57 protein-coding genes are annotated in these 53,878 nt (G+C 70.3%); 47 read left to right on the forward strand and 10 right to left on the reverse strand.

Translation table 11 applies throughout. The annotated features are described in order from the left end of the window. Positions 1-73: 73 nt before the first annotated feature. A complete protein-coding gene (locus tag QN152_07850) occupies positions 74-1,078 on the reverse strand; it encodes a hypothetical protein (GenBank protein MDR7539426.1) in 1,005 nt (334 codons plus the stop codon). 464 nt (positions 1,079-1,542) lie between these two features. Here QN152_07850 and QN152_07855 point away from each other — a divergent pair, with 464 nt between their 5' ends. The 41 genes from QN152_07855 (at position 1,543) to QN152_08055 (ending at position 42,063) form a co-directional block, all read left to right on the forward strand. Then, positions 1,543-2,709, forward strand: coding sequence for a 2-hydroxyacyl-CoA dehydratase (locus QN152_07855; protein MDR7539427.1), 1,167 nt, complete (start codon positions 1,543-1,545; stop codon positions 2,707-2,709). A gap of 11 nt (positions 2,710-2,720) precedes the next feature. Continuing rightward, the gene (locus tag QN152_07860) at positions 2,721-3,998 is read left to right on the forward strand and encodes a 2-hydroxyacyl-CoA dehydratase family protein (GenBank protein MDR7539428.1); all 1,278 of its coding nucleotides are present in this window, start codon (positions 2,721-2,723) and stop codon (positions 3,996-3,998) included. Further along, positions 3,995-4,858, forward strand: a complete 864-nt coding sequence (locus QN152_07865) for an acyl-CoA dehydratase activase (GenBank protein ID MDR7539429.1) — start codon at positions 3,995-3,997, stop codon at positions 4,856-4,858. The genes QN152_07860 and QN152_07865 overlap by 4 nt, the downstream gene beginning before the upstream one ends. Next, a complete protein-coding gene (locus tag QN152_07870) occupies positions 4,855-5,661 on the forward strand; it encodes an acyl-CoA dehydratase activase (GenBank protein MDR7539430.1) in 807 nt (268 codons plus the stop codon). Before QN152_07865 ends, QN152_07870 begins: the two co-directional genes overlap by 4 nt. Next, entirely contained in the window at positions 5,661-6,329 is a 669-nt protein-coding gene (locus QN152_07875; protein ID MDR7539431.1) for a LuxR C-terminal-related transcriptional regulator, read from the forward strand. The genes QN152_07870 and QN152_07875 overlap by 1 nt, the downstream gene beginning before the upstream one ends. Positions 6,330-6,450: 121 nt before the next feature. After that, complete coding sequence (locus QN152_07880) at positions 6,451-7,731, forward strand: 3-isopropylmalate dehydratase large subunit (protein MDR7539432.1); 1,281 nt, start codon at positions 6,451-6,453, stop codon at positions 7,729-7,731. Then, positions 7,718-8,269 carry a 3-isopropylmalate dehydratase gene (locus QN152_07885; GenBank protein MDR7539433.1) on the forward strand — a complete coding sequence of 184 codons (552 nt, stop codon included), beginning with the start codon at positions 7,718-7,720 and terminating at the stop codon, positions 8,267-8,269. Before QN152_07880 ends, QN152_07885 begins: the two co-directional genes overlap by 14 nt. Next, entirely contained in the window at positions 8,253-9,557 is a 1,305-nt protein-coding gene (locus tag QN152_07890) for a phenylacetate--CoA ligase (protein ID MDR7539434.1), read from the forward strand. The genes QN152_07885 and QN152_07890 overlap by 17 nt, the downstream gene beginning before the upstream one ends. Continuing rightward, a complete protein-coding gene (locus tag QN152_07895; GenBank protein MDR7539435.1) occupies positions 9,554-10,819 on the forward strand; it encodes a LeuA family protein in 1,266 nt (421 codons plus the stop codon). The genes QN152_07890 and QN152_07895 overlap by 4 nt, the downstream gene beginning before the upstream one ends. Further along, positions 10,816-12,633: an indolepyruvate ferredoxin oxidoreductase subunit alpha gene (gene iorA, locus QN152_07900; protein MDR7539436.1), complete on the forward strand. Its 1,818-nt coding sequence runs from the start codon at positions 10,816-10,818 to the stop codon at positions 12,631-12,633. The genes QN152_07895 and iorA overlap by 4 nt, the downstream gene beginning before the upstream one ends. Then, positions 12,630-13,472, forward strand: a complete 843-nt coding sequence (locus tag QN152_07905) for a 2-oxoacid:acceptor oxidoreductase family protein (GenBank protein MDR7539437.1) — start codon at positions 12,630-12,632, stop codon at positions 13,470-13,472. The genes iorA and QN152_07905 overlap by 4 nt, the downstream gene beginning before the upstream one ends. Then, positions 13,465-14,595: a 2-oxoacid:acceptor oxidoreductase subunit alpha gene (locus tag QN152_07910; GenBank protein MDR7539438.1), complete on the forward strand. Its 1,131-nt coding sequence runs from the start codon at positions 13,465-13,467 to the stop codon at positions 14,593-14,595. The genes QN152_07905 and QN152_07910 overlap by 8 nt, the downstream gene beginning before the upstream one ends. Before the next feature lie 35 nt (positions 14,596-14,630). After that, positions 14,631-15,425 (forward strand): 2-oxoacid:ferredoxin oxidoreductase subunit beta, encoded by a 795-nt coding sequence (locus QN152_07915; protein MDR7539439.1) that lies wholly within the window; start codon positions 14,631-14,633, stop codon positions 15,423-15,425. Then, positions 15,422-15,979 (forward strand): 2-oxoacid:acceptor oxidoreductase family protein, encoded by a 558-nt coding sequence (locus QN152_07920; protein ID MDR7539440.1) that lies wholly within the window; start codon positions 15,422-15,424, stop codon positions 15,977-15,979. The genes QN152_07915 and QN152_07920 overlap by 4 nt, the downstream gene beginning before the upstream one ends. Further along, on the forward strand, positions 15,976-16,593 hold the full coding sequence (locus tag QN152_07925; GenBank protein ID MDR7539441.1) for a TetR/AcrR family transcriptional regulator: 618 nt from the start codon (positions 15,976-15,978) through the stop codon (positions 16,591-16,593). The genes QN152_07920 and QN152_07925 overlap by 4 nt, the downstream gene beginning before the upstream one ends. Beyond that, complete coding sequence (locus QN152_07930; GenBank protein ID MDR7539442.1) at positions 16,593-17,819, forward strand: CoA transferase; 1,227 nt, start codon at positions 16,593-16,595, stop codon at positions 17,817-17,819. The genes QN152_07925 and QN152_07930 overlap by 1 nt, the downstream gene beginning before the upstream one ends. 37 nt (positions 17,820-17,856) lie before the next feature. Continuing rightward, positions 17,857-18,642 carry an enoyl-CoA hydratase-related protein gene (locus tag QN152_07935; GenBank protein ID MDR7539443.1) on the forward strand — a complete coding sequence of 262 codons (786 nt, stop codon included), beginning with the start codon at positions 17,857-17,859 and terminating at the stop codon, positions 18,640-18,642. Between the two features lie 109 nt (positions 18,643-18,751). Further along, the gene (locus QN152_07940) at positions 18,752-19,498 is read left to right on the forward strand and encodes an SDR family NAD(P)-dependent oxidoreductase (GenBank protein MDR7539444.1); all 747 of its coding nucleotides are present in this window, start codon (positions 18,752-18,754) and stop codon (positions 19,496-19,498) included. 34 nt (positions 19,499-19,532) lie between these two features. Further along, complete coding sequence (locus QN152_07945; protein ID MDR7539445.1) at positions 19,533-20,564, forward strand: ABC transporter substrate-binding protein; 1,032 nt, start codon at positions 19,533-19,535, stop codon at positions 20,562-20,564. Further along, positions 20,561-21,343, forward strand: a complete 783-nt coding sequence (locus QN152_07950) for an ABC transporter permease (protein ID MDR7539446.1) — start codon at positions 20,561-20,563, stop codon at positions 21,341-21,343. Before QN152_07945 ends, QN152_07950 begins: the two co-directional genes overlap by 4 nt. After that, positions 21,340-22,170 (forward strand): ABC transporter ATP-binding protein, encoded by an 831-nt coding sequence (locus tag QN152_07955; GenBank protein ID MDR7539447.1) that lies wholly within the window; start codon positions 21,340-21,342, stop codon positions 22,168-22,170. The genes QN152_07950 and QN152_07955 overlap by 4 nt, the downstream gene beginning before the upstream one ends. Further along, complete coding sequence (locus QN152_07960) at positions 22,157-22,942, forward strand: ABC transporter permease (protein MDR7539448.1); 786 nt, start codon at positions 22,157-22,159, stop codon at positions 22,940-22,942. The genes QN152_07955 and QN152_07960 overlap by 14 nt, the downstream gene beginning before the upstream one ends. Beyond that, positions 22,943-23,377, forward strand: a complete 435-nt coding sequence (locus QN152_07965) for a Zn-ribbon domain-containing OB-fold protein (GenBank protein ID MDR7539449.1) — start codon at positions 22,943-22,945, stop codon at positions 23,375-23,377. Further along, a complete protein-coding gene (locus QN152_07970) occupies positions 23,374-24,519 on the forward strand; it encodes a thiolase family protein (GenBank protein ID MDR7539450.1) in 1,146 nt (381 codons plus the stop codon). The genes QN152_07965 and QN152_07970 overlap by 4 nt, the downstream gene beginning before the upstream one ends. Positions 24,520-24,539: 20 nt before the next feature. Continuing rightward, positions 24,540-25,814 carry a PrpF domain-containing protein gene (locus tag QN152_07975; protein MDR7539451.1) on the forward strand — a complete coding sequence of 425 codons (1,275 nt, stop codon included), beginning with the start codon at positions 24,540-24,542 and terminating at the stop codon, positions 25,812-25,814. Between the two features lie 17 nt (positions 25,815-25,831). After that, positions 25,832-27,163 (forward strand): phenylacetate--CoA ligase, encoded by a 1,332-nt coding sequence (locus tag QN152_07980; protein ID MDR7539452.1) that lies wholly within the window; start codon positions 25,832-25,834, stop codon positions 27,161-27,163. Further along, positions 27,164-27,574, forward strand: coding sequence for a thioesterase family protein (locus QN152_07985; protein MDR7539453.1), 411 nt, complete (start codon positions 27,164-27,166; stop codon positions 27,572-27,574). A 17-nt stretch (positions 27,575-27,591) separates the two neighbouring features. Then, a complete protein-coding gene (locus QN152_07990) occupies positions 27,592-28,866 on the forward strand; it encodes an ABC transporter substrate-binding protein (protein MDR7539454.1) in 1,275 nt (424 codons plus the stop codon). A gap of 33 nt (positions 28,867-28,899) precedes the next feature. Then, positions 28,900-29,997, forward strand: a complete 1,098-nt coding sequence (locus tag QN152_07995; protein ID MDR7539455.1) for a branched-chain amino acid ABC transporter permease — start codon at positions 28,900-28,902, stop codon at positions 29,995-29,997. Beyond that, on the forward strand, positions 29,994-31,103 hold the full coding sequence (locus tag QN152_08000; GenBank protein MDR7539456.1) for a branched-chain amino acid ABC transporter permease: 1,110 nt from the start codon (positions 29,994-29,996) through the stop codon (positions 31,101-31,103). The genes QN152_07995 and QN152_08000 overlap by 4 nt, the downstream gene beginning before the upstream one ends. Then, positions 31,100-31,882, forward strand: coding sequence for an ABC transporter ATP-binding protein (locus tag QN152_08005; GenBank protein MDR7539457.1), 783 nt, complete (start codon positions 31,100-31,102; stop codon positions 31,880-31,882). The genes QN152_08000 and QN152_08005 overlap by 4 nt, the downstream gene beginning before the upstream one ends. Then, complete coding sequence (locus QN152_08010) at positions 31,872-32,606, forward strand: ABC transporter ATP-binding protein (GenBank protein MDR7539458.1); 735 nt, start codon at positions 31,872-31,874, stop codon at positions 32,604-32,606. Before QN152_08005 ends, QN152_08010 begins: the two co-directional genes overlap by 11 nt. A gap of 110 nt (positions 32,607-32,716) precedes the next feature. Then, the gene (locus QN152_08015; GenBank protein ID MDR7539459.1) at positions 32,717-34,075 is read left to right on the forward strand and encodes a S41 family peptidase; all 1,359 of its coding nucleotides are present in this window, start codon (positions 32,717-32,719) and stop codon (positions 34,073-34,075) included. Between the two features lie 79 nt (positions 34,076-34,154). Next, on the forward strand, positions 34,155-35,060 hold the full coding sequence (gene dapA, locus QN152_08020) for a 4-hydroxy-tetrahydrodipicolinate synthase (protein ID MDR7539460.1): 906 nt from the start codon (positions 34,155-34,157) through the stop codon (positions 35,058-35,060). Positions 35,061-35,072: 12 nt separating this feature from the next. Further along, a complete protein-coding gene (locus QN152_08025; GenBank protein ID MDR7539461.1) occupies positions 35,073-35,819 on the forward strand; it encodes a fumarylacetoacetate hydrolase family protein in 747 nt (248 codons plus the stop codon). A gap of 25 nt (positions 35,820-35,844) precedes the next feature. Continuing rightward, positions 35,845-37,350: a 5-carboxymethyl-2-hydroxymuconate semialdehyde dehydrogenase gene (gene hpaE / locus QN152_08030; GenBank protein MDR7539462.1), complete on the forward strand. Its 1,506-nt coding sequence runs from the start codon at positions 35,845-35,847 to the stop codon at positions 37,348-37,350. A gap of 52 nt (positions 37,351-37,402) precedes the next feature. After that, positions 37,403-38,911, forward strand: coding sequence for a 4-hydroxyphenylacetate 3-monooxygenase, oxygenase component (gene hpaB, locus QN152_08035; protein MDR7539463.1), 1,509 nt, complete (start codon positions 37,403-37,405; stop codon positions 38,909-38,911). Between the two features lie 7 nt (positions 38,912-38,918). After that, positions 38,919-39,479: a flavin reductase family protein gene (locus QN152_08040; protein MDR7539464.1), complete on the forward strand. Its 561-nt coding sequence runs from the start codon at positions 38,919-38,921 to the stop codon at positions 39,477-39,479. A 5-nt stretch (positions 39,480-39,484) separates the two neighbouring features. Beyond that, positions 39,485-40,477 (forward strand): 3,4-dihydroxyphenylacetate 2,3-dioxygenase, encoded by a 993-nt coding sequence (hpaD, locus tag QN152_08045; protein MDR7539465.1) that lies wholly within the window; start codon positions 39,485-39,487, stop codon positions 40,475-40,477. Positions 40,478-40,501: 24 nt separating this feature from the next. Further along, positions 40,502-40,678 (forward strand): hypothetical protein, encoded by a 177-nt coding sequence (locus QN152_08050; GenBank protein ID MDR7539466.1) that lies wholly within the window; start codon positions 40,502-40,504, stop codon positions 40,676-40,678. Then, on the forward strand, positions 40,660-42,063 hold the full coding sequence (locus tag QN152_08055) for an amidase (protein ID MDR7539467.1): 1,404 nt from the start codon (positions 40,660-40,662) through the stop codon (positions 42,061-42,063). The genes QN152_08050 and QN152_08055 overlap by 19 nt, the downstream gene beginning before the upstream one ends. 3 nt (positions 42,064-42,066) lie before the next feature. On the opposite strand, the gene QN152_08060 is transcribed toward QN152_08055, so the two are convergent. The 5 genes from QN152_08060 to QN152_08080 form a co-directional block, all read right to left on the reverse strand. Further along, positions 42,067-42,876 (reverse strand): hypothetical protein, encoded by an 810-nt coding sequence (locus QN152_08060; GenBank protein MDR7539468.1) that lies wholly within the window; start codon positions 42,874-42,876, stop codon positions 42,067-42,069. Further along, positions 42,876-43,142, reverse strand: a complete 267-nt coding sequence (locus QN152_08065; GenBank protein ID MDR7539469.1) for a hypothetical protein — start codon at positions 43,140-43,142, stop codon at positions 42,876-42,878. The genes QN152_08060 and QN152_08065 overlap by 1 nt, the downstream gene beginning before the upstream one ends. Further along, on the reverse strand, positions 43,139-43,747 hold the full coding sequence (locus tag QN152_08070; protein MDR7539470.1) for a class E sortase: 609 nt from the start codon (positions 43,745-43,747) through the stop codon (positions 43,139-43,141). The genes QN152_08065 and QN152_08070 overlap by 4 nt, the downstream gene beginning before the upstream one ends. Positions 43,748-43,794: 47 nt before the next feature. Continuing rightward, positions 43,795-44,298, reverse strand: a complete 504-nt coding sequence (locus QN152_08075) for a hypothetical protein (protein ID MDR7539471.1) — start codon at positions 44,296-44,298, stop codon at positions 43,795-43,797. Positions 44,299-44,479: 181 nt separating this feature from the next. After that, on the reverse strand, positions 44,480-44,728 hold the full coding sequence (locus QN152_08080; protein ID MDR7539472.1) for a hypothetical protein: 249 nt from the start codon (positions 44,726-44,728) through the stop codon (positions 44,480-44,482). A gap of 198 nt (positions 44,729-44,926) precedes the next feature. Between QN152_08080 and QN152_08085 the strand changes: the two genes are divergently transcribed. Both QN152_08085 and QN152_08090 read left to right on the forward strand, forming a co-directional pair. Further along, positions 44,927-45,742: an ABC transporter ATP-binding protein gene (locus QN152_08085; protein ID MDR7539473.1), complete on the forward strand. Its 816-nt coding sequence runs from the start codon at positions 44,927-44,929 to the stop codon at positions 45,740-45,742. Then, entirely contained in the window at positions 45,708-46,520 is an 813-nt protein-coding gene (locus QN152_08090) for an ABC transporter permease (protein MDR7539474.1), read from the forward strand. The genes QN152_08085 and QN152_08090 overlap by 35 nt, the downstream gene beginning before the upstream one ends. 17 nt (positions 46,521-46,537) lie before the next feature. Here the strand turns inward: QN152_08090 and QN152_08095 are convergent, their stop codons facing one another. Continuing rightward, the gene (locus tag QN152_08095) at positions 46,538-47,071 is read right to left on the reverse strand and encodes a CAP domain-containing protein (GenBank protein MDR7539475.1); all 534 of its coding nucleotides are present in this window, start codon (positions 47,069-47,071) and stop codon (positions 46,538-46,540) included. Between the two features lie 219 nt (positions 47,072-47,290). Here QN152_08095 and QN152_08100 point away from each other — a divergent pair, with 219 nt between their 5' ends. Further along, positions 47,291-48,139: an SDR family oxidoreductase gene (locus QN152_08100; GenBank protein ID MDR7539476.1), complete on the forward strand. Its 849-nt coding sequence runs from the start codon at positions 47,291-47,293 to the stop codon at positions 48,137-48,139. Between the two features lie 9 nt (positions 48,140-48,148). Here QN152_08100 and pgl read toward each other — a convergent pair whose 3' ends face one another. The 3 genes from pgl to gnd are packed head-to-tail and all read right to left on the reverse strand — an operon-like array spanning position 48,149 to position 51,400. Further along, entirely contained in the window at positions 48,149-48,874 is a 726-nt protein-coding gene (gene pgl / locus QN152_08105; protein ID MDR7539477.1) for a 6-phosphogluconolactonase, read from the reverse strand. A gap of 46 nt (positions 48,875-48,920) precedes the next feature. Further along, positions 48,921-50,498: a glucose-6-phosphate dehydrogenase gene (gene zwf / locus QN152_08110; GenBank protein MDR7539478.1), complete on the reverse strand. Its 1,578-nt coding sequence runs from the start codon at positions 50,496-50,498 to the stop codon at positions 48,921-48,923. A 5-nt stretch (positions 50,499-50,503) separates the two neighbouring features. Then, on the reverse strand, positions 50,504-51,400 hold the full coding sequence (gene gnd / locus QN152_08115) for a decarboxylating 6-phosphogluconate dehydrogenase (GenBank protein MDR7539479.1): 897 nt from the start codon (positions 51,398-51,400) through the stop codon (positions 50,504-50,506). A 186-nt stretch (positions 51,401-51,586) separates the two neighbouring features. Here gnd and QN152_08120 point away from each other — a divergent pair, with 186 nt between their 5' ends. The 3 genes from QN152_08120 to QN152_08130 all read left to right on the forward strand — a co-directional run. Beyond that, positions 51,587-52,099, forward strand: a complete 513-nt coding sequence (locus tag QN152_08120; GenBank protein ID MDR7539480.1) for an Rrf2 family transcriptional regulator — start codon at positions 51,587-51,589, stop codon at positions 52,097-52,099. After that, positions 52,096-52,821, forward strand: a complete 726-nt coding sequence (gene coxB / locus QN152_08125; GenBank protein MDR7539481.1) for a cytochrome c oxidase subunit II — start codon at positions 52,096-52,098, stop codon at positions 52,819-52,821. Before QN152_08120 ends, coxB begins: the two co-directional genes overlap by 4 nt. A gap of 22 nt (positions 52,822-52,843) precedes the next feature. After that, a partial coding sequence (locus QN152_08130; protein MDR7539482.1) for a cbb3-type cytochrome c oxidase subunit I occupies positions 52,844-53,878 on the forward strand: 1,035 nt, incomplete at its 3' end.

The raw sequence follows: 53,878 nt of genomic DNA on the forward strand, positions 1-53,878 counted from the left end.
GCCGGGTCGCGCTTGGCGATTTCCGCAATTGCCGCAAGGGCGAGGGTGGTCTTGCCGATGCCGCCCGGCCCAGTCAGGGAGACGATGGGATGTCGATCCTCTCTGCAGAGCTCTTCCCTGACGCGGGCCTCCAAGCTGTTCCTCGGGATGTGGCCCACCGGCATTGGGGGAAGGTTGGCGAACGTGTTGCCCCTAATTCGAGCGCGATCGGCCCCTCCGTTTCGCTCGGCGGGAGGCGACCAGGAGGCTTTGACCACGCAGCGCCGTCCATGCGCGCCAGTTCGTTCGTGACGTACGAGATAGCTTCGAAGGTGTTAGACTTGAAGTTTCCATTCGGGACGAGAACATCGCGTACGTCCGGATCGCTGAAGACGAGCGGAACGTGGATGTGGCTGTCTAGGTGTAAAAACACACCATTCGGAAGTGTTATGTCGCGTGTCCTCTTCAGGTACTCGAATGGCGAGCAGTCCCCCAGGAGTTGGGACACACGGTACTTCCCTGACAGATTGCGGTGAAGGTAAGCCCAAGGAACCTGAAACAGCTCGAACTGACCCATCACAGATCCGATCGCTTCGGCCAGGAGGGGACAAGCATAGCTGCAGTCGGCACTGGTGGGTGCGCCGTGGCCTCGCGTTCTGTTTCGGATAGCTGCGCCCAGTTGAAAGAACTGGCGAAGCGCGACCCTCGAGCCTATTTGGGTGTCGAGCCCGAACCGCTTCGCCGCTTCGCGGAGGCGCAGTACGGCCGCGTATCGCCAGTCTCCTTCTGCTACGCGCTCCGTCAGGTGCCGGCGGATGCCGCTAGCGGCCGGAAGGAAGTGCTGCGCCGCTGGCCCGGTTAGCGCCGCGTTCAGCACGTCCACCCACTCCCCGAGCGAATCGGCCCGTACAAGCGTGTGTTCGAGAGAATACCTGTGGCGCTCGGGTTCCTCGTCTAAGCATGCAACAACGCTTGCCGTGGCCAGCTTTGTGATGTACTCAAGTTGGAGCAGTAGCGCGTGAAAGTACGCGATATCGCCCTCGCTCTGGTCGCGGGCGACGCGCGCTCTGATTCCGTCGAGCAGCGGGCCAGCGCTCATTGTCTCACCATCTTCAATCTGTCCGCCTAACAAGAATTGGACAGGCCTGCATAGCGCCTCCAACCCGGCCGGTTTCGCAGTCTAGCACCTGTCGCCTTTCCCGCCTTGATCTCACCCGCTTCCTTAAAATTAGCCACGCCCGCGACCGGCTACCCATCTCCGTGATAGGCAGACCTGCCTAACCCGTCCTGCGCCGACCTGTGGCATCCGCCGGCATGCCAGCTGTCTTTGGCGCCCATTATCGCGCGCCGGCGTTGCCTCTGCAATCCTGAAGGGGCCTCTGCCGCCCGGCGACCCGCCGGGGCCTGGCCATCTCTTCTACAGCTCGGCCAACCGGCCGGCCGGGCTACGAACCGCACCGGGTCCCCCGTTCAGCACTCGGGACCTCAACTTGATATCATTTTCTAACAATTTTGTTCTACGCTTTTTCCTGGGATCGTTCAAAAAGCGTTACACAGCAGCCGATGAGTGTCTCCACTTTCGAGGTGGACGTACTCGCCCGATGCCGGGAGATCGTCGAGGATCCGGCCTTCACCGCCGTCCGCCGCTGGAAAGAGGCTCATCCGTACCAGAAAGTCGTTGGGTGCTACCCCGTCTATAGTCCGATCGAACTAGTCCACGCCGCGGGCGCGCTGCCCGTGGGCATCATCGGCGGCGGCAACCAGGTGGAGATCGCCCACGCTGACGCCCGCTTCCAGTCCTTCATCTGCTCCATCGTGAAGAGCACCCTGGAGCTGGGACTGACCGGGCGGCTCGACCTCCTCGACGGGATTTTCTTCCACTCCATTTGCGATCCTGCCCGCAACCTGGCCGCCGTCTTCGCCCGGAACTTCCCGAACCTGCGCGTGGAGTACATCCACTACCCTCAGAACCTGGCCTCGCCCACGGCGGTGACCTACTTCCGCGCTGAGCTGGAGCGGATCCGCGCCGCCCTGGCCGAAATCACGGGCCGGTCGATTGCCGATGAGGCTCTCCATGACAGCATCGTCCTCTACAACCGGTGGCGCACCCGCATCCGCCACCTCTACGAATTGCGGCAGGCCGCGCCGGAGAAGCTGCCGGCGGCGGAGGCTTACACCCTGCTGCGCGCCGGCACGCTGATGCCGGTGGAGGAGCACCTGCCACTCCTGGAGGCTGCGTTGCGCAAGATCCCCGGACGGACGGCGAAACGGCAGGACCGCATCAGGGTCGTCGTGGAGGGAGCCTTCTGCGAGCAGCCTCCCGTGGACCTCATCGCTGCCATCGAGCAGGCGGGCTGCTACCTCCTGGACGACGACCTGCTGCTGGGGTGGCGGTGGTTCACCGGCGACGTGCCGGAAGACGGCGACCCCCTGGAGGCGCTGGCCACCAGCTACATCGACCGCAGCGTCTACTGCGGGACCAAGCACGACACCCGCGCCCCCAAGGCCGCTCACCTGGTCCAGCGCGTCCGCGCCCTGGGCGCCGACGCCGTCCTGTTTCTGTGCGCTAAGTTCTGCGAGCCGGCGCTGTTTGACTACGCCCTCTACCGCCGCGCCCTGGAGGAGGCCGGGATCCCCCACCTCTTCCTGGAGTTCGAAGAGAAGATGTGGATCTTCGACCGGGCCCGGGGCGAGGTGGAGACCTTCGTGGAGTCCATGCTCTTCGGCTGATGGAGGGAAACGTGGCGGCGGACCCAAAGACCAGCTATCAGGGCCGGATTCACCTGCTCCAGAAGGAGCTGATGGGGCGCTACTACCAGGAGCTGACGGCGGCCGCCCGGGACGGTAGTCCCCCGGCCGCCTACATGTTGATCAGCGGCAACCCCGTGGAGCTGGTGCGGGCCTTCGGCATGCTCCCCGTCTACCCCGAGGTCAACGCCCTGCAGATCGCCGTGAAGAAGCAGGCGCTGCCTTACATCCTCAAGGCCGAAGAGCTGGGCTACTCGGTGGACAACTGTGCCTACGTCAAGGCGGACATCGGCCTGTACTTCAGCGGGCGGCAGGCGCCCTTTGGGACCATCCCCGAACCTGCCCTTATCCTGTGCAACTACGTGGGCTGCAACGTCTACCTGAACTGGTTCGAGCACCTGAGAGAGTACGCGCGGGCAGAGGTCTTTTTTCTGGACATCCCCTTCGTCCGCGACCCGATGGCACCGCGGCCCGAGGACCTGGCCTATGTAGTGGCGCAGTTACGGGAGCTGATCTCCGTCTGCGAGCGGATCACCGGACGTCCTCTGGACTGGGAGTACCTGCGCCACATCTGCGCCCTCTCGGCGAAGACCGGCCAGCTGTGGGCGCAGATCAAGCACCTGACCAAGCACGTCCCCTGCCCCCTGGACGCCTACTTCGACGCCGTCACCCTCATGGGGCCGCTGTACTGCCTGCGGGGCAGCGAGGAGGGGCTGCGCTTCTTCGAGGAGGCCTACCGCGAGGTCAAGGAGCGCACCGAGCTGGGCCTGGGGCCGCTGCCCGAGGAGCGCTACCGCTTCGTCATCGAGGGGCCGCCGCCCTGGCCCTACCTGCGGGTCTTCCGCGACCTCTTCTCCCGCTGGGGGGCGGTGGCCGTTGCATCGACGTACTCCACCGTGGGGGGGCTGTGGGAGTTCGGGTTCGCCCACGACCCTGACCACCCCCTGGAGAGCATCGCCCAGCACATGCTCTACTGGAACCTGACCAACCGCGACCTGCTCCGCCGCTACCAGCAGATCCGCCGGTACGTTCAGGAGTGGGGAGCCCACGCCCTGGTCATCCACTCGGTGAAGAGCTGTCGTCTCTTCAGCGCCGGCCAGGGCGACATGCGGGAGTACTTCAGCCGGGAGCTGGGAGTGCCCACCCTCCTGGTGGAGTCGGACCTGGAGGACCCCCGCTACTTCTCCGAGGCCCAGATGCGCAACCGCATCGACGCGTTCTTTGAAGCGCTGGAGCACCGCAGGCTGGTGGGCGCGGAGGCCCGGCCGTGAGGTTCGCTGCCGGCGTCGACGTCGGCTCCACCCAGACCAAGGCCGTCATCCTGAACGAGGATAGGGAGATCGTCGGCCGTGGCCTGCAGGATACCGGCGCCAACATCACTCGGGCGGCTGAACAGACGTTCGGGCAGGCGCTGCGCGATGCGGGCCTGGATCGGGAAGAGGTCCTCTACGTGGTGGGGACGGGATATGGGCGCTTCCGCGTCACCTTCGGCCACGCCCAGATCACCGAGATCTCCTGTCACGCCAGGGGGGCCGCCTTCCTCTTCCCCCGCACCCGCACCGTGATCGACATGGGGGGTCAGGACGCCAAGGGGATCAAGGTCGGCCCCGGCGGCGAGGTGATCGACTTCGTCATGAACGACAAGTGCGCTGCCGGCACCGGACGGTTCCTGGCCAACGCTGCCGACGTCCTGGGCCTCACCCTGGACGCCATCGGGCCGCTCTCCCTGCGGGGCGCTCATCCGGTGCGTCTCTCCACCGTCTGCACGGTCTTCGTGGAGTCCGACATCATGGCCTACCTGGCGCAGGGCAAGCAGGTGGAGGACATCCTGGCCGGCGTGCACAGCGCCATCGCCGCACGCACTATCTCCCTGGTGCGGCGGGTGGGGCTGGAACCGGAGATCACCTTTACCGGCGGGGTCAGCCGGAACGTGGGGATGGTGCGGGCGCTGGAGGAGAAGCTGGGGGGAGCCATCAACGTCAGCACCGAGGCGCACTACATGGGGGCGTTGGGCGCCGCACTCTTCGCCCTGGAGCGGGCGTTGCACATGGCCCCAGCGATGTCGGTGGAGGTGGCGGCGGGCCCTCCGGCCTGCGGACCGGGGGCGCAGAGCAGGGGTGCAGGGGGATGAGGCTGGTCGCCGGCCTCGACCTGGGGTCCCGGTTCACCAAGGCCGTGCTCCTCAATGAGGAGCAGGCGGTGGTGGCCCGGGCCGCTGTGCGCACCCGGCCCGACTTTCCCGCGGTGGCCCGGGAGGCGCTGGAGCGCGCCCTGGAGGCCGCAGGATCCGAGGCCGCGGCGGTGGACTATGTGGCCACCACCGGTTTTGGCCGGGGTAACGTGCCGTTCCGGGACATCCAGATCACCGAGATCACCTGCATCGCCCATGCGGCGGCGCGGCTCTATCCCCAGGCGCGCTTTGTGCTGGACATCGGCTTTCAGAGCACGCGGGCCGTGCGCACCGAGCCGGGTGGACGGGTGGCCGAGTTCGCCACCAACGACAAGTGCGCCGCCGGCGCCGGGGGGTTCCTGGAGCGGGCCGCCCGCTACCTGGAGGTGCCGCTGGAGCAGCTGGGGCGGCTCTCCCTGCGGGCGGCCACTCCCCAGTCCATCAGCAGCATCTGCGCCGTACTGGCGGAGACGGAGATTATCAACCACCTCACCGCGGGAGTCGCCCTGGAGGACATCGTGGGGGGAATCCACCGATCGCTGGCCGGGCGGGCACACGCGCTTCTGCGCCGGATCAGGCTGGACGGTGCAGTGGTCTTCCTGGGCGGCGTCGCCGTCCAGGAAGGCATGGTGCAGGCCCTGAGAGAGGTGCTGGGTGTGCCTGTGGAGGTGCCCCAGGCCCCAGAGTCCGTCTGCGCCCTGGGCGCGGCGCTGCTGGGGCTGCGACGGCACGCCGGAACAATGGCGGCGGGGAGGGTCCGGTAGTGGGGCTACCCGCGGAGCGCAAGCAGGTCCTGCAGTGGCTGGCCAGCATCCTGGCGCTGGCTGGCGACGGCGCTTTCGCCGTCGACGGCGGGCAGCGCATCTTCCTCTGGAACAGCGCCGCTCAGGCGATGCTGGGACACGCGGCCAGCGAAGTGATCGGCCGTCGCTGCCACGAGGTCTTGGACGGGCGAGACGCCTCCGGCAACCTCCTGTGCTGCGCGCGCTGCCCGCTGATGGTGATGGCTCAGCGCGGCGAGCGCGTCGCCAGCCGGGACATGGCGGTCACCCCCCGGGTGGGCGAACCCCGGTGGCTGAACATCTCCACGCTGGTCCTGCCCATGGGGATGGGCCTGGTACACTTCTTCCGCGACGTCACCGGCGAGCGGGCGCGACGGCGCCTCACCGAGGAGGCGCTGGCCGGCCGGCTGCAGGCGGCGGAGGCTACCATGGCTCCCCCGGGGCTTACGCGGCGGGAGGTGGAGGTCCTCAGGTGTCTGGTCCGGGGGGCCTCCACCCGGGAGATCGCCAGGACGCTGTACATTTCCCCTCTGACCGCGCGCAACCACATTCAGCGGATCCTGCGCAAGCTGGGGGCGGCAACGCGGGCTGAGGCTGTAGCCATTGCCCTGGGCGTCCGCCCCGACCCCACGGCGTCCCTGGTCAATTAGTGCGGGCGCACCAGAAAATTGGTGCGAACGACCTATTGTGGCTAATCCGTTGGTGCCATAGCATCGGGTCACCGACCGACCGGTCGGACGCCTTCCGCATCCTGCTCCCGGGGGTGGGCGGATGGGGCTGACCATGGCCGAGAAGATCCTGGCGCGCGCGGCGGGCCGGGAGGAGGTCGCCCCCGGAGAGTTCGTGGTCGCCGCCGTCGACCTGGCCATGGTGCACGACATCTTCGCCACCCGCGTCTTTTCACTGCTCCGTTCGGCCGGCTTCCGCCGCGTCTGGGATCGCACCAGGGTCGTGGCTGTGATTGACCACCTGGTGCCCGCGCCTACCGCGGCCGCCGCGGCTGTGCACCAGCAGATGCGCCGGGACGTGGCTGAGTTTGGCCTCACCCGATTCTTCGACGCCGGCACCGGAATCTGTCACCAGCTCCTCCCCGAGCGGGGACACGTGCGCCCGGGCATGTTGCTGGTGGGGACTGACTCCCACACCACCACCCACGGTGCCCTGGGCGCGGCGGCCACCGGCATCGGGACCACGGAGATGGCCTACGTCCTGGCCACCGGCCGCCTGTGGTTTCGCGTCCCCGAGACCGTTCGGGTGGAGCTCACGGGTGCGCCGGGCCCGGGTGTGGGGTGGAAGGACGCCATCCTCCACCTGGCCGGCCGCATCGGCGCGGATGGGGCACAGTACCGCGCCCTGGAGTTCGCCGGCGCCGCCCTGGCCGGCATGGGCATCGGCGGGCGGATGACCATGGCCAACATGGCCGTTGAACTGGGGGCGAAGTTCGGGCTCTTCCCCGCCGATGCCGCGGCCCTGGACTACCTGGCCGAGCGCGGCCTGGAGGTGCTGCCCTTTGGGCCCGACCCCGACGCCGTCTATCAGGAGACCCTGACGGTGGACCTTTCGGCTCTGGAACCCCAGGTCGCCCTCCCCCACAGCGTCGACCGGGTCCGGCCCGTCTCTGCTGTGGCCGACCTCCCGGTCGACCAGGCCTTCATCGGATCATGCACCAACGGGCGGGTGGAGGACCTGGAGGTGGCGGCCCAGTACCTGGCCGGCCGCCGCGTCCACCCCCGCACCCGGCTCATCGTGGCCCCGGCGTCGCGCGCCGTCCTGCAGGAGGCCATGGAACGGGGGATCCTGCCAGCGCTGCTTGCGGCCGGCGCCCTCCTGCTGCCTCCCGGATGTGGACCATGCTTCGGCGGCCACCAGGGGTTGCTGGCCCCAGGGGAGCGGTGCATCGGCACCCACAACCGCAACTTCGCAGGGCGCATGGGGAGCCCGGCGGCGGAGATCTACCTGGCGTCCCCGGCCACGGTGGCGGCCAGTGCGCTGTACGGCCGCATCACCGACCCGCGCAGGGTGGAGAGGTCAGCCGGCCATGTCCTCCGCTGAAGCCACCTCCGTCATCCGCGGCCGCGCCTGGGTCTTCGGGGACGACATCAGCACCGACCTGCTGGACCCGGGAGAATACGCCATCGCCCCGCTGCAGGAACGGGTGCGGCACACCCTGGAGGCGGCCAACCCGCGCTTCGCCCCGGAAGTACGGCCGGGTGACGTCCTGGTGGCGGGGAGGAACTTCGGCTGCGGGAGCAGTCGGGAGACCGCCGCCCAGGCGCTGCAGGCACTCGGCGTGGGGTGTGTGGTCGCCGAATCCCTGGCCCGCATCTTCCTGCGCAACGCAGTGGCCATCGGCCTGCCCGTCCTGGTCTGCCCCGGGGTCAGGGAGGCGGTGCGGGAGGGAGACCCGGTGGAGGTGGACCTGCATGCGGCACGGCTTATCAACCTGCGGACGGCGCGGACCGTCCAGGGCAACCCGCTGCCGCCGTTGATGCGCGAGATCCTGGCTGCCGGGGGGATGCTGCCCCTGCTGCGGAAGCTGGCTGCGGACGCGGCCGAGGGCCGCGGGTGGGTAGATGATCTGGGATCCTGAGCGGGAGTGCGCCGACCGGGTCAGTCTGGTCCAGGTGCAGCTCGAACGGCTGCGGGCGGTCCTGGCGCGCCTTGCGGCTCGCGTGCCCTTCTACCGGCAGCGGCTGGCTGCGGCCCGCATCGACGCCGATGGCATCACTGCCCTGGAGGACCTCCGTCGGCTTCCCTTAACCACCAAGGACGACCTGCGCCGCCTCTATCCCTTCGGCCTCTTTGCCACGGACTCGGACGAACCGGTGGAGCTGCATTGTTCTTCGGGTACGACCGGGACCGCCACCCTGGTGGGCTACACCCGCAGGGACCTGGAGATCTGGTCGGAGGTGATGGCCCGCACGCTGGCGGCCGGGGGCGTGCGCCCCGGCGACCTGGTGCACAACGCCTACGGCTACGGGCTGTTTACCGGGGGGCTGGGGTTTCACTACGGCGCACTGCGCCTGGGGGCGCGCGTCCTGCCCATCTCCTCGGGCCAGACCGCCCGCCAGGTGAGGCTCCTGCGGGAGCTGGGGGCCACTGTGCTGGCGTGTACCCCCTCGTATGCGCTGCATCTGGCTGAGGTGGTGGAAGAGGCGGGGATGGGTCCTCTGTCTCTGCGCGTGGGGTTGCTGGGCGCCGAGCCCTGGAGCGAGGGGATGCGCAGGGAGATCGAGCGGCGCCTGGGGATCACGGCGGTGGACGTTTACGGTCTCAGCGAGATCATCGGGCCCGGGGTGGCCTGCGAGTGCGCCGAGGCTCGCCAGGGGTTGCACATCAACGAGGACCACTTCCTGGCGGAGGTGGTCGACCCTGCCTCCGGGGAGGTGCTGCCCGACGGGGAGACCGGCGAGCTGGTCCTGACCACCCTGACCAAAGAGGCCACGCCGCTTTTGCGCTACCGCACCGGCGACCTCACGGCGCTGGACCGCGCCCCCTGCCCCTGCGGCCGGCAGCTCGCCCGGATGGCCCGGGTGCGCGGCCGGGTGGACGACATGCTGGTGGTGCGGGGGGTTAACGTCTTTCCCGCCGACGTGGAGGCGGTGCTCACCTCCCTGGGAGAGCTGGCCCCGGCCTATCAGCTCATCGTGGACCGCCAGACGACCCTGGACGAGCTGGAGGTACAGGTGGAGGCGCGGGAGTGGCTCACCCCCGCTGCGGGCGAAGGCCTGGCCATGCGCGTGGCAGCGGCCATCCGAGACCAGCTGGGACTGCGCACCCGTGTCACCGTCCTGCCGCCCAGGCAGCTTCCGCGCAGCGAAGGCAAGGCGCTGCGGGTCGTGGACCGCCGCGGCCTCAAGGAGGGCGTCAGGAGATGAGAGAGCAGGGCGGGGGACGGCAGTGGATCTACGAGTGGAACGCGGGCCGCGGAGCGCCTCGCCCCGCGCGGCGCGTGGAGGTAAACGACGAGACGCTGCGCGATGGCCTGCAGAGCCCCTCGGTGATCCATCCCCCCCTGGAGACGAAGTGCCAGATCCTCCACCTGATGGCGGAGCTGGGGATCGAGAGCGCCAATATCGGCTATCCGGCAGCGGGCCCCCGGGCTCTGGAGGACGTTGTCCGACTGGCGCAGGAGATCGGGCGCGCCCGGCTACCCATCCGGCCCAACTGCGCCGGCCGCACCACCGAAGCGGACATCACGCCCATCGCTGAGGCCCAGGACCGCTCCGGCGTGGCCATCGATGCGGCCCTGTTCATCGGCTCCAGCCCCATCCGCCAGTACGCCGAGGGCTGGGGCCTGGACTTCCTGCGGCGCACCACCGAGCAGGCGGTCACCCTGGCCCGGCGGCTGGGGCTGGAGGTCATGTTCGTCACCGAGGACACCACCCGGGCACGTCCCGCGCACCTGCGCGCCCTCTACACCACGGCTATCGAGTGCGGCGCCCGGCGCATCTGCCTGGCGGACACGGTGGGGCACGCCACGCCCTGGGGCGTGCGGCGGCTGGTGCGCTTCATGCGTCGGGTCGTGGAGGGCACCGGTAGGGAGATCAAGATAGACTGGCACGGGCACCGTGACCGGGGGTTGGACCTGATCAACTCCCTGGCGGCTATCGAGGCGGGCGCGGACCGGATCCACGCCTGCGCCCTGGGGATCGGCGAGCGCGTGGGCAACACCCCCATGGACCTGCTGCTGGTCAACCTGAAGCTCCTCGGCTGGCGCGACGCCGACCTCTCGGCGCTGCCGCGGTACTGCGAGACGGTGGCTCGGGCTGTAGGTCTGCCCATCCCCTGCAACTACCCGGTGGTGGGGAAGGACGCCTTCGAGACCAGCACCGGCGTCCACGCCGCGGCCATCCTCAAGGCCTACCGCAAGGGGCACCACTGGCTGGCCAACCGGATCTACAGCGGTGTGCCGGCGGAGGAGGTGGGCCGCCAGCAGGTGATCTCTGTGGGGCCGATGAGCGGTCAGGCCAACGTGGTCTGCTGGCTGCAGCGGCGGGGGATCGAGCCGGTGCCCAGGTTGGTGGAGGCGATCCTGGACGCGGCCAAGGCGTCCGACCGGGTGCTGCGGGACGAGGAGATCCTCTCGGTGATTCTGGAGCAGATCTCCCCGCTGCCCCAGGGCGGGGTGTCGGCGTGAACGGACCCGCCGAGTCCCGGACAATGCCGGCGGTGGCCACCCGCCCGGCGCTGCGCCAGCTGCTCACGGGAAACGAGGCTATCGCCCGCGGGGCGTTCGAAGCGGGTGTGCACCTGGCCACGGGATACCCGGGCACGCCCAGCACGGAAATCATCGAGGCCCTGGCCCGCTTTCCGGAGGTCAGGGTGCAGTGGTCCGTCAACGAGAAGGTGGCCCTGGACACTGCCCTGGGGGCGGCGCTGGGGGGAGCGAAGGCCCTGTGCGCCATGAAGCACGTGGGGCTGAACGTGGCGGCGGATACCCTGATGACGGCTGCCTACACCGGGGTGGGCGGCGCTCTGGTCGTGGTCTCGGCGGACGACCCGGGGTTGCACAGCTCGCAGAACGAGCAGGACAACCGCTTCTACGCCCGGTTCGCCGGCATTCCCATGCTGGAGCCCGCCGACGCCGAGGAGGCGCGGCGCTTCACCCGGTGGGCCTTTGAGCTGAGCGCCCGCTACGATGTCCCCGTGCTCCTGCGCACCACCACCCGTGTCTCGCACACCCGCTCCGCGGTCACCCCGGAGCGACGGGAGGAGGCGCCGCCTGCGGGGTTCGTGCCCGACCCGGCCAAGTACGTCATGCTTCCCGCCCATGCCCGCGGGCGCCACCCCGTGGTACTGGAGCGGCTGGCCCGGATGTGTGCCGAGGGTGACCCTCGCTTTGCTGTGGTGGAACCGGGAGACCCGGCGGTGGGGGTGGTCACCAGCGGCGTGGTCTACCACTACGTGCGGGAGGTCCTGCCTCATGCCAGCATCCTCAAGCTCAACCTGACCCATCCCCTGCCGCTGGATGTGGTGCGCGCCTTCGCCTCTGGGGTGCAGCGCCTCCTGGTGGTCGAGGAGCTGGAGCCGTTCCTGGAAGAGCAGCTCCGCGCCGCCGGTCTGGTCGTGGAGGGGAAGGCCTTCTGGCCCCGGGTGGGAGAGCTGACGCCTGCGCTGGTCCGGGCGGGATTTGCCCGGGCCGGGATCCTGCCACATGGCAGCCCGCCTGTGTCCGCGTCGGTCATGCCTCGACCCCCCGTCCTCTGCCCCGGGTGCCCGCACGTGCTGCCCCTATTGGCGCTGCGCAGGCTGGGGGCGACCATCTGCGGCGACATCGGCTGCTACACCCTGGCCGCCCTGCCGCCGCTTGGCGCCATGGACACCTGCGTGGCCATGGGTTGCAGCATCGGCATGGCTACAGGCCTGGCCGCATCCGGGCACCGCGGTCCCGTCGCCGCAGTCATCGGGGACTCCACCTTCCTCCACGCCGGAATCCCCGCGTTGCTGGACGCCGTCTACAACCGGGCGCGGATCGTCGTGGTGATCCTGAACAACGGCACCACGGCCATGACCGGGGGCCAGCCCCATCCGGGCACCGGGAGAGATGTCCGGGGGGAGGCCGCCCCCGCGGTGGACCTGGCCGCGCTGTGTCGCACCCTGGGCGCGGGCCTGGTGGCCACGGTGGACCCCTACGACCTGGGGGGGACGTACCGGGCCGTGGAAGAGGCCCTGGCCTTTGACGGGGTGGCCGTCCTCATCACCAACCGCCCCTGTGTGGAAGCTCCGGTGAAGATCCGCGACATCCCCTACTTCGTCGTCTCCGAGGCGTGCATCGCCTGCCAGCTGTGCATGAACCTGGGCTGCCCGGCCATAACCTGGGGCCGCGGCTGGTACGAAGGCCGCCCCAGGGTCGTCATCGAGGAGACCCAGTGCACCGGCTGCACTGTCTGCGCGCAGCTGTGCCCTACCGATGCCATCCGGCCCGTGACCGCGCGGGCGGGGCAGAGATGAGCGAGGGCAGCGTCCTCATCGTGGGTGTGGGCGGCCAGGGGGTGCTGCTGGCCAGCGACCTGCTGGCCACGGTGTGCCTGGACGCCGGACTGGATGTGAAGAAGAGCGAGGTCCACGGGATGGCCCAGCGCGGGGGGGTGGTCATAAGCCACGTGCGCTTCGGGGCCTGGGTGCACAGCCCTCTGGTGGAGGAGGGCCAGGCCGACGCCCTGGTGGCGCTGGAGTGGGCTGAGGCACTGCGCTGGAGCGCCTTCCTGCGACCCGGTGGCGCGCTCATCGTCGACCCGGTGCAGATCGTCCCTCCTGCCGCCTGTGCCGACCGGCGCACCTGGACGTCCCGCTACCCGCCCATGGATCCCCCCTCCACCGGTGGCCGGGGGCCTCAGCTGTGCCTGATCCCGGCGCAGGCCCTGGCCAAGGCGGCGGGCGTGGCCCGGGCGGCCAACGTGGTCCTGCTGGGCGCCCTCTCCACCCGGCTGGACTTCCCCCCGGCGGCCTGGGAGGAGGCTATCCGGCGGCTGGTCCCGGCGGCAGTGGTGGAGGCAAACCTGCGGGCGTTCGCTGCCGGGCGAGATGCCGACCCGCTCCCGCTCCCACCGCCGGGTCCCAGGGTCGCTCCCGGAGGGGAGCGTCGTTTCGCCGTGGCCGTGGTCTCTGCCTGGTGCAAGGGATGCGACATCTGTGTGCGCATCTGCCCCCAGGACTGCCTGCGCCTGGATTCGCTGGGTCTCGTCCGCGTCACTGCGCCGGAACGTTGCACAGGTTGCCGCCTGTGCGAGCTGCTCTGCCCCGACTTCGCCATCACCGTGGGGGAAGAGGGAGGGGCGGTCGTTGTCTGAGCCTCGCCTCCTGCTGGGCAACGAGGCCTGCGCTCTGGGAGCGCTGGCGGCCGGATGCCGCTTCTACGCCGGCTACCCCATCACCCCTTCGTCCGAGATCGCCGAGACCATGGCCGAGCTGTTACCAGCCCACGGCGGGGTCTTCGTCCAGATGGAGGACGAGATCGCCTCCCTGGCCGCCTGCCTGGGTGCCGCCCTGGGCGGGATGAAGGCGATGACCGCCACCAGCGGCCCGGGCTTTTCCCTGATGCAGGAACACATCGGCTTTGCCGCCATGGCCGAGCTGCCCTGCGTCATCGTGGACGTCATGCGCGGCGGTCCCAGCACGGGGCTACCCACCCTTCCCTCTCAGGCGGACATGCAGCAGGCCCGCTGGGGTACCCACGGAGACCACTCCATCATCGTGCTGGCGCCGGCCTCGGTGCGGGAGGTCTATGACCTTACCGTGCGCGCCTTCGCCTGCGCCGAGCGGTTCCGCACCCCGGTGATCGTGCTCTACGACGCCGTGGTGGGGCACCTGCGGGAGCGGGTGGAGCTGCCCGAGCAGGTCGAGGTGACCCCGCGGATGCGGCCGCGGGGGTCCTCCTACAGGCCCTACGCCGCCGCCGAGGGGGATGTCGCCCCGCTGGCCGCCTTCGGCGACGGCCACCGGTTCCACGTTACCGGGCTGGCGCACGACGAGCGGGGATTCCCCACCCAGGACCCGGCGGCGGTGGCGGCGCTGCAGCGGCGCCTGGTGCGCAAGATCGAGGACCACCGCGACGAGATTGTGCGCTGCGAGCAGATCTCCATGGAGGATGCGGAGGTGGCCGTGGTGGCCTTCGGCATCGCCGCGCGGGCGGCGCGGGAGGCCATCCGTCAGGCGCGGCAGCAGGGCCTGCGCGTGGGGTTGGTGCGTCCCCTGACCCTGTGGCCCTTCCCCGACGGGGTACTGTCGGCGGCGGCCGCGCACGTGCGCGCCCTGGTGGTGGCCGAGATGAACCTGGGACAGATGCTGCGCGAGGTGGAACGGGCGGTGCGGGGGCGGACCGAGGTGGTGGCCTGCGTGAGGGCAGACGGCCAGCCGCTCCAGCCCGAGGAGATCCTGCAGGCCCTGGAGGCGGAGGTGCCCGCGTGGAGGTAGCTACCCCGGACGTGCGCCGCTACCTGCGCCGGGAGATGATGCCGCACATCCTCTGCCCCGGCTGCGGACACGGTATCGTCCTGCAGGCGCTGCTGCGGGCGGTGGCCAGCCTGGAGCTGGACCCCGACCGTGTGGCGGTGGTGGCCGGGATCGGCTGCAGCAGCCGCCTGGCCGGCTATGTGGACTTCTGCACGCTTCACGCCACCCACGGCCGTGCGCCCGCCTTCGCCACCGGGCTGAAGCTGGCGCGGCCGGAGCTGACCGTGATCGTGATCACCGGGGACGGGGATGGACTGGCCATCGGGGGCAACCACCTCATCCACGCCGCCCGGCGGAACATCGACCTGCTGTGCCTGCTTTTTAACAACGCGGTCTACGGCATGACCGGCGGCCAGGTGGCTCCCACGACGCCGCAGGGGAGTCGCGCCACCACCGCGCCGCGGGGGAACCCCGAGCCGCCGTTTGACGCCTGCCGGCTGATGATCGCCGCCGGCGCCACCTTTGTCGCCCGCGGCCTGGCCTATGAGCCCCTGACCCTGCAGCACCTGTGCATGGAGGGCTTGCGGCATCCGGGCTTCGCCTTCATCGACGTCCTGAGCGACTGCCCGGAGTTCTTCGGGCGGTACAACCGCCTGGGCAGGGGACCGGAGATGCTGCTCTCGCAGAAGCGGCGCACCACGGCCGTGGGACCGTTGCTGGCGCGGAAGCCGGCACTGGAGGGGGCCCAGGTGGCCACCGCTCCCGCCCTGCCCACCGGGGTACTCCACCGCGAGACCCGACCGGAGTTTACCCGGTTACTGCTGGCGCAACAGGGGGAGGGTTTCCCGTGATCGCTGTCCGGATCGCCGGGAGCGGCGGACAGGGCATCCAGCTTGCCGGCGTCGTCCTGGCCGAGGCCGCCATCGCCGCAGGCTGGAACGCGGCCTGCACGCAGACCTACGGGCCCGAGTCCCGCGGCGGGGCCAGCCGCTGCGATGTCGTCTTGGACCGCGGGGAGATCTACTTCCCGCAGGCGCGCCACCCGGATGTGCTGGTGGCGCTGTCGGCGGATGCCTGCCGCTCCTTTCTCCCCGACGTCAGGGCCGGCGGGCTGGTGCTCTGCGATGCCGCAGCCATGGTGGAGACGCCCCCCCCACACCTGCACTGCCGCGCGCTTCCCATCGTGGAGACGGCCCGCGCCGTGGGCACTACCCTGGTGGCCAACGCGGTGGCGCTGGGCGCGCTGTGCGCTCTGATGGATCTCATGCCTGTGGACGTCCTGGCCCGAGCCCTGGCCACGCGCCGGCCCGAGCCACAAAATCAGAGGGCGCTGCAGGCGGGCTTCTCCCTGGGGCAGGCGGCCCGGGCAGACGGCGCGGCGCTGGCAGGGGAGGGTGGGAGATGAAGCCGCAGCGGGGCGAGAACGACACCCGGGCCCGGATCCTGCGGGCCGCGGCTGCCCAGTTTCACGCCCGCGGGTTCGAGGGCACCCGGATGCACCAGATCGCCGCCGCTGCCGGCATCCGCAAGAGCAGCCTCTACCACCACTTCCGCGGCAAGCAGGAACTGCTCTTCGAGATCCTGCGGCACACCGTGGAGATGGCCCTGGCCGGGCTGCGGGAGATTGCCGACGCCGACCTTCCGGCCACGGAGCGGCTGCGCCTGGCCGTGCGACACCACGTCACCAGCCTGGTGGAGGACCTGGACAACGTGGCCTGCTTTGTGGAGGAGGGCCGGGCCCTGGCCCCGCAGCACCGGGAGGCCTACATCGCCCAGCGGGATACGTACGAAGGGTACTTCCGCCGGATCATCGAGGAAGGGGCGGCGCAGGGGGAGTTCGACCCGGTGGACGTCCGCCTGGCCGGGTTCGCCATCCTCGGCATGTGCAACTGGATGGCCCGCTGGTACCGTCCCGACGGGCCTAACACGCCGGAGGAGGTGGCCGACCGGTTCGCCGACCTGGCGGTGGCGGCGCTGGGAGGCCGGCACAGCGCGCCAGTAGCGGCAAAGGTGCGCTGATGTCAGGCGGGGCGCTGCAGGGTATCCGGGTGCTCGACCTCTCGCAGGGAGCTGCGGGCCCCATCTGCACCATGGTGCTGGGCGACCTGGGCGCCGACGTGGTGAAGGTGGAGCCCCCGGGCGGGGAGTGGGGGCGCACGCTGGGTCCGCCCTTTGTCCGGGGGGTGGCAGCGGCCTTCCTGGGGATGAACCGCAACAAGCGCAGCATCGTGGTGGACCTGAAGCGTCCCGGCGGGGCGGAGGTGGTCTGCCGTCTGGCGGCCGCCGCCGACGTCTTCGTGGAGAGCTTCCGCCCCGGGGTGACCACGCGGCTGGGTATCGACTACGACGCCCTGAGCGCACGTGTCCCCCGCCTGATCTATTGCGCCATCACCGCCTTCGGCGACCGCGGTCCCTGGAGGGACAAGCCGGGCGTGGACGGGATCGTGCAGGCGGCCAGCGGGCTGATGAGCGTCACGGGGACCGCAGATGGTCCGCCGACCAAGGTGGGCGTTCCCGCGGCGGACATGGTGGGCGGCCACCTGGCGGCGGAGGCGATTCTGGCCGCCCTGCTGGCGCGCGACCGCACCGGCCGGGGGCAGCGGGTGGAGGTCTCGCTCCTGGACGCGCTCCTGGCCTTCCAGGCCGTGCCGCTTTCCATGTATCTGGCCTCGGGCCAGCCGCCGGCGCGCCTGGGGTCGGCCGCTCCCTACGCGGCCCCCAACGAAGCGTTTCCCACGCGTGACGGCCACATCATGGTCGCCGCCTACTCTCCGCAGCGGTGGATCCGGCTGTGTGAGGTGCTGGCGCACCCGGAGCTGGCTACGGATCCCCGCTTCGCCAGCAACGCCGACCGCGTGCGGCACCGCGGGGAACTGCACCGGATCCTCGCGGAGATCTTCCGGCAGCGGTCGACGGCGGAGTGGCTGGAGGATCTGGAGGCGGCGGACATCCTCTGCGGGCCGTTGCTGACCTATCCGGAGCTGGTGGGCCACCCGCAGGTGGCGGCCAGCGAGATGATCCTGGAGCTCTCGCACCCTGCCCTGGGCAGCGCGCGCGTTCCGGGGATCCCGCACCGTCTGCAGCAGACCCCCGGCACACTGCGCCTGCCGCCTCCGCTGCCCGGGGAGCACACCGTGGAGGTCCTGCGCGTGGCCGGCTTCTCCCCCGGGGAGATCGACCGGCTGGTGGCAGAGGGAGTGGTCGAGGTACACGCCGCTACGGCGGCTGCGGCGGAGGCCACGTAAGGCGGCTGCGGGACATGTCGCGGGGAGGTGAGTTCCCTTGACGGAGCCTGTGCTCTGGGAGCAACGCGGACGGGTGGTGATCCTGACGCTGAACCGGCCGGAGGCACTTAACGCCATGACGCCGCAGCTCCTGGACCTGCTGGAGGCGCACCTGGCGCGCATCGAGCAGGATCCGGAGGTCCGCGCGGTGGTCCTCACCGGCAGCGGGGAGAAGGCCTTCTGCGTGGGCGCCGACCTGAAGGCCCGGCAGCAGGAGTTCGCCGCCATGGAGGCGGGAGACCCCTTTGCCCAGCGGGTGGAGCGGGTCTTCGGACACATAGAGAGTCTGCCCCGGCCGGTGATCGCGGCCATCAACGGTTACTGCCTGGGCGGCGGGCTGGAGCTGGCGCTGACCGCGGACCTGCGGATTGCCGCCGCCGAAGCCCGCTTCGGGTTTCCCGAGGCCAAGGTGGGCAGCATGCCGGGGGCCGGCGGGACGCAGCGGCTGCCGCGGCTGGTGGGGCCGGCGCGGGCCAAGGAGCTGATGTTCCTGGCGGAGCACATCGATGCCGAGACTGCCCTGCGCCTGGGGCTGGTCAACCGGGTAGTGCCGCGGGCGGAACTGATGGAGGCCACCCTGGAGCTGGCCCGCGCCATCGGCCAGCGGGCACCTCTGTCCATTCAGGCCATCAAGGCGGCGGTGAACCGGGCCATGGACGTGCCGCTGGCCGAGGGGCTGGCCTTCGAGCGGGAGCGGTTCGCCGTCCTGCGTACCAGCGAGGACCGCAAGGAAGGCATCGCCGCGTTCCTGGAAAAGCGCGAGCCGCAGTTCGTCGGCCGCTAGAGGCATGTCCGGGAGTCCCTGCGCAGCACTGCCCGGGGCCCGCGGGAAGTCGCGGCAGCGAATTTCCGGGCTAGGCTAAGGAGTGGGGTCGTCCAAGGGAGGGGTAAGCATGGGGGTTGCTGGTCGGGTGGCCATTGTCACCGGATCTGGGCAGGGGATCGGCGAGGGTATCGCCCGCCGCCTGAGTGCCGATGGAGCCAAAGTCGTCGTCAACGACATCTTCCCGGAGAAGGTGGACCGCGTGACCGGGGTGCTGCGAGAGGCAGGTGGGGAGGCCCTGGGCGTGGTGGCCGACGTGAGCCAGGATGCCGGCGCGAAGGCGCTGGTGGCCCGCGCGCAGGAGGCGTTTGGGCGGGTGGACATCCTGGTGAATAACGTGGGCATCGCCCGGGACACGTACCTGACCAAGATGGCGGAGGCGGACTGGGACGAGGTGCTGCGGGTTAACCTCAAGTCCCAGTTCCTCTGCTGCCGCGCTGCCGTGCCCCTGATGATGGAGCAGAAATACGGGCGGATCATCAACATCTCCTCGCGGGCCTGGCTGGGCAACCCAGGGCAGGTCAACTACGCCGCGGCCAAAGGCGGCGTGATCAGCCTGACCCGCACCCTGGCCCTGGAGCTGGCCAAGTTCGGCATCACCGTCAACGCCATCGCTCCGGCGCTGATCGACACGCCGCTGTTCCGCGGTCTGAAGGAAGAGATCCAGGAGCGACTGCTCAAGACGGTGCCGGTGGGGCGGATCGGCACCCCGGCGGACGTGGCCCAGGCGGTGGCCTTCTTCGCCGCAGACGAGTCGTCTTACATCACGGGGCAGACCCTCTATGTCTGCGGCGGGCGCAGCCTGGGTGCCGCGTAGCGTGACGGGCGCATCGGCGAGAGGAGGGAATAGAATGCGCAGGCTCGGGTGGGTGTCCCGTGTGGCCACGGTTCTGACGCTGCTGATGATGGCTCACCTGCCGGTGAGCGGCGGCGCCGCGGTGCACCAGGTGCGGATCGCGGTCGGCCCGCCCAACGTGCTGGGATATCTGCCCCTGTACATGGCGAAGGGCCTCGGCTACTTCACGGACCTGGAACGGAAGCGAAACATCAAAGTCGACCTGGTCGACTTTCGTGGAGGGAGTGAGGCCGCCACGGCCTTGATCGGCGGTGATGTGGACTTCGCCACGGTGACACTGACGCACGTGATCAAGGCTCACGAAGCCGGCAAGGACCTCAAGTTTCTGCTCACCTTCTTCAACGCGCAGACCATGGCCATGATCGTGCAGGCGGATCTGGACGTGACCTCGCCCGCGCAGCTGCGCGGCCGGCGCATCGGGATTACCAGCCTGGGGTCGGCCACCCACATGCAGGCCCGGCACATCCTGGCCGCCCACCAGGTGGACCCCGACGCGGTCCAGTACGTGCCCGTGGGCGGCCCGCCCACAGCGCGGGCGGCCTGGCAGCGCAAGGCGGTCGATGCCATGGTGTACCTCGATCCATTGATCACGACGCTGGTCGACGGACGCATGGCCCGGCTGATCTACGACGTCCGGACGTTGGAGGGGACGGTGCGGCTCTACGGCGCGCCGCACATCAGCAGCGGCCTCCTGACCCGGCCCGAGGTCATCGCCCGGGACCCGGAGACCGTGCAGCAGGTGGTGGGCGCCTTCGTCTGTACCCTGCGCTGGCTGCGCATCCAGCGCACCCGTCCCGAAGAGATTGCCCGCAATCTTCCCGCCGGGCTCGACTGGTCGCCGGCGGTGATCCGGGCGAACCTGGGAGGTCTCTCCGCCGACGGCCGGGTCCTCCCCGACGCCGTGCAAACTGTCATCTCCTTCCTCAAGCGGGACGGACTGCTCGTCGCCGGGTTCGCCGTGCCGCTGGACCGCCTGGTCAACGACACGTTCGTGCGGCGGGCGATCCTGAGCGGGGGGTGTCCGTGAGGCGGACGGGCATCCCTGCGGTCGCCGCCGTGCGCGCGGCGCAGGCCGCCATCGTCGGCGGTCTCCTGGTCGGCTGGGAGGTGGGCGTGCGCCGGGGCTGGCTGTCGGCGGAGTTCCTGAGCCGGCCCACCGCCGTGGGGGCGGTGCTGGTGGAGTGGATCAGGAGCGGGTTCCTCTGGCCCCACCTGGCGGCGACGCTCCAGGCCGCGATTGCCGGCCTGGCCCTGGGGCTCGTCCTCGGCGCGGCGCTGGGCTTTCTGGCCATGTTCGTGCCAGCCGTGGGGGAGATGATCGAGCCGGCCATGAGCACCCTCAACGCCGTGCCCCGCGTCGTCTTCTACCCGCTGCTGGTGCTGTGGCTCGGTCTCGGCATGGCCTCGAAGGTGGGCCTCGTCGTGACCATCGTGGCGTTCGTGGGCTACTTCACCACCGTCGGGGCGGTGCGCGAGGTAGACCGGCTCCTGCTGGCGCAGGTACGCATTCTGGGCGCGTCGCCGGGGGCCACCCTCCGCCACCTCTACCTCCCCGCCACCCTGGCCTGGATGGTGACCAGCCTGCGGACCAGCGTGGGACTGGCGTTCATCGGGGCCATCCTGGGTGAGTACCTGGGTTCGATGCGCGGCATGGGGAACATCATCATGGGGGCGCAAAACCTCTTTCAGACCCCCCAGGTCATGGCGGGCCTGGTCCTCACCCTGGGCCTGGCCGGCGCCGTCGATACCATTCTGGCCCATCTGGAGGGGCGCTGGTCGGCATGGCGCCGGGCGCCACAGACATGAGGGCACCTCTTGCCACCATGGCAGCGCGCCGGCCGACGGATGTCCCGGCCATCGAACTCACGGGACTTTCCAAGCGCTTCCAGACCGCGGAAGGGACGGTGCAGGCCATCGAGCGCGTGACCTTCGCCGTTGCTTCCGGGGACTTTGTCTGCCTGGTGGGGCCGTCCGGATGCGGCAAGTCTACCCTGCTCAACATCATCGCCGGTCTGCTCCCCGCTTCCGCGGGGGAGGTGCGGATCTGCGGCGAACCCGGCGGGAGCGTTCGGCCGGATCGCATCGGCTACGTCTTCCAGCGTGACGCGCTGCTGCCCTGGAAGACGGCGCTCCAGAACGTCATGCTGCCGCTGCTCCTGCGGGGCGTCCCGCCGGCGGAGAGCCGCGAGACCGCCCGGCACTGGGTCCACAAGGTCGGGCTGGCCGGTTTTGAGCACCACTACCCGTCTCAGCTCTCCGGCGGGATGCGCAAGCGCATCGCGCTGGCCATGACCATGGTCTACCGCCCCTCCATCATCCTCATGGACGAGCCCTTCGCTGCCCTGGACGTCCAGACGCGCAACCTGATGGAGAACGAGCTGCTGGCGCTGTGGGCGGAGACGGGCAGTGCCATCCTCTTCGTCACCCACGACCTGGAAGAGGCCATCGCGCTGGCCGACCGGATCGTGGTGCTGACGGCGGCGCCCGCCCGCGTCCGGTGCGAGTACCCCGTTCCCCTGGAGCGCCCCCGGGATGTGGCCGAGATCCGGACCACCAGCGCGTTCCTGGACATCTACCGCCACATCTGGCGGGACCTGCGCGAGGAGGTGGCGGCCAGCCATGGTCGGCGCTAACTCCCCGGCCCCGGCGCGGCGCCGCCGGGCGGCCCACGCTCTGGTGCTCCTGTCCCTGCTGGCTGCCTGGGAGGGCGGCGTCCGCGCAGGTCTCCTGGACCCGTTCTATACGAGCGCACCGCTGCCGGTCCTGACGACCGTGCTCCGGTGGATTGCCTCGGGGTACGTCTTTGAGCACGTGTTCGCCACGCTGGCAGTGACCCTGGCCGGCCTGGCCGGTGGGGTGCTCCTGGGGGTCGCCGCCGGGTTTGCCCTGGCGTTCCTGCGGGGATTGGAGGCGATCGCCTCCCCCTTCCTGGCGGCGGGCAACGCCATGCCCCGGATCATCCTGTATCCGCTGATGGTGCTGTGGCTGGGATTTGGTCCGCTCTCGCGTATCGTCCTGGTGGCCTCCCTCGTGGTCTTCCCCGCCCTTCTCACCACCCATTCCGCTATCCGCCAGGTGGATGCGGAGATCGTGCGCAACGCGCGCGTCCTCGGCGCACGCGGTCTTGGCCTGATCCGTCACATCTACATGCCGGCTGTGGCCCTGTGGATTTTCCGCACCATCAGGGTGACCATGGGCTTCGCCCTGGCCGGGGCCATCGTCGGCGAGTATGTGGGCGCCGTGCGCGGGATGGGTATGGTCATCGCCTTCGCCCAGTCCATGTTCCGAGCACGCGACGTCATGGCGGGGACGGCGGTGCTGCTGGCCGTGATTTGGCTCATCGACCTGGGGCTCCGGGCGGCTGAGAACGCGGCGGCCCGGTGGCGTCTTTCGGAGGTGGTCTAGGTGGTTGAAGTCACAGAAACCGGTCGAAGCGGGGTCGTCCCCGTCCATCCCGACGTCTTCGCCGGGGAACTGGAGGGGGAACCACAGCTGGTGGGGAGCCGCTGCCGGCAGTGCGGCGCGCGCTTCTTTCCCCGCCGCGGGGTCTGCGCGCGCTGCCTGTCGGCCGAGGTGGAGGTCGTGCCGCTTGGCCGGGTCGGCACCCTCCACACGTACACCGTCGTCTACCAGTCCACGCCCGAGTTCCCCACGCCCTACATCCTGGCCTACGTCGACCTGCCCGAGGGGGTGCGGCTGCTGGCTCCGCTGGCGGGGGTTCCGGTGGACCAGGTGCGGATCGGCATGCCGCTGCGCCTGCAGGTGGAGCCGCTGCGCACCGACGCCGCAGGGCGCACGGTCCTGGGGTATCGCCTGTACGCCCATGGAGGTGGGGCATGAGCGACGTTTACGTGGTGGGCATCGGGATGACCAAGTTCGGTAAGCACCCCGACCGCACGGTGGTCGACCTGGGCAGCGAGGCCGTGCGGGAGGCCATCCGCGACGCGGAGGTGGACCCGCGGCGGATCGAGGCCGCCTACTGCGGTCACGTCTTCCAGGGGATGGTGGCGGGGCAGCGGGTGCTGGCGCAGACGGGGCTGGCGGGCATCCCCCTGACCAATGTGGAAGACGCCTGCAGCAGCGGGGCCGTGGCTATCCGGGAAGCCGCCCTGGCCATCCGCGCCGGGGAGCACGACGTCGTTCTGGCCTTCGGCATGGAGCACCTCACCGGGAGGTTCCGCGGGGCGCTCACCCCGGCCGAGGACGACCTGGAGGCCGCGGTGGGCCTGACCATGCCAGCCATCTACGCTATGCGGGCGCGGCGACACATGGAGGAGTTCGGCACCACTCGCCGCCAGCTGGCCCTGGTCTCGGTGAAGAACAAGCGCAACGCCAGCCTCAACCCGCTCTCCCAGTTTCAGACCCCGGTGAGCGTAGAGGAGGTGCTGGCCTCCCGGCCGATTGCCGAGCCGCTGTGCCTGTACGACTGCTCCCCGGTCAGCGACGGAGCCGCCGCCGTCGTCCTCTGCTCCGCCAGGTGGCTGCGGCAGCTGACCCGCTCGCAACGCCCCATCCGCCTGGCCGCCGCCGCGTTGCGCAGCGGTGAGGTGGAGAGCGGACTGCCCTCCATGGCCTTCGAGCCCCTCACCCGGCGCACCGCCGAGGCGGCCTACGAGCAGGCCGGCCTGGGCCCGGAGGAGATCGACCTGGCGGAGGTGCACGATTGCTTCAGCATCGCCGAGGTGCTGCGGGTGGAAGGGCTGGGGCTCTTTCCGGTGGGGGAGTACCCGGATCGTCTAGAGCGTGGCGAGGCCGACATTGGCGGCAGGCTGCCCATCAACCCGAGCGGCGGGCTTCTGGGGAAGGGGCACCCGCTGGGGGCGACGGGGGTGGCGCAGGTCGTGGAAGTGGTCCGTCAACTGCGCGGCCAGGCTGGCCCGCGGCAGGTGGCCGGCGCCCGCGTGGGACTGGCCCACTGCCGGGGAGGCAAGGCCGCCGGCGTGGAGGGAGCGGCCTGTACGGTGAACATCCTGGCGGCATGAGGATCGCCCACCGGTCTGAGATGATTGGATCTCAGATCCCGATTCGATGCGTGCTGATGCGGGGAGGCACCAGCAAGGCCGTCTTCCTCCGCGCCCGCGACCTGCCCTCCGATCCGGCCCGCCGGGATGCGGTGATCCTGGCGCTGTTCGGCAGCCCCGACCCCCGGCAGATCGACGGGCTGGGGGGCGCCGACATCCTCACCAGCAAGGTGGCTGTCATCGGCCCTCCCACACGCCCCGATGCCGACCTGGATTACACCTTTGGCCAGGTGAGCATCCGGGAGCCGGTGGTGGATTACGACATCAACTGCGGCAACATCTCGGCGGCGGTGGGGGTCTACGCGGTGGAGGAAGGGCTGGTGCACGTGCGGGAGCCGGTCACGCCCGTGCGTGTGCACAACACCAACACGGGCAAGGTGTTCGTAGCGCACGTCCCCGTCCAGGACGGCTCTCCTGCGATAGAGGGGGAGTGCGTGGTGGAGGGTGTCCCGGGCAGCGGGGCCGAGATCGTCCTGGACTTCACCGGAACTGTGGGCGCATCTACCGGATCGCTCCTGCCCACCGGCCGGGTCCGCGATCGTCTGCCCGTCCCCGCCCTGGGGCGGACTGTGGAAGCCACCATCCTGGACGTGGCCAACCTCTGCGTCTTTGTAACCGCCGCAGACGTGGGTATGACAGGCCAGGAGGGCCCGGCCGAGTTCACCCCCGCGCACCTGCAGGCCCTGGTGGCGGTGAAAGAGGCGGCCGCGCACCTGGTGGGCCTCTCTCCTGAGGGGCTGGTCCCCCTGCCAGTGGCTGTGGCCCCGCCGGCCTCCTTCCGCACCATCGCCGGGGAGACGGTCGCTGCCGACCGCATCCACCTGCTGGCCCGCATGGCCGGGGGCCGCCCCCCGGTGCTGCACAAGGCCTATCCCGGCACTGCTGCTGCCTGCACCGCGGTGGCGGTGATGATGGCAGGCACGGTCCCGGCCGCTGTCGCCCGCACTCCCGCGGCGGACGGGACGGTCGTCATCGGGCACCCCAGCGGAGCGATGCTGGCGCGGGCCCGCCTGCGTCAGGGGGCGGGGTGGGTGGTGGAGCAGGCGGGGTACTCCCGCACCGCCCGTCGGTTGATGGAGGGGTACGCCTTCGTCCGCGCCGCCGTCCTGGCGGCGTCCCCGGCGCGGGCCTGGAGCTCCCCCGGCGGGGCGGGGGAGCCTGAGGCATCGCCCGGTGAGGCGGTCGCGGGGAGCGAAGGAGAAGCCTTCCCCTCGACCGAAACCATTCGGAAATTTTCCTCCGGGGAGGCAGGCTGAGCGCTGAGGAGGGGGCCATGATCTGGGAGCCGCAGCTAGAGACTATGTCCCGTGCCGAGTTGGCGGCGCTGCAGCTGCAGCGGCTGCAGGCGCTGGTGCGCCGGGTCTACGAGCGTGTGCCCTTCTACCGCGCCCGCTTTGAGGAGGCGGGAGTGCGTCCGGAGCAGGTCCGCACCCTGGACGACCTGCGCCGGCTGCCCTTCACCCGCAAGAGCGACTTCCGGGACAACTACCCCTTTGGCCTCTTCGCTGTACCGCTCGGCCAGGTGGTGCGCGTGCACGCCTCCTCCGGGACGACCGGCAAACCCATCGTCGTCGGCTACACCGCCAACGACCTCCGGATCTGGGCGGCGGTCTGCGCCCGCTGCCTGGCTGCCAGCGGGGCGCAGCCCGGCGACATCTTCCAGAACGCCTATGGCTACGGGCTGTTCACCGGAGGCCTGGGTATGCACTACGGGGCGGAACTCATGGGCCTGGTGGTGCTGCCGGTCTCCGGCGGTAACACCGAGCGGCAGGTGATGCTGTTGCGTGACTTCGGCCCCAGGATCATCGCCTGCACCCCCTCCTATGCCCTGACCCTGGCCGAAGCATTAGCCGCTCAGGGAATCCGTCCGGGCACGCTGGCGCTGCGGTACGGCGTCCTGGGGGCGGAGCCCTGGACCGAGGCCATGCGCGACGAGATCGAGGCCAAGCTGGGAATCGCCGCGCTGAACATCTACGGGCTGAGTGAGGTGATCGGTCCGGGAGTGAGCAACGAGTGCGTGGAGGAGAAGAACGGGGCCCACGTCTTCGAGGACCACTTCCTGGTGGAGGTGATCGACCCGCAGACCGAAGAGCCGCTGCCCCCGGGCGAGGCCGGGGAGCTGGTCTTCACCACGCTGACCAAGGAGGCGCTCCCCGTCATCCGCTACCGCACCGGGGACATCGCCGCCCTGGATCCCACGCCCTGCCGCTGCGGGCGTACCTTCGTCCGCATGTCCCGCGTCATCGGGCGGACGGACGACATGCTCATCATCCGCGGCATCAACGTCTATCCCTCTCAGGTGGAGGCAGCGCTGGTGGGCCTCCCGGAGCTCTCGCCGCACTACCAGCTGGTGGTCACCCGGGAGCGCACGCTGGACGAGCTCGAGGTGAAGGTGGAGGTGAACGAGGTGTTTGCCAAGCAGCTGGGTGGGAGCTTCAGCAGCGAGGAGGCACCGGTGGCGGAGCTGTCCCTGCGCTGCCAGCAGAAGCTGCTGGGCGTGCTGGGGATCACCGCCCGGGTGACCCTGGCTCCTCCGGGCACCCTGCCGCGCAGCGAGGGGGGCAAACTGCGCCGGGTCGACGACCGCCGTCGGGTCTACGCTTAGATGCGCGCCGGACTGAAGCCGGGGGCGGTGGCGCAGGTGGACGTGGTGGTCACCCTGGAGATGGTGGCGGAGTTTGAGGATCTCGGGCTGGTCCATCCCGTCTACTCCACCTGGGCCATGGTGCGGCATATGGAACAGGCCAGCCGCAGGCTCCTCCTCCCGTACCTGGAGCCGGAGGAGGAGGCGGTGGGCTACGCGGTGAGTGTCACCCACCTGGCGCCCACGGCGGTGGGGATGCGCGTGACGGTGACCGCGCGCCTGGAGCAGATTGAGGGGAACCGGGTCGTCTGCGCGGTGGAGGCTCATAACGGGTTGACCCGGATCGGGGAGGGTACGCACACGCAGGTGGTCTTGCCCAAGAGTCGGCTGCAGGCCCGAATCGCGCAACTGGTCAATCGAAGGCAACCCTGACGGGGAGGTGGCGCAGGATGAGTCGACGGATGTGCGGTAGTGCAGAGGCGGCAGAGCCCCGGCTTCGCCGCCGCAGGAGCAGGTTTCTGGCCCGACTCCTGCTGGCGGCGGTGATCCCTGTGCTGCTGGCGGCATTCCCTTCAAGCAGCACAGCCTCGCATATATACAAGATCGGGTTCATCGCCTCCATCACCGGGCCCGGCGCCAGCCTGGGCGAGCCGGAGCGGGACGTGGCGCGGCTGCTGCAGGACCAACTGACCTCAGCCCGGGGGGTGGTCGGCCCGGACCGCGTGAGGCACGCCGTAGAAATCCTCATCTTTGACGATCAGAGCCGGGCCGATACCGCAGCCAGCCTGGCCCGCCGGCTGATCAACGAGGAAAAGGTCGTCCTCCTGGTCGCCGGCACGCTCAGTGGACCCAGCCTGGCCATGGTGCCCATCGCCACGGAAGGTCGGACCCCCATGATCTCCATGGCCTCGGCCCGGGCTATCATCGAGGACCCGCAGACCAAGCGCGCCCGCCCCTGGATCTTCAAGCCGGTGCCGGAGAACCTCCACTCGGCCCAGAAGCAGGCCGAGTATCTGAAGGCCATCGGGGCGACCAGCGTCTGCCACCTGTACGAGAACACCGCCTACGGGCAGGACACCTTTGCCAGCGCCGGAGCCATCTTCCCCGCGGCCGGCATCACCATCGTCTACGGTGACGCCTTCGATCGCACCGCCACCGAGTTCCCGCAGGTGGCACGGGTGCGCGCCAGCGGCTGCCGGGCGGTGGTCATCGGCTCCATCCCCCCTGCGGCCTCGGTGATCAACGTGGCCGTGCGGGAGCGGGCGGCTCAGGTGCGCATAGTCCATGGCCATGGAGCCTGCAGCCCCGACCTGATCAAGACGGCGGGTGCGGCCGCCGAGCGCACGGTGATGCCCTGCGGCAAAATCCTGGTGGCCGACCAGTTGCCCGCCGGCGACCCGGTGAAGACGCTAAACCTGAAGTTCATCAGCGACTTCAGGCGCTTCACCGGCGGCAGGGAGATCAGCACCTTCGCCGGGCACGCCTTTGACTCGCTGCAGTGGGCCCTGATCGCCCTGCGCAACCTTCCGGACGGCCTCTCGCTGGAGCGGCAGCGCGACGCCGCCAGGGAGGCGCTGGAAACCAAGGTAAAGCGCTGGGCCGGGACCCACGGCTTCTACACCCTCAGCCCGGAGGACCACCTGGGATGGAAGGCCGAGGAGTTTGCCTTCGTCACGGTGCAGGGAGGGAAGTTCCTCATCCTGCCGCGTGACCAGTGGAAGTAGCCCGCCAGGCGGATCCTGAGAGGCGCACGGCACGTGCGGCGGGTGGGGAGCGGCGGTCCCCACCCGCCGCCTGAGGAGGCTGTCCGCACGGCGACGGAACAGGCCATCGGGGTCAGACAGGTTTCTTCCCCCCGCCGCAGCCTGCCTGCGGGGCAATGGCTGGGCGGCGTCCTCGTCCTGCTGGTGATCGGTCTGGTCCTGTGGGGCCGCCGCCACGGCTTCGGTCTGGCGGACTACCTGCAGTTCCTGGTGGACGGGCTGCAGGCCGGCGCCATCTACACGCTGGTGGCGCTGGGGTTCGTGGTGGTGCACCGGGTCACCGGCATCATCAACTTTGCCCAGGGGGCGTTTGTCATGCTGGGCCCGATGGTCACCATCACCATCTACGGGCGGGGCTGGCCCCTGCCGCCCGCCGTACGGCTACTCCTGGCGGCTGGGCTGGCGGCCGGGCTCACCGCCGTCGTGGGGGTGGCGGTCTACCGGCTGGCCGTACATCCGGCACGGGGGGCGTCCCTGCTCACGCGGATCATGATCACAGTGGGGGCCTACGTGGCCCTGCAGGGAGTGGCTCTGCTCCTGTGGGGACCGCGCTCCTACGTCCTGCCCGCCTTCAGCACGCTGCAGATGGCCGACCGCACCTTCCTGGTCGGCGATGTGCTCTTCAAGGCGCAGAGCCTGTGGATCTGGGTGACGGCCGGGGTGACGCTGGCTCTCCTGGCGCTCTTTTTCGAGCGGACCATACTGGGCAAGGCGATGCGGGCCTGCGCGGCCGACCGGCTGGCGGCGCGCCTGGTCGGCGTCCGCGTGGACACCATGGCAACTGTGGCCTTCGGGCTGGCCGCCGTGCTGGGGGCGGTTGCCGGGATCGTCGTCGGCCCGCTGACGCGGCCGGCGTACGACATGGGGCTGGAGATCGGCCTGAAGGGATTCGTCGCTGCGGTGATGGGGGGGCTGGTCAGTTTCCAGGGAGCCGTGGCCGGAGCGCTGCTCCTGGGAGTGCTGGAGACCCTGTGGGCCGGGGTGACGCTGGCAGGCTTCAAGGACCTCTTTGCCTTCGTGGTGCTCATCCTGGTGTTGCTGGTCAGGCCCCACGGCGTCGCCGGTGGTGAGGAGGAGGTGGGAGGCTCGTGAGGCGCCTCTCAGGGAACGCGGCGGTCTTTGTCCTGTCGGCTGCGCTCGTGGGGGCCATCGGCTGGCTGGAAGGCACCCGCCCCGGCGGGCTCTCCCTCCCCAGGCTCACTGCGGGGCTGGTCACCCTGGACCTGCTGATCCGTGCCGGGGTGTTCACCATCATCCTGGTCGGGCTCAACCTGCTCATGGGCTACGCCGGTCAGGTCTCGTTGGGCCAGGCGGCCTTCTACGGCATGGGAGCCTTCTTCTCGGCCATCTTCACGGTGAAAGCGCGCCAGGTAGGGATACCCCTGACCCTGTCGGGTGCGTGGTGGTGGCCCTGGGTCGTGATGGGGCTGGGCGCTGCCCTGGTGGGCGGGTTCGCCTACCTCATCGGCTGGGTGATCCTGCGCCTGCGCGGACACTATCTGGCCATGGCCACGCTGGGACTGGGGGTTGCTGTCTTCATCATCCTGCGGGAAAATCTGGGCCTGTCGCGTCTGGACCTTACGGGCGGGTTCGACGGCGTGGTGGGCATCCCGCGCCTGCGTGTGGGCACCTATCCCCTTTGGCCTTTGCACCGCTACTTTTTCCTGGTCTGGTCCTTTGCCCTGGCTGCGGTGGCGCTGGGGCTGAACATCGTGGATTCCCGTCTGGGCCGGGCGCTGCGGGCGATCCACCACAGTCAGGTGGCGGCGGAGACACTGGGGGTGAATGTTCCCCGATACAAGGCGCAGATCTTCGCAACCAGCGCCGCGCTGGCGGCGCTGGCCGGCAGCCTTTACGCCCACTTCCAGGCAGCGGTGGTCCCGGCCACCTTTGGCTTCGTCCCCTCGCTGGAACTGGTGCTGATGTCGGCGGTAGGGGGGATGGCCAGCATCTGGGGAGCGCCGTTGGGGGCACTGGCCATCCTCCTCCTGGAGGAGCTGCTGCGTACCCGCCTGCGCCTCCTCCTGCCCGGGACGGGAGGCGAGCTCGAGGCAGTGGCCTTCGGGCTGCTCTTGATCCTGGTGTTGCTCTTCTGGCCCCGAGGCCTGGCCGGCCGTGCCTCCGGTCCCCTGCGCCGTCCCATCCCGACCGGGGGAGCGGGGCAGTCGGTGCGGCCCGCGGGAGTTCCCAGGGCATGACCGTACCCCTGCTGGAGATTAGGCGGATCACCAAGGCCTTCGACGGTCTGGTGGCGCTGCAGGATGTCTCGCTGGCGGTGTGGCCGGGGCAGATCAAGGGCCTGATTGGGCCCAACGGCGCCGGCAAGACCACGCTGTTCAATCTCATCACAGGGCTCATCCCACCCCTGGGAGGCGACATCCTGTTTCGCGGGCGATCCATCGTCGGGCTCCCGCCGTACCGCATCGCCGACCTGGGCATCGCCAGGACGTTCCAGAACGTGCAGCTCTTCGTGGGAATGACGGTCCTGGAAAACGTCCTGGTGGGGTTTCACCGGCACATGCGCGGGGGGCTGCTGGACGCGGCGTTCCGCTCCAGGCGGATGCGGCACGAGGAGCGGGAGGTGCGCGACCGGGCCCTGCTGCTGCTGGAGGAGTTCGACCTGCTGCGCTGGGCCCATGAGCCGGTGGAGAGCCTCCCCTTCGGGCTGCAGCGGGTGGTGGAGGTAGCCCGGGCAGTGGCGGCGGCGCCCAGCCTGGTCCTGCTGGACGAGCCCGGGGCGGGGCTCGGCGGCGCGGAGAAAGTCCGCCTGACCCAGGCGATCCGCAACTTCTGCCGGGACGGGGTCACCGTCTTTCTGGTGGAGCATGACATGGAGCTGATGATGGGACTGGCCGACGAGGTGGCGGTGCTGGACCAGACCGTGCTCATTGCCGAGGGTCCCCCGGCGGTCATCCAGAATCACCCGGCAGTGATCGCCGCCTACCTGGGGGAGGCGGAACCGACCGATGCCCCTTGAGGTTCGGGACCTGGAGGCCGGATACGGCTACCTGCAGGTGCTGCGCGGGATCTCCCTGGACATCCGCCCGGGGGAGATCGCCGCGGTCATCGGCGCCAACGGCGCGGGCAAGACCACCCTGCTGCGCACGCTCTCCGGCCTGCTGCGTCCGGCCAGGGGGAGGGTGATCTTCGACGGTCGCGACATCACCGGCTGGCCCCCCGAGCAGATCGCGGCCCTGGGTCTGGTCCATATCCCCGAGCGCCGCCACCTCTTCGGACCCCTGCCCGTCGAGGACAACCTCCTGCTGGGCGGGTACCTGCGCCTGCGCCGCGAGTCGCGGGCCGCCATCCGCGATGACCTGCAGCGCGTCTACACGCTCTTCCCCCGGCTGAGGGAGCGGCGGCGGCAGCGTGCTGCCACCCTCAGCGGCGGGGAGCAGCAGATGCTGGCCATCGGCCGGGGGCTGATGGCCCGGCCGCGCCTGTTGATGCTCGACGAGCCCTCCCTGGGCCTGGCCCCGCTGCTGGTGCGCGAGCTCTTCCGGGTGATCGTGGAGCTTCGGGCGCAAGGACAGACTATCCTCCTGGTGGAACAGAACGCCCGGCAGGCGCTGCAGGTTGCCGATGCAGCCTACGTAATGGAGACCGGCCGGATAGCCCTGCGTGGTCCGGGCCGCGACCTGTTGACGTCGCCGGTGGTGCAGGCCGCCTACCTGGGACGCAGCGTGGCTACGGGGCGCTGAGCCATGCCGGCGTAGCCCGGCGCGGCCTCGCCTGGCGGCCACAGGCCTGAAACGTCCGCATCCTGGGCAGAGATGCCACCAGGATACCCGACGCAGCAGGGGAGGAGTGCATGATCGGTCCGGCAGTCCCTCGACGCCTCAGCGGGATCCTGCTGGCCCTGGTCCTGGCTCTGGGCGGCGTGGCCGCGCCGTGGGCCCCCCGCGCCGCTGCGGCCGCTGATGCGGCCGTTGTCTTCGCCGCGGTGGACATCCTGGCACAGCAGCACTACGCGGCGCCCGACCCGGTACGGTTGCTCGCCGCCGCCGCCGAGGGGCTACGCCGGGCGCTGGCCCAGGCGGGGATCGCCGCGCCGCCGGCGGCGCTGCAGGCGGTGACGGAGGCGGGCGCGCGGGAGGAGTTCCAGCGCTACTACGACCGGGCCGCCCTGCTGGCCCAGGGTCGCCTCAGCCTGACCCAGTTGCAGTACGCCGCGGCTGCTGCGGCGGCCGCCAGCCTGGACGATTCCCACACCGCCTTCCTCCTCCCGGAGCAGTGGGCGGAGGTGCAGCGCGAGCTCTCCAACCAGGCCTCCTTCACCGGCATCGGCATCCGTCTCCTCACCCGGGGAGGCCAGTTCTATGTGATGAACGTCTTCCCGGGGACTCCCGCGGCGCGGGCCGGGTTGCGCGACCTGGACCGCGTCGTCGCCGTGGATGGCCAGAGTACCGAGGGCATGCCCCTCCAGGAGGTCTCGCGGCGCATCCGCGGCCCGCAGGGCGTGCCGGTGGAGGTGGTAGTCCGTCGCCCGGGCGAACCCGCCCCGCTGGTGTTCACCATCACCCGGGAGCCCATTCAGGTCCCCGCGGTGGACGCCCGTATGCTGGAGGGGCAGACGGGGTACCTCCGCCTGCACCATCTGGGCAGCGGCGCCACGGTGCAGTTCCGGCGGGCACTGCAGCACCTGCAGGCGCAGGGGATGCGGGCCCTGGTGCTGGACCTGCGGGGCAACGGCGGGGGGCTGGTGGGCGAGACGGTGAGCGTGGCCAGCGCCCTGCTGCCGGCCGGGCTACCGGTGATGCAACGGGAGAACCGCCTGCGCCGTATCGCCGAACGGACCAGGGGCGGGCCGCTGCTGCCCACGTTGGTGCCGCTGGTGGTGCTGATCGACGAGGCCACCGCCTCCGGCGGCGAGGTCATCGCCGCGGCCATGCGGGAGCACCGGCAGGCGCCGCTGGTGGGCGTGCGCACCGCCGGGGCGCTGCTGGCCAGCCTGTACTTCTCCCTCCCCGGGGGCGCGGCCATCGAGGTGGCGGTGGAGCGCGTGACCACCGGCAAAGGGGCGGTGGTGGAGAAGGTGGGGTTGGGGCCGGACATCGACGTCGAGCTGACCCCCGACCATCTGGAACAGGGAGTAGACGCGCAGCTGGAGCGGGCGCTCCAGCACCTGCGACAGCGCGTTCGCGCTCCGGCGCTGGCGCCGGCGGCCTGAACCTCCCTCCCGGCACAGCCCTCCGCCCCGGGGTGTGCTATTCTTACACCTAAGTTCGCCTGGCCCGGAGGTCCCCTTGTTGCGCGGGTCACTTGTGCCGCTGGTCACGCCTTTCCGCGACGGCCGCATCGACGAACCCGGCTTCGACGACCTGGTGCGGTGGCAGATAGAGAGCGGCAGCCATGGCGTGGTGATCGGCGGGACCACGGGCGAGCCCGCGGCCCTCTCCCTGGAAGAGCGGGAAGAACTGGTGGCCCGCGCGGTGCGGGTAGCGCGCCGCCGCGTCCCCGTGGTCGCCGGCACGGGGACCGACAATCTGGGGGAAACGCTGCGGCTGACCGCTGCCGCCAGGAAGGCGGGAGCGGATGCGGTCCTGGTGGTGGTCCCCGCCTACAGCCGTCCTTCCCAGGAGGGACTCTACCGGTACTTCCGCACCGTGGCCGAGTCGGTAGACCTGCCGCTGATCCTGTACAACATTCCCGGCCGCACTGCCATCAACCTGGAGGCCCCCACCATCGCCCGCCTGGCGCGCGACGTGCGCAACATCATCGGGGTGAAGGAGGCGAACAAGGACTTTGAGCACATCACCCGGGTCTTCCACCTGGTGCCGAAGGGGTTCCTGGTGTACTCCGGCATCGAGCTGTTCTGCTTCTCCCTGCTGGCCCTGGGTGGCGCCGGGCACGTGAGCGCCACCGGGAACGTCATGCCCCGCGAGGTGGCGCGCCTCTACGAGCTGGCCGCCGCCTCTCGCTGGGAGGAGGCGCGGGAACTGCACAACTACCTGCTGCCGCTGAACGACGCCCTCTTTATCGAAACCAACCCTGTACCGGTGAAGACGGCGCTGGGCCTGATGGGCAGGATCGCTCCGGAGGTGCGCCCGCCCCTGGCTCCGCTGGCCCCCCAGAACGTGGAGCGACTGCGCGCGGTGCTGGCGGACTACGGCCTGCTGGCGCCCTCACCCGTGCCAGCAGAGGGCCATGCTTAGCCGGGGGCTGCCATGAGGCGGGTCCGCTTTCTGGCGCAGGGCCGGGTGCACCACGGCACCTGGGACGAGGAGGGGCTGCGGGACGAGACAGGGCGCGTCTGGCCGCCGGACGGCGTCACCTGGCTGCCTCCTGTGGTCCCCTCGAAGATCCTGGGCTTCGCCCTGACCTACGCCGACCACGCCGCGGAACTGGGCGTGGCCCGGCCGGAAGAGCCGGTGCTCTTCTTCAAGCCTCCCTCAGCGCTGGTGGGCCACCGCGTCCCCGTGATCTACCCCGCAGGGGTGGCGTACCTGCACTACGAAGCGGAGCTGGCGGTGGTGATCGGCCGGCGCTGTCGCCGCGTCCGGCCGGAGGCAGTGCGTGACCTGGTCAAAGGGTACACCGTGGCCAACGACGTCACCGCCCGCGACTTCGTGGGCACCTTCTACCGTCCGCCGGTGAAGGCCAAGGGGTGGGACACCTTCCTGCCGCTGGGTCCGGCACTGGTGGACGACGTGCCGGCCCCCGGCGACCTGGCCCTGCGCACCTTTGTGAACGGCGAGCTGCGCCAGGAGGGAAACACCCGGCACCTCCTTTACTCGGTGGAGGAGCTGGTGGCATACCTCTCCGCCTTCATGACCCTGGAAGAGGACGACGTGATCCTCACCGGCACGCCCGGAGGCATCTCCCCCGTCCGCCCCGGTGATGTGATGCGCGTGGAGGTGGAGGGAGTGGGGGTGCTGGAAAACCCCGTCGTTGCCGAGGAGGGCGCAGGCTGAGGTGAAGACTCCGCCGGAGCTGTGGATGGTGAGGCACTTCGTCGATGGAGAATTGGTGGACGGGGCCAGCGGGCGGACCTTTCCCAGCCTGAATCCCGCCACGAACACCCCCATAGCCGAGGTGGCCGAGGGGGGCACGGAGGACGTGGACCGCGCCGTGCGGGCCGCCCGCAGGGCCTTCGACGACGGCCCCTGGCCGCGAATGCGTGCCGCCGACCGTGCCCGGGCGCTGCAGCGCATTGCCGACATCATCGAGCAGCGGGTCGACCAGATCTCCCTGGCCGAGTGCCTGGACACCGGCATCCCATACAGCCAGATCCGGGAGGGGCAGATCCCCCGCGCCGCGGAGAATTTCCGGTTCTTCGCGGAAGTGGCCACTCGCCTCCCCCACGAGGCCTTCCCGGTGGAGGGCGCGTTTCTCAACTACTTGCAGCGCCTCCCCGCCGGCGTGGCCGGATTGATCACCCCCTGGAACACGCCTTTCATGCTGGAGACCTGGAAGGTGGCGCCCTGCCTGGCCGCGGGGTGCACCTGCGTGCTCAAGCCGGCGGAGTGGGCGCCGCTCTCAGCGGCCCTGCTGGCCCAGGTCATCCGCGACGCCGATCTTCCTCCCGGTGTCTTCAATGTCGTCCAGGGATTCGGGGAAACCGCGGGCGCGCCGCTGGTGGCCCACCCCATGGTCAACCTGATCTCCTTCACCGGCGAGACCACAACCGGCCAGGAGATCGTGCGGAACGGGGCGGCCACCCTGAAGCGGTATTCGATGGAGCTGGGCGGGAAGTCGCCGGTGGTCGTCTTCCCGGACGCGGACCTGGACCGGGCCCTGGACGCTGTCATCGTTGGCCAGTACACGCTGAACGGGGAGCGCTGCACCGCCAACTCCCGCCTGCTGGTGGACCGGCGAATCCACGACGAGTTCGTTGGCCGCCTGGTCGAGCGTGTGGCCCGGCTTCGCGTGGGCGACCCCCTGGACCCGGCGACGGAGGTCGGGCCCCTGATTCACCCCGACCACTGGCAGCGCGTCACCGGCTACATCACCATCGGGCAGGAGGAGGGGGCGCACCTGGCGACCGGTGGCCGCCGGCCCGCACACCTGCCGGTGGGCAACTACCTGGAACCCGCGGTCTTCACCCGCGTGACGAACTCGATGCGCATCGCGCAGGAGGAGATTTTCGGGCCCGTCCTCGTGGTCATCCCCTTCCAGACCGAAGAAGAAGCCATCCGGCTGGCCAACGATGTACGCTACGGCCTGGCCGCCTACGTCTGGACGGGGGACATCGCCCGCGGCCACCGGGTGGCCCAGGCGCTGGAGGCGGGGATGGTCTGGGTCAACTCCCAGAACGTGCGCGACCTGCGCACCCCCTTCGGGGGCATGAAGCACTCCGGGATCGGCCGCGAGGGAGGCCACTATTCCTTCGACTTCTACCAGGAGTACAAGACGATCCACGTCGCCCTGGGCACGCACCGCATCCCGAAGATGGGGACGGGCGAGCGCGCCCGCCAGACCGACTTCCGGGGGCTGAACGGGTAGAGGGACCAGATGCCGCACCGAGGCCTGAGTGAGGGGTGAGGAGGCGGACAGCATGCCGGCACGGACGGGAGCCGAGTACATAGAGGGGCTGCGGGCGCGCCCGCCCGATCTGTGGATCGGGGGGCAGCGGGTTGCCGACCCGACCACACATCCGGCCTTCCGCCACGTCGTCCGCAGCCTGGCCGCCCTCTACGACCTGCAGCACGACCCGGCGCTGCGGGAGGAGATGACCTACGTCTCTCCGTCTTCGGGGGCGCGTGTGGGGATGTCGTTCCTGGTCCCCCGTTCCCGTGAGGACCTGGCCCGCACCCGAAAGATGATGAAGCGCTGGGCGGACTACTCCGGCGGCATGATGGGGCGCACCCCCGACTACCTGAACCGGGCGCTAATGGCCTACGCCACCGCCGCCGACTACTGTGCCCAGAACGACCCGCGCTTCGGCGAGAACATCCGCCGCTACTACGAGTACGTCCGTGAACACGACCTGGTGCTCACCCACACCCTGATCAACCCCCAGGCCAACCGCAGCGTGGGTCCCGGCGGGCAGGCCGACCCCACGCTGGCCGCTCGGGTCATCCGGGAGACCGCCGACGGCCTGCTCATCCGCGGCGCCCGCATGCTGGCCACCCTGCCGGTCGCGGACGAGCTCATGGTCTTCCCGTCCACCCTGCTCAAGGCCACCGACGAGGACCGTCCCTACGCCTTCGCCTTCGCCCTCCCCACGGCCACTCCGGGGTTGCGTTTCCTCTGCCGGGAGAGCTTCGATCCGGGCGGGACCACCTTCGACCACCCCCTGGGCGCTCGCTTCGAGGAGATGGACGCGGTAGTCGTCTTCGACGATGTCCTGGTCCCATGGGAGCGCGTCTTCCTCCTGGGGGATGTGGAGCGCTGCAACAAGGCCTTCGGCGCCACCAACGCCGTGGTGCACATGGCGCATCAGGTCGTCACCAAGAACGTGGCCAAGACCGAGTTCGTCCTGGGAGTCGCCTCCCTGATCGTCGACGCCATCGCCATCGAGTCCTTCCAGCACGTGCAGGCGAAGATTGCGGAGATCGTCTACTACCTGGAGACGATGAAGGCGTTCCTGCGAGCCGCCGAGGCCGACGCCCAGGTGGATAAGTGGGGGATGATGACCCCTGCCTGGCCGCCCCTGGACGCTGCCAGGAACATGTTCACCTGGATGTACCCGCGGATGATCGAGATCGTCCAGTTGCTGGGCGCCAGCGGGCTGATGGCCCGTCCTACCCGGGCGGATGTGGAGGGGCCACTGGGCCAGGCCGTGGAGAAGTACTATCAGGCGGCGCGCCTCCCGGCGGTGGAGCGGATCAAACTCTTCCGCCTGGCCTGGGACCTGGCCCTCTCGGCCTTCGGTTCCCGGCAGGTCCTCTACGAGCGCTTCTTCTTCGGGGATCCCGTGCGGATGCAGATGGCCACCTTCGCCAACTACGACCGCACGCCCTACATGGAGCGGGTGCGGGCGTTCCTGGACCGCGAGGACGCCGTCCATTCCCCCGGGCCGGCGGCTTCCCGCGCCGGCGTACCGCTGCCTGCGGGCGAGTAGCGCTGCCGTGGACGCCGTCGCCGAGCTCAGCGCAACCGCCTTCCGCCGGGTGATGGGGCTGTTCGCCACGGGCGTCACCGTCCTCGCCGTCGAGATCCCCGACGGCGTGCACGGCATGACGGCGAACGCGGTGGCTTCGGTCTCGCTGGATCCGATCCTGGTCCTGGTGTGCGTGGACCGGCGTGCCCGCACCCGCCAGTACCTGCAGACGGGGCGGCCCTTTTCCATCAACATCCTGCGGCAGGAGCAGGAACCGCTCTCGCGCTACTTCGCCGGGGCCTGGCGGTATGCCGGGGCGCCCGAGTTCCGCTTCCAGCGGTGGGCCCACGGGCCGCTGCTGGTCGGTGCCCTGGCCTCCGTGGGCTGCCGGGTCGAGCGGCTGGTGGAGGCGGGCGACCACACCATCGTGCTGGGAGCCGTGACGGGACTGCACCAGGGCGAGCCGGGCGATCCCCTGCTCTTCTTCGGCGGCCGCTACCGCCGCCTGATGCAGGCCGAGGCGTACGTCGGCGCGCCGGCCGACCCGTGGACTCACGAATCGGCCCGCATTCACTACGACCAGTCCTGACCACGATGGGCCACGAGCCGCCGCAGATCCTGCGCGCCGCGCACATCGAGTTCCGGGTCACGGACCTGGACCGGGCCGCCGAATTCTACGCCAGCCTCCTTGGATTCGTGGAGACGGCGCGGGACCCGACCCGGATCTACCTGCGTGGCTACGAGGAGTGGCTGCACCACAGCCTGGTGCTGCGCCGGGCTCCGTCGCCGGGGGTGGGGCACATCGCCTTCCGCGTGGCCGGTCCCGCCGATCTGGAGGCGCTCGTGGCGATCGCAGGGCGCGACGGTCTCCCGCATCGCTGGGTTGAGGACGAGGAGGCAGGGCAGGGGAGGGCGCTGCGGGTCCAGGACCCGGCGGGACTCCCGCTGGAGTTCTTCCATGAGATGCAGCCGGTGGAGCGGCTGCTGCAGCGCTACGACCTCTACCGCGGGCCCGGGGTGATGCGTCTGGACCACTTCAACTGCCAGGTGCCCGACGTCCCCACAACCGCCGCCTGGTATCAGCAGACGCTGGGTTTCCGCTGTTCGGAGCTCACCGAGACCGAGGACGACCCCCCGCGTCTGTGGGCCATCTGGCTGCACCGCAAGCAGAACGTGCACGACGTGGCGCTGATGACCGGTCGCGGTCCCCGGGTGCATCATGCCGGATTCTGGATGGCGGATCCGGCAGGGGTCCTGCGCGCCTGCGACGTGCTGGCGGCGGCGGGGCGGGTCCAGGCCATGGAGCGGGGGCCCGGGCGCCACGGGCTCAGCAACGCCTTCTTCCTCTACCTGCGCGACCCCGACGGCAACCGCATCGAGCTCTACACCGGCGATTACATGATTGCCGACCCCGACTGGCCGGCCATCCGCTGGAAGCTCGACGACCCGCGCCGGGCGACGCTGTGGGGTCACCCCGCGCCGCCTTCCTGGTTCGACGAAGCCGCGGCGGTGGAGTCCGTCATCGACGGGGCCCTTCAGCCAATACAGCCACCGACGCTGCCCGACCGTCCCGCTGCGGTGCGCTGACGCCGGAGCGGGAGGATTCATCCCATGGAGCGGATGCTGGAGGAGCTGTTGCGGGACCTGCTGGGGGCGGCCCCGGACGACCAGACCCTGCGTGCGGTTGAGGAGTGGCGGCGCGCCTGGCGCCGGGAGTGGGAGCGAGTGGAGGGCGTCCGGCTGGGAGAGGAGGACCTGCCCGCGCCCCTGTGGTGCTGGCCGCCGTGAGCGCCGACCTGGCCGCGCTGGCTTCGGCGGTCCGTGGCGGGCGCCTCTCGTCCGTCGACCTGGTGGAGCGTTGCCTGGAGCGGATCCGCGACACCGGGGAGCGCCTCCGGGCGTTCATCCATGTGGACGCGGAGGGCGCGCGGGAGGCGGCGCAGCAGCGGGACATGGAGGCGCGCCGCGGTCAGATCCGTGGCCCGCTGCACGGGATCCCCGTGGCGGTGAAGGACCTGTTCGACCAGGCCGGCCTGCCCACCACCGCCGGGGCGGCGATCCGTCGCGGGCACCGGGCTCAGACCACCGCCACGGCGGTGCACCGCCTGCTGGACGCCGGGGCGGTAGTCATCGGCAAGACCAACCTGCACGAGTTCGCCTTCGGGGTTACCTCGGTCAACCCGCACTTTGGCGCCGTGGCCAACCCCTGGGATCCCGAGCGCGTGGCCGGCGGGTCCAGCGGCGGGTCGGCGGCGGCGGTGGCGGCGGGGTGCTGCGCCGCCGCCCTGGGGACGGATACAGGAGGATCCATTCGCATCCCCGCGGCCCTGTGCGGTGTGGTGGGGCTGAAGCCCACCTTCGGCCGGGTCAGCCGGCACGGGGTGGTGCCACTGGCCTGGTCCTTCGACACCGTGGGCCCCATGGCCCGCAGCGTGGCCGACGCGGCCCTGCTCCTTGGCGTCCTGGCAGGTCCCGACCCCCAGGATCCCCTCACCGGAGGGAGCGCCCCCTGCGCGTCTCGGGTCCCGCCTGCTCCACCGTCCTTTCGCATCGGCCGCCTGCGCGGTCCGCTCTTCGACGAGGAGTTGGACGTTGAGGTAGGGACGGCACTGGAGCGGGCCTGCACCCTACTGGCCCGCGCCGGAGGCCGGGTCGAGGAGGTGGGTTTGGAGGAGGCGCTGGCCGGGCAGGCTGCGCAGACAACCATCCTCTTCGCCGAAGCCAGCGCCTACCACCGCCGCGCCTACCCGGGCCGACTGGCGGAGTACGGGCCGGACGTGCGTGAGCTGCTGGCCGCTGGTGCCACCATCCCCGCCACAGCTTACGTGGACGCGCAGCGGGTGCAGGGGATGGTGATCCGCCAGATCCGGCACCTGCTTACGGACTTCGACGCGCTGATCTGTGCCGCCGTCCCCGTGCAGGCTCCTCGCATCGAGGACGTGGACCCGACGCGGGGTGAGGGGTGGCGGCGCGCCCGGGCCCCCCTTTCCCGCCTCACCCGGCTCTTCAACCTCACCGGGCTCCCCGCGGTGGTCGTGCCGGTGGAGCAGTCCCGCAGCGGCCTGCCGCTGGGTGTGCAGCTGGCAGCGGCGCCGGGGGAGGAGGAGCGGTTGCTGGCGATCGCGGCGGTGCTGGAGGCCGCTACAGGCTGGTCCTTACCCATCCTGCCGTAGCTTCTACCCCCTCCGCGCCGCGGCGACGATCAGCTCGGCCGCAGCCGCGGGAAAGGGGGCACCCAGGACGTAGCAGCGCGCGCCGCGGAGCAGTCGGCTGAACCCGGCGAAGGCATCTTCCAGGCGGTGCGCGTAGCGCAGGGAGGAGTGCTGCTGCTCTCCCAGGTACATCAGGAGCTCCGCGCGGGAGAAAGGCGCCAGGCCTCCGCCATCCGGCCGCAGCAGCACGAACGCCTCCACCGGGACCTCACCCGCCGCCCGCGCCGCGGGGAGGTAGAAACGAACGCCGCCCTCCCGCGCGACCTCTGCGCCCCGGGGAAGAGCCCCGACCGCCTGGGCGGTCCAGGGTTTGATGGCCATGGGCAGCGCAAACGGCGCCGCCGCCCCCGTGGCCGGATCAAGCAGCGTGATCTCGTCGGTGAGGTAGGCCGCCCCGTGCCGGACCAGGATGGCCACCGTGGATGTCTTCCCCGCGCCACTTTCCCCGATGACGATCCAGGCCCGCCCGTCGACGGCCACTGCGCCGGCGTGGATGAAGAGCAGGTGGCGCAGCAGGGCCGCGCCGGTTGCGCCCACCTGCCCCAGCAGCAGAGGGAGCCACCCGGTCTGTGGCAGCGTGACCGACCACAGAACCTTGCCGTCCACGGTCCCCGTGGCCAGGCGGTCCTCCTCGGCCACGGTGACGTCCAGGGGAGGGAGGGGCTCCGCCGCGCACAGCGAGCTTAGGGCCGGGGCCAGAGCGGCGGCTATCCGGTCTGGCGCGGCGATGCGGATCTGCCAGCCGGGCAGGGTCAGGGTGTGTCGCGCGGGCATCACGGAGGCTCGACCCAGCGCAGGGCTGCGCGCCGCCAGCGGCCATCTTCCTCCCGGAGCAGGCCCGCGGCCGCCAGGCTCTGCAGCGATTCCGCAAGGTGCTCCTGCGGCCCGCCGAGGCTGGCGGTCACCTCCGCCGTCGTCCGTCCCTCGCAGGTCTCGAAGACCCGCCGGGTTGCCGGGTCCAGGAGGATAAGGCGCGCCTGCGCCACGTCCAGCAGGACGACCTCCCCGTCGAGCTCTGCGGCCAGGAAGGGCGCGCTCACGGCGCGGCGGCCGGGGTCACCCCGCGCAGGACTCCCAGGACGACCAGTCGGAAGGCGGCGCTGTAGGCCGGGGTGCAGGTGACCAGGGCGATGCCACGCTCCCCAAGCGGCGCCGAGAGCACTTCCACCCGCTCGGGGCGCACGACCTGCGACTCTACCACCGCATACCTGTAGCGGCGCCCCCCGTACTCCACCAAGATTACGTCCCCGCGGCGCAGGGTGTCCAGGCGGAAGAAGGGCGCTCCATAGGTGGTGCGGTGGCCGGCGATACCCAGGACCCCGGGGCGGTCGGGAAGCGGGGTCCAGGTGATCCGGCCGACCCCAAACCTGCGCAGGTGCTCGGGGGTCGCCCCTTCGGGGACGTAGCGCCGCAGTTCCAACCGGGGGATCGTCAGTACCATCCCCTGGGAGGCGGTACCGTCCGCCGCCGGCCGCCCGCCCTGCGCGGGTTCCCCGGTGGTTACCGCGCGCTCGCTCTGTGCAGACTCCCAGGCTGCCAGCGCCGCGGTCTGCGCCGGCCCCACCGCCACGGCTGTGTAAGCGATCCACCCAAAGGGAGCGAGCACCAGCAGCACGCCCGCGGCAATGCACAGGGTTCCTGCCATCCGCAGGGCCCTGCGGAAAGGCGGAGGCTCCTTGATACCGTAGACGATCACGACCTGGCGCCCGCGCGCCGCAGGACGATCCCCAGAGAGATCAGACCGACCCCGCCGGCAAACGGGATCCACAGGTTCGCCCCGCCGTAGGGCAATACTTCGACCGGGAGCAGCCTGGGGCGCACCGGACGCACGGCCTCAGCCAGCGGGCGGACGACCGGCCGGGCCGGGGGAGTGGCCACTGCCCTGGGGACGGCGGGCAGGACGACGGGGGTCACGCGAACCACTGGCGGCGCCGCTGGAGGCGGAACTGCCGGTGCGAGGGGCGTGGCCGGCGTGTGGGGTGTGACCACCGGCGTGGGCGGAGGGACGATGGCCTCAGGAGGCGGCGCCGGGGGAGCCACAAGCAGGGGTGCGGCGGCCAGGATGGGCAGGAGGATTCCGATGATCGGCAGGATAGGCAGCCACGGCGCGGGAGGCCCCGCCGGGGGAGGAGGGGGAGGAGGAATGGGAGAGACCACCTCCACCCCTGTGGCCAGGGGAATCGACGCGATCTTCACTCCCCGAGGCTGCAACCCTATCAGCCCCCGGCGGAAAGGGAATTCTTGCGCTCAATACCTTTCGCCAGAGAAGCCCCCCTCTTTGATAACACAGATATGGGATCAGGCGCCACGGACCAAAAGCAGTCTCCGAGCCGGTTATCCGGCCCGGAGACTGGAAGAATGCCGCCGGGACGTCCTGCTAGCGCATCAGGTTCAGCCGTTCCGACGGCGGTACCTCCAGCGGCCCGGTTGCCACCACCGCTGGAGCAGCCGGCTGGGACGGGGCCCGGGTCTGCTCTTCCTGAGGAGGTCCGGTCAACAGGGCTCCTCCCATCCCCAGGGCCAGCAGCAGCAGGCCGATCAGTCCTGCCGCCCCCGCCCCTCCACCGCCGGACGCAGGCGGTGCCGGAGCGGGGCCGGGTTCGGGGAGCGGCGAGGTGTTCTGCACGGATGTCGCCAGCGGGATAGAAGCGATCCTGATACCACCTGGCAATGCAGGCATAATCATACCCCTTTCTGCTGAGTTCGAGCCTAGCACCGGCTCCTCGAAGCCTACAATCTGTCGGAGGACAGAAAACGGGCGCGTGAACGACCGATCTTCCGAAGCGCCCATTTCGTCCGGAATGGCCGGCAGGAAACGACGCGCATGGCCCGGGAAGTACACGTAGCTGTGGTCGAAACCTGGAACCTCGGCAAGACCTTTCACCCGCCCCCGTGGCCCCTCTCTCTGGCAGGACGGATCGCCGCGCGCCCCGTGCGTGCGCTGGCCGGTATCTCCCTGCGCATCGAGCCGGGGGAGGTCTTCGGTCTGGTGGGACCCAACGGCGCCGGGAAGACCACGCTGCTCAAGCTCCTGGCGACGTTGCTGTTGCCCTCAGAGGGGGCCGCCCGGGTGGACGGCGCGGACCTGGTGAGCCAGGCGGGGATGGTACGGCGGCGGGTGGGGCTGGCCACCGGGGACGAGCGCACTTTCTACTGGAGGCTCACGGGGCGGGAGAACCTGGAATTCTTCTGTGGCCTGCGCGGGCAATCCCCGGCGGTGGCGCGTCGGCGGGCCGCGGAGGTCCTGGAACGCGTGGACCTGGTGGAGCAGGCGGACGAGACCGTAGGGCGGTACTCCACGGGGATGCGCCAGCGTCTGGCCATTGCCCGGGCCCTGCTGGACGATCCCCCGGTCCTGCTGCTGGACGAACCCACGCGCAGCCTTGACCCTGTGGCCGCCGCCCGCGTGCAGACCCTCATCCGCCGCCTCTCCCGCGAGGAGGGGCGCACCGTGCTGCTGGCCACGCACCAGCTGGGCGAGGCTGCCACTGCCTGCGACCGCATCGGCATCCTCGTGGCCGGGGCGCTGCGTGACGTGCTGGCGCCGCAGGCGGTGGGGGAGGATGGTCTGCGCCGGCGCTACCACGCCCTGGTGGAGGCTACGGATGAGCGTCCTCAATCAGTTGCGGGCCTTTCTTAGACGGGACTACCTCCTGGCCAGCTACTCCCGCCTCGCCCTGGCCTGGCAGGTCTTCACCGTCGTCCTGGTGGCGCCTACGCTGTACTACCTGGGACGGCTCATCCGGCCGGCTGCCTCGCCGCACCTGGCCCCCTACGGCGGAGACTACTTCGCCTTCGCCGTGCTGGGGGTAGCGCTCTTCGGGCTGCTGGCCGCGTCCATGGCCGCTGCGGCCGCAGCGATCCGTCAGGAGCAGATGATCGGCACCCTGGAGGTCCTGGTCGCTGCACCCATCTCATTGCTCACCCTGGCGGCGGGGCTCTCGCTGTGGAGCGTCCTGCTCGCCGCCGCGCAGACGCTCCTCTACCTGGTGCTGGGCGTGGTCGTCTTCGGAATCGACCTGGGCCGGGCCAATCTCGCCGCGGCCGGCATCGCCGTGATCCTGGCGGTGGCCACGTTCGCGGCCATGGGGCTGTTCGCGGCGGCCTTCGTCCTGGTTTACAGGCACGCCGATCCGTTCAGCAGCATCTTCGCCGGGCTTTCGGCCCTTCTGGGCGGGGTCTTCTACCCGCCAAGCGTCCTGCCCCCGGTGCTGCGGGTGCTGGCGGAGTTCGTCCCGCTGACGCATGCGCTGCGGGCAGTCCGCCTGGCCGTGCTGGAAGGGGCCGGGCTCGGTGCGCTGCGCCGTGAACTACTCGTGCTGCTCCTCTTTGCCGTGGTGCTCCTGCCGCTGGCGACGGTGGTCTTCCGCGGGGCGGTGCAGTACGCCAGGCGAGCGGGGACGCTGAGCGCCTACTGAGGGGACCCCCGGGGCGGTCAGTCCCCGAAGTTCTCCACCACCACCACGCCGTAGGGTCCGCCGTCGATCACCCCGATGCCCACCAGACGGTAATCCGGCAGCAGGATGTTCTCCCGGTGTGCCTCGCTGGTCATCAGGGCCTCATGCGCCTCCCGGATGGTGGCGGCGTAGGCGATGTTCTCACCGACCAGGCGCACGCGCACTCCCCGCCGCAACACTCGTTGCTGCGGCCCCAGGCCGCTGCGGTCCACGTGGGAGAGGTAGCCGAAGGCGACCATCTCCAGGCCGTGGGCGCGGGCCACGCTGCGGATGGTGGCGTGAGGCATGAGCGGGGCCAGCCCCGCGGCTGCACGCTCATTGTTGACCAGATTGAGCATGGTCACCTCGCGCTCCCAGCTGCTCTGCGCCGCCGTGGTGCGAAAGGGCAGGGGGTAGGTCGCCCACGCCGTGGGTGCTCCCAGCACCACCGGGTCCGGGGAGAGGATCGGGGCCGGGTTGATGAACGTGGCCGCGGCCGCCACCAGTACGAGGAGGGATACGGGTCGCCACATGCCAGCCTCCGGGGGAGCTCCGCACTCCGGACGCGGCCGGTGGAAGTGCCCGGCGCTTTCCGCCCCCTGGTGCAGGAGGGGTTGCCCGTTCGGAGATCCCTACCGGGAGTGTGTGCCCAGATCGTGGGTGGTCTAGTCGAGATGGCACAGTTGAGCAGGCAGGAGGCGGGGAGCGCGCGCCAAACATCTTCAGGGAATCCTGGGGCAAGGGTGAAATCAATGGCGGCGAACTGGCGAACGGCGGAACCTCTGGCGGACAAGGTGGCGCTGGTCACCGGTGCCTCGCGGGGCATCGGGCGCGCCACCGCCCTCCTGCTGGCCGAACGCGGCGCCCATGTGGGCGTCCACTATAAGAGCGCCGAGGCCCAGGCCCGGCAGGTGGCGGAGGCGATCGTTGCCATGGGCCGCCGGGCCGTCCTGGTGCAGGCCGACCTGGAGCGGCCCGAAGACGTGCGGCACATGTTCGACGTGGTGGGCGAGACGTTTGGCGGGCTGGACATCTTCGTGGCCAATGCCGCGTCCACCGCCTTCCGGCGCTTCGTCGACCTCAAGCCCCACCACTTGGCCCGGACCTACCAGATCACCGTCTTCTCCTTTGTTCAGGCGGCGCAGGAGGCGATGCGTCTGATGGCCGGACGCCGCGGTCGGATCGTCACCGTGTCCAGCTTCCCTACCCACCGCTACCTGCCCGACTACTCTCTGCTGGCCTCAGCTAAGGCCGCTCTGGAGTCGCTGACCGCCTATCTGGCGGTGGAGGCGGCGCCGCACGGCATCACGGTCAACGGTGTGAGCCCCGGCGTGGTGGTCACAGACTCGGCGGAGGTGTACGAGAGACGCCGGCACCCGGGGCTGCTGGACGCGGCGCTGCGGTACACGCCCAAGGGGCGACTGGGCCAGCCCGAGGATATCGCCCGCGTCATCGCCTTCCTGTGCTCCGACGACGCGGAGTGGATCGTCGGGCAGACCATTGTCGCAGACGGGGGGCTCACCCTGCCCAGTCCCTACTATCCACAGGTCGATTCCTCCCGGCCCGCGGCCGCAACATCATCCTCGGAGGAGCGTTCGTGAACACCCTTCCTAGCCGCGCTGGCTGAGCCAGGCGGCCGCGGCCTCGTCCAGAAACCAGCAGACCTGCGCCCAGCGCAGCAGGGAGGCCGGCACCGCTGCGGAGGGCTCGTCCTCCAGCGCGCGACGTACCGCCCGGGCCTTGTCACTGCCACTGGCGAGCACCAGTACCCGGGAGGCCAGCCGGATCACCTGGGGCGTGAAGGTGACCCGCCGCAGTGGCGGGTGGGGCGCAGTGGTGGCCACGACCAGACGGTGGTCGCCGAGCGCCGGATCGCCAGGGAAGAGTGAGGCCGTGTGCCCGTCGCGGCCGACCCCCAGGAGTACCAGGTCGAGCCGCGGCGGGTCGCCGAGCACCCGGCGCAGTTCCGCTTCGTAGTGGGCCGCGGCCTGCTGGGGGTCCACTTCGCCGCGGATGCGGTGGATGCGCGCCGCTGCAAGCGGAGCACGGGAGAGCCACACCTGCCAGGCCAGGCCGTAGTTGCTCTCCGCGTGGTCGGGCGGCACGGCCCGCTCGTCGCTCCAGAAGACCTCCATGCGGTCGTAGGGCAGCGCCCCTGCGCCGCCCTCGGCCAGCAGCGAATAGAGGTCCTGCGGCGTGCGCCCACCCGACAGCGCCAGGGCGAAGCGGCCGCAGGCCGCCACCGCCCTAACCGCCAGGCTGCGGATAGAGCGGACGGCCTCCTCGACCAGGGCGCGGGGTGTGGGGAAGATGCGGACGGCCGGCGCCGCCCTCATCCCTGCTCCAGGATGGCGCCAGGCCGCCGCGACTCCTCGTCGACGGCTACAGTTGCCGCCACCGCCGCCCGTCCCGCTCGATGAGGGCGCGCGCCGCCGGCGGGCCCCACGTGCCCGCTTCGTAGTTGGGGAAGTCGGCCGGGGGGTGGGCCGCCCACGCGTCCAGGATGGGCATCACCAGCGCCCAGGCCTTCTCCACCTCATCGTGGCGGGCGAACAGCGTCCGGTCACCGATCATCGCGTCCAGCAGCAGCCGCTCGTAGGCGGTGGGCTCCTCCACGCCGAAGGAGGTCCCGTAGTCGAACTGCATGTTCACCGGCTGGATGCGGGTGGCCTGTCCCGGGACCTTGGCGGCGAAACGCAACGCGATCCCCTCATCGGGCTGAATGTTCAGCGCCAGCATGTTGGGCTGCGTGGCCTCCACGCCTGCCTGGTGGAAGAGGATGAGCGGCGGCAGCTTGAACTGGATGGCGATTTCCGTCACCCGCTTGGGCAGCCGCTTGCCGCTGCGCAGGTAGAAGGGGACCCCCGCCCAGCGCCAGTTGTCGATCTCGAAGCGCACGGCCACGTAGGTGGGGGTGACCGAGTCCGCGGCCACGCGCTCCTCCTCCCGGTAGCCCGGCACTTCCCGCCCCTCCACCATGCCGCGGCCGTACTGTCCGCGCACCGCCAGGCGCTCCACCTCCCCGGGGTCAAATGGGCGGATGGCATGCAGGATCTTCACCTTCTCGTTGCGCACCGCGTCCGCCTCGATCAGCGCCGGCGGCTCCATGGCCACCAGGGTCAGCAGCTGCAGCAGGTGATTCTGCAGGATATCCCGCACCACGCCGGCTTCCTCGTAGTACCCCCCGCGGCCGCCGATCCCTACCGACTCCGCCACGGTGATCTGCACGTGGTCCACGTACTGCCGGGTCCAGATAGGCTCGAAGATGGTGTTGGCGAACCGGAAGATCATCAGGTTCTGGACCGTCTCCTTGCCCAGGAAGTGGTCGATGCGGTAGATCTCCGTCTCATCGAAGACCTGGTGCACCCTGGCGTTGAGGGCGCGCGCCGTCTCCAGGTCGGAGCCAAAGGGTTTCTCGATAATGATGCGCCGCCACCCGGCGGCCTCGCTCTGCCACCGGCCGCGCCCCCCCAGCCCCGCCTCATCCAGCCGCTCGACGATGGTCGCGTAGGCGCTGGGCGGCGTCGCCAGGTAGTAGAGGCGGTTGCCGCCCAGGCCCAGGCGGCCGTCCAGATCGGCCAGGAGGACGCCCAGGTGCCCGTATCCCTGCGGGTCGTCGTAGTCGCTCTGGATGTAGTGGATGCTCCCGGCAAACGCCTGCCAGGCGGCGGGGTCGTAGCGGACCTCCGTGCTTTCCCGCACCGCCTCCCGCACCTGCTCCCGGAAGGACTCGCTGGTGAAGGGGCGCCGGGCGAAGGCTACTACGGCGAAGGACGCGGGCAGCAGCCCCTTGCGCGCCAGGTTGTACAGGTCGGGGATGAGGCGGTTGCGCGCCAGGTCCCCCGTGGCCCCGAAGATGACGACGGCGCAGGGCTGGGGTGTCCGCCCCACCCACAGACTCTCGCGCAGCCGGTCGACCAGCGCCTCCGCTCCGGTCCGCCCGGCCAGCCCGCCCTCCACGCCGCCTATCCCTCCCGCACGGGGTGTCCGCCGAACTGCTGGCGCAGCGCGGCGACGACCCGGGCGGTGAAGGAGTCGTCCTGGCGGGAGCGGAAGCGGGTCTGCAGGGCCAGGGTGATCACCGGCAGGGGGACGGCCTTCTCGATGGCCTCCTGCACCGCCCAGCGGCCCTCTCCGGAATCCTCCACGTAGCCGCGGACGCGCTCCAGCTGCGGGTCGGCGGCCAGTGCCCGCTGCACCAGTTCCATCAACCAGGAGCGCACCACGCTGCCGTGGTTCCACAGGTCGGCGATGCGCGGCAGGTCCAGCCGGAACCCGGAGGCCGCCAGCAGCTCGAAACCTTCGCCGATGGCCTGCAGCATGCCGTATTCGATGGCGTTGTGCACCATCTTCACGAAGTGCCCCGCCCCCGAGGGGCCTACCAGCGCGTACCCGTCCTCGGGGGCCAGCGTGCGGAAAACGGGCTCCAGGCGGCGGAAGGGTTCCTCCTCACCGCCGACCATGAGGCAGTATCCAACCTGCAGCCCCCAGATGCCGCCGGAGACTCCGGCGTCCAGCAAGTGGATGCCCTGGGCGGCCAGCTCCGCGGCGCGCCGCTGGGAGTCGCGGTAGTGGGCGTTGGCTCCGTCCACGACGATGTCGCCCCGGGCCAGCAGGGGGGTCAGGGTGTCCAGCATCCTTGTGGTCGGGTCTCCCGCCGGCAGCATCATCCACACGGCGCGCGGGCTGCCCAGGCGCTCCACCAGTTCGGTCAACGAGCGGGTGCCCACCGCACCTTCCCGCTGCGCCTCCTCCACAGGGAGCGGGCTGCGGTTGAAGGCGACAACACGGTGCCCGCCGCGGAGCAGCCGGCGGGTCATGTTCAGGCCCATCCGCCCCAGCCCCACCATACCGATCTCCACACCACTCACCCCCAGCGGCCCTGCACTGGCCAAACATACCCTTAGTGTACCCGGCCCTTCTGACGGCGCAATTGGTCATTAGTCCTGGCCGGGAGCTGGGCAGGGAAGTCACAAATACATCCTCCGCCCGATAGACAGGGACACGTGCGCGGGGTAAATGGAACTAAAGAGGTCTCTTTTATCCCCATGCAGCTGACACGCGAGGCGGACTATGCCATCCGGACGCTGGTGGAGCTGGCCTCCAGGCCCCAGGGGGAGATTGTTCCCCTGCGCCGCATCGCCTCCCGGCAGCTTGTCCCCCTGGCCTACCTGAAGAAGATCGTCCGCCGCCTCACCGCCGCCGGCGCCGTGAGCACGTTGCGAGGACGCGGGGGCGGGATTCAGCTTGAGCCCTCCGCCGCCACGCTCACCCTCTACCGGGTCATCAGCATCATCGAGGGTCGTCTGGCCCTCAACCGCTGCCTGGTCCGTCGGGGCGCCTGCCCGCTGGAGCGGACGTGCCCGGCCCATCCGGTGTGGCGGCACGTGCAGGATGTCCTGATCCGGGAGCTGGAGGCCGTGACGCTGGCGGATCTGGTGGCGTCACGCCGCAAGCGGCGCCTCCGCCAATCCGGGCCCCGCAGGCCAGCACCTCCGGCGCGACCGCAAGGGGCGGGCCGCGGCCCGGCGGGCGGGGATGTCGGAGCGGTTCGCGGATGACCGGACACCTGCGCAATGCCGCCATCCTCTGGCTCCTCCTCACGGTCCTGGGGGAGGTGGTGGCGCTTCGCGCCCGGATCTACCCGCCAGCGGCGGCGGAGGAGGCCCAGGTGGTGGACGGCGCCTTTCGCCTGCTGCTGCTGCTGGCTGTGCCGGTGTTCACCTTCGTCCTGGCTGCCCTGCTGTACAGCGTCGCCCGCTTCCGCGTCCGCGGCGAGCCGCGGGGCGACGGGCCGCCGCTGCACGGGCGGGGGGCAGTCCCCTGGGTGTGGCTGGCCGTCACTACCGCTTTGGCCGTCTACGTCATCTTCAACCCCGGACTGCGCGGCCTGGCCGAGCTGCGGGCCAACCCCACGGCCGACCTGGTGGTGCGGGTGGAGGGGACGCGCTGGCTCTGGAGGATCTCCTATCCCCAGTACGGCCGCACCGCGCGGGAGGTAGTCCTGCCGCTGGGGAGGCGCGTGCGCTTCGACGTCACCGCCACCGACGTGGTGCACTCTTTCTGGATCCCCGCCTTCCGCATGAAGATCGACGCGGTCCCCGGCATGACCACCCGCGTCTTCGTCACCCCCACGGCCGTGGGCTCGTTCCAGGACAACGTCCACTTCCGGCTGCAGTGCGCGGAGCTGTGCGGCCTGGGACATTACCTGATGCGCAGCCCGGTGCGGGTCGTGGACCCGCAAGAGTTCGAGGCGTGGGTGGCTGAGGCGAAGGCACGATGAAGCGCGAGGGGGTCAGGCAGTGATGCCACTGCTGAAGGGGCTGGGCCTTGGGGCGGTGGGGTTCCTGCTGGGCGGGGGCGCCACCGTAGGGGCGGCCGCGCTCCTGGGCCGCCCGGCACCACCGGTGGAGGCGGCGATCACCATCGGCTACCTTGTCGGCCTGGCCGGCTGGCTGCTGGGCGTGGGGGTGTGGGACTACTGGGCCCGCGGCTGGTTCGGCCTGCCCCTGCGCCGGGAGGAAGTCCGGGGCTGGCGGCGCTACTTCCACTTCACCACCGACCACAAGGTCATCGGCCTGCAGTACCTGGTGACCTTCGTCGTGCTCTTCCTGCTGGCCGGCCTCTTCGCCATGCTCATGCGCATCGAGCTGGCCGCTCCCGGGCAGACCATCATGACGGCGGGGCGGTTCACGCACCTGATGAGCATGCACGGGATCATCATGATCGCCGTAGCCGTGGCCACCATCATCGGCGGCCTGGGCAACTTCGCCGTGCCCCTGCTAATCGGCGCCGAAGACATGGCCTTCCCCCGCATCAATGCCCTCAGCTACTGGCTGGTCCCTCCCGTGGCCCTACTGCTGGTGGCCACGTTCCTGACCGGCGGGTTCGACACCGGTTGGACGGCCTACCCGCCGCTCAGCGAGGTGAACGCCACCGGTCAGGTCCTGTTCAACCTGGCGGTGATTACCTTCGGCTTCTCCTCCATCCTGGGCGGCCTGAACTTCCTGGTGACGGTGGGCCGCCTGCGGACACCGGGGATGACCTGGGGCCGGCTGCCCGTCTTCGTCTGGTCGGTCTTCGCCGCGTCACTGATCAGCCTCACCGCTACCCAGTTCCTGGCCGCTGGACTGTTGATGATCCTGCTGGACCGCATCGCGGGCATGGCCTTCTTCTCCGCGGCCCGGGGCGGTGCCCCGCTGCTTTACCAGCACGTCTTCTGGTTCTACTCCCATCCCGCGGTGTACATCATGATCCTCCCCGCCTTCGGGGTGGCGCTGGAGGTGCTGACCCACTTCTCGCGCAAGCCGCTGTATGCCTACCGCTGGGTGGTCGGGGGC

This window comes from Armatimonadota bacterium (assembly GCA_031459715.1).
Taxonomy (GTDB): domain Bacteria; phylum Sysuimicrobiota; class Sysuimicrobiia; order Sysuimicrobiales; family Humicultoraceae; genus Humicultor; species Humicultor tengchongensis.

Coding starts and splice junctions, on each gene's coding strand:
- QN152_07850 (MDR7539426.1), bottom strand. CDS start 1,078: ATGAGCGCTGGCCCGCTGCTCGACGGAATCAGAGCGCGCGTCGCCCGC.
- QN152_07855 (MDR7539427.1), top strand. CDS start 1,543: ATGAGTGTCTCCACTTTCGAGGTGGACGTACTCGCCCGATGCCGGGAG.
- QN152_07870 (MDR7539430.1), top strand. CDS start 4,855: ATGAGGCTGGTCGCCGGCCTCGACCTGGGGTCCCGGTTCACCAAGGCC.
- QN152_07880 (MDR7539432.1), top strand. CDS start 6,451: ATGGGGCTGACCATGGCCGAGAAGATCCTGGCGCGCGCGGCGGGCCGG.
- QN152_07885 (MDR7539433.1), top strand. CDS start 7,718: ATGTCCTCCGCTGAAGCCACCTCCGTCATCCGCGGCCGCGCCTGGGTC.
- QN152_07890 (MDR7539434.1), top strand. CDS start 8,253: ATGATCTGGGATCCTGAGCGGGAGTGCGCCGACCGGGTCAGTCTGGTC.
- QN152_07895 (MDR7539435.1), top strand. CDS start 9,554: ATGAGAGAGCAGGGCGGGGGACGGCAGTGGATCTACGAGTGGAACGCG.
- QN152_07905 (MDR7539437.1), top strand. CDS start 12,630: ATGAGCGAGGGCAGCGTCCTCATCGTGGGTGTGGGCGGCCAGGGGGTG.
- QN152_07915 (MDR7539439.1), top strand. CDS start 14,631: ATGATGCCGCACATCCTCTGCCCCGGCTGCGGACACGGTATCGTCCTG.
- QN152_07925 (MDR7539441.1), top strand. CDS start 15,976: ATGAAGCCGCAGCGGGGCGAGAACGACACCCGGGCCCGGATCCTGCGG.
- QN152_07930 (MDR7539442.1), top strand. CDS start 16,593: ATGTCAGGCGGGGCGCTGCAGGGTATCCGGGTGCTCGACCTCTCGCAG.
- QN152_07940 (MDR7539444.1), top strand. CDS start 18,752: ATGGGGGTTGCTGGTCGGGTGGCCATTGTCACCGGATCTGGGCAGGGG.
- QN152_07945 (MDR7539445.1), top strand. CDS start 19,533: ATGCGCAGGCTCGGGTGGGTGTCCCGTGTGGCCACGGTTCTGACGCTG.
- QN152_07955 (MDR7539447.1), top strand. CDS start 21,340: ATGAGGGCACCTCTTGCCACCATGGCAGCGCGCCGGCCGACGGATGTC.
- QN152_07960 (MDR7539448.1), top strand. CDS start 22,157: ATGGTCGGCGCTAACTCCCCGGCCCCGGCGCGGCGCCGCCGGGCGGCC.
- QN152_07970 (MDR7539450.1), top strand. CDS start 23,374: ATGAGCGACGTTTACGTGGTGGGCATCGGGATGACCAAGTTCGGTAAG.
- QN152_07975 (MDR7539451.1), top strand. CDS start 24,540: ATGATTGGATCTCAGATCCCGATTCGATGCGTGCTGATGCGGGGAGGC.
- QN152_07980 (MDR7539452.1), top strand. CDS start 25,832: ATGATCTGGGAGCCGCAGCTAGAGACTATGTCCCGTGCCGAGTTGGCG.
- QN152_07985 (MDR7539453.1), top strand. CDS start 27,164: ATGCGCGCCGGACTGAAGCCGGGGGCGGTGGCGCAGGTGGACGTGGTG.
- QN152_07990 (MDR7539454.1), top strand. CDS start 27,592: ATGAGTCGACGGATGTGCGGTAGTGCAGAGGCGGCAGAGCCCCGGCTT.
- QN152_08005 (MDR7539457.1), top strand. CDS start 31,100: ATGACCGTACCCCTGCTGGAGATTAGGCGGATCACCAAGGCCTTCGAC.
- QN152_08010 (MDR7539458.1), top strand. CDS start 31,872: ATGCCCCTTGAGGTTCGGGACCTGGAGGCCGGATACGGCTACCTGCAG.
- QN152_08015 (MDR7539459.1), top strand. CDS start 32,717: ATGATCGGTCCGGCAGTCCCTCGACGCCTCAGCGGGATCCTGCTGGCC.
- QN152_08025 (MDR7539461.1), top strand. CDS start 35,073: ATGAGGCGGGTCCGCTTTCTGGCGCAGGGCCGGGTGCACCACGGCACC.
- hpaE (MDR7539462.1), top strand. CDS start 35,845: ATGGTGAGGCACTTCGTCGATGGAGAATTGGTGGACGGGGCCAGCGGG.
- hpaB (MDR7539463.1), top strand. CDS start 37,403: ATGCCGGCACGGACGGGAGCCGAGTACATAGAGGGGCTGCGGGCGCGC.
- hpaD (MDR7539465.1), top strand. CDS start 39,485: ATGGGCCACGAGCCGCCGCAGATCCTGCGCGCCGCGCACATCGAGTTC.
- QN152_08050 (MDR7539466.1), top strand. CDS start 40,502: ATGGAGCGGATGCTGGAGGAGCTGTTGCGGGACCTGCTGGGGGCGGCC.
- QN152_08060 (MDR7539468.1), bottom strand. CDS start 42,876: ATGCCCGCGCGACACACCCTGACCCTGCCCGGCTGGCAGATCCGCATC.
- QN152_08070 (MDR7539470.1), bottom strand. CDS start 43,747: ATGGCAGGAACCCTGTGCATTGCCGCGGGCGTGCTGCTGGTGCTCGCT.
- QN152_08085 (MDR7539473.1), top strand. CDS start 44,927: ATGGCCCGGGAAGTACACGTAGCTGTGGTCGAAACCTGGAACCTCGGC.
- QN152_08090 (MDR7539474.1), top strand. CDS start 45,708: ATGAGCGTCCTCAATCAGTTGCGGGCCTTTCTTAGACGGGACTACCTC.
- QN152_08095 (MDR7539475.1), bottom strand. CDS start 47,071: ATGTGGCGACCCGTATCCCTCCTCGTACTGGTGGCGGCCGCGGCCACG.
- QN152_08100 (MDR7539476.1), top strand. CDS start 47,291: ATGGCGGCGAACTGGCGAACGGCGGAACCTCTGGCGGACAAGGTGGCG.
- pgl (MDR7539477.1), bottom strand. CDS start 48,874: ATGAGGGCGGCGCCGGCCGTCCGCATCTTCCCCACACCCCGCGCCCTG.
- QN152_08120 (MDR7539480.1), top strand. CDS start 51,587: ATGCAGCTGACACGCGAGGCGGACTATGCCATCCGGACGCTGGTGGAG.
- coxB (MDR7539481.1), top strand. CDS start 52,096: ATGACCGGACACCTGCGCAATGCCGCCATCCTCTGGCTCCTCCTCACG.